Origin of the sequence: Latilactobacillus curvatus JCM 1096 = DSM 20019 (genome assembly GCF_004101845.1) — a bacterium.
Lineage (GTDB): Bacteria > Bacillota > Bacilli > Lactobacillales > Lactobacillaceae > Latilactobacillus > Latilactobacillus curvatus.
The window spans coordinates 1441143-1498629 of record NZ_CP026116.1 but is presented as its reverse complement, the minus strand read 5'-3'; the positions used below and the strand labels follow the sequence as shown (position 1 = coordinate 1498629).

General features: G+C 42.0%; 59 protein-coding genes, 1 tRNA gene, 3 pseudogenes and 1 riboswitch (2 of these 64 only partly in view). Of the genes and pseudogenes, 41 read left to right on the top strand and 22 right to left on the bottom strand.

Annotation, left to right across the window (positions count from 1 at the left end):
- From LCU_RS07835 to LCU_RS07785, 11 genes are all read right to left on the bottom strand, one after another.
- Window positions 1-158: the 5' end (the start) of a hemolysin family protein gene (locus LCU_RS07835; RefSeq protein ID WP_056966458.1), read on the bottom strand. 1204 nt of this gene lie to the left of the window's left edge; 158 of the gene's 1362 nt are visible here — the first part of the coding sequence; it begins with the start codon at window positions 156-158; the stop codon falls past the left edge of the window.
- A gap of 233 nt (window positions 159-391) precedes the next feature.
- Complete coding sequence (locus LCU_RS07830; protein ID WP_004265823.1) at window positions 392-1243, bottom strand: aldo/keto reductase; 852 nt, start codon at window positions 1241-1243, stop codon at window positions 392-394.
- A gap of 106 nt (window positions 1244-1349) precedes the next feature.
- The gene (locus LCU_RS07825) at window positions 1350-2558 is read right to left on the bottom strand and encodes a DUF2075 domain-containing protein (RefSeq protein ID WP_056966462.1); all 1209 of its coding nucleotides are present in this window, start codon (window positions 2556-2558) and stop codon (window positions 1350-1352) included.
- A gap of 78 nt (window positions 2559-2636) precedes the next feature.
- Entirely contained in the window at window positions 2637-3002 is a 366-nt protein-coding gene (locus tag LCU_RS07820) for a hypothetical protein (protein WP_039098420.1), read from the bottom strand.
- A gap of 25 nt (window positions 3003-3027) precedes the next feature.
- Entirely contained in the window at window positions 3028-3687 is a 660-nt protein-coding gene (locus LCU_RS07815) for an ABC transporter permease (protein ID WP_056966463.1), read from the bottom strand.
- Window positions 3684-4619, bottom strand: a complete 936-nt coding sequence (locus tag LCU_RS07810; protein WP_004265833.1) for an osmoprotectant ABC transporter substrate-binding protein — start codon at window positions 4617-4619, stop codon at window positions 3684-3686. The genes LCU_RS07815 and LCU_RS07810 overlap by 4 nt, the downstream gene beginning before the upstream one ends.
- A gap of 10 nt (window positions 4620-4629) precedes the next feature.
- Entirely contained in the window at window positions 4630-5256 is a 627-nt protein-coding gene (locus tag LCU_RS07805) for an ABC transporter permease (RefSeq protein WP_004265829.1), read from the bottom strand.
- A 17-nt stretch (window positions 5257-5273) separates the two neighbouring features.
- Entirely contained in the window at window positions 5274-6434 is a 1161-nt protein-coding gene (locus LCU_RS07800) for a betaine/proline/choline family ABC transporter ATP-binding protein (RefSeq protein WP_056966465.1), read from the bottom strand.
- A gap of 148 nt (window positions 6435-6582) precedes the next feature.
- Window positions 6583-7776, bottom strand: a complete 1194-nt coding sequence (locus LCU_RS07795; RefSeq protein WP_056966467.1) for an MFS transporter — start codon at window positions 7774-7776, stop codon at window positions 6583-6585.
- A 12-nt stretch (window positions 7777-7788) separates the two neighbouring features.
- Window positions 7789-8946, bottom strand: coding sequence for a tRNA epoxyqueuosine(34) reductase QueG (gene queG, locus LCU_RS07790; RefSeq protein WP_056966469.1), 1158 nt, complete (start codon window positions 8944-8946; stop codon window positions 7789-7791).
- Window positions 8947-8990: 44 nt separating this feature from the next.
- Window positions 8991-9779, bottom strand: a complete 789-nt coding sequence (locus LCU_RS07785; RefSeq protein WP_056966471.1) for a tyrosine-protein phosphatase — start codon at window positions 9777-9779, stop codon at window positions 8991-8993.
- A gap of 120 nt (window positions 9780-9899) precedes the next feature.
- Here LCU_RS07785 and LCU_RS07780 point away from each other — a divergent pair, with 120 nt between their 5' ends.
- The 10 genes from LCU_RS07780 to LCU_RS07735 all read left to right on the top strand — a co-directional run bounded on the left by LCU_RS07780 (window position 9900) and on the right by LCU_RS07735 (window position 16819).
- Window positions 9900-10844: a magnesium transporter CorA family protein gene (locus LCU_RS07780; RefSeq protein WP_128486136.1), complete on the top strand. Its 945-nt coding sequence runs from the start codon at window positions 9900-9902 to the stop codon at window positions 10842-10844.
- 104 nt (window positions 10845-10948) lie between these two features.
- A complete protein-coding gene (locus tag LCU_RS07775; protein WP_004265855.1) occupies window positions 10949-11437 on the top strand; it encodes a universal stress protein in 489 nt (162 codons plus the stop codon).
- A 75-nt stretch (window positions 11438-11512) separates the two neighbouring features.
- Window positions 11513-12052, top strand: coding sequence for a DNA-3-methyladenine glycosylase I (locus LCU_RS07770; protein WP_039098414.1), 540 nt, complete (start codon window positions 11513-11515; stop codon window positions 12050-12052).
- 89 nt (window positions 12053-12141) lie between these two features.
- Window positions 12142-12633 (top strand): hypothetical protein, encoded by a 492-nt coding sequence (locus LCU_RS07765; RefSeq protein ID WP_004265780.1) that lies wholly within the window; start codon window positions 12142-12144, stop codon window positions 12631-12633.
- A gap of 23 nt (window positions 12634-12656) precedes the next feature.
- Entirely contained in the window at window positions 12657-13493 is an 837-nt protein-coding gene (locus LCU_RS07760) for an ATP-binding cassette domain-containing protein (RefSeq protein WP_056966902.1), read from the top strand.
- Entirely contained in the window at window positions 13480-14214 is a 735-nt protein-coding gene (locus tag LCU_RS07755; RefSeq protein ID WP_056966903.1) for a hypothetical protein, read from the top strand. The genes LCU_RS07760 and LCU_RS07755 overlap by 14 nt, the downstream gene beginning before the upstream one ends.
- 132 nt (window positions 14215-14346) lie before the next feature.
- A complete protein-coding gene (locus LCU_RS07750) occupies window positions 14347-15282 on the top strand; it encodes a 2-dehydropantoate 2-reductase (protein ID WP_056966905.1) in 936 nt (311 codons plus the stop codon).
- A 17-nt stretch (window positions 15283-15299) separates the two neighbouring features.
- Entirely contained in the window at window positions 15300-15767 is a 468-nt protein-coding gene (locus LCU_RS07745) for a universal stress protein (RefSeq protein WP_054644328.1), read from the top strand.
- 24 nt (window positions 15768-15791) lie between these two features.
- Window positions 15792-16520, top strand: a complete 729-nt coding sequence (locus tag LCU_RS07740) for a hypothetical protein (protein WP_035186146.1) — start codon at window positions 15792-15794, stop codon at window positions 16518-16520.
- An 83-nt stretch (window positions 16521-16603) separates the two neighbouring features.
- Entirely contained in the window at window positions 16604-16819 is a 216-nt protein-coding gene (locus LCU_RS07735; RefSeq protein ID WP_004265779.1) for a P8 family protein, read from the top strand.
- 384 nt (window positions 16820-17203) lie between these two features.
- On the opposite strand, the gene LCU_RS07730 is transcribed toward LCU_RS07735, so the two are convergent.
- Window positions 17204-18391 carry an SAM-dependent methyltransferase gene (locus tag LCU_RS07730; protein WP_056966977.1) on the bottom strand — a complete coding sequence of 396 codons (1188 nt, stop codon included), beginning with the start codon at window positions 18389-18391 and terminating at the stop codon, window positions 17204-17206.
- 155 nt (window positions 18392-18546) lie between these two features.
- Here LCU_RS07730 and LCU_RS07725 point away from each other — a divergent pair, with 155 nt between their 5' ends.
- Complete coding sequence (locus LCU_RS07725) at window positions 18547-19587, top strand: AI-2E family transporter (protein ID WP_056966974.1); 1041 nt, start codon at window positions 18547-18549, stop codon at window positions 19585-19587.
- Here LCU_RS07725 and LCU_RS07720 read toward each other — a convergent pair.
- Entirely contained in the window at window positions 19580-19810 is a 231-nt protein-coding gene (locus LCU_RS07720) for a helix-turn-helix domain-containing protein (RefSeq protein WP_056966972.1), read from the bottom strand. The two genes, LCU_RS07725 and LCU_RS07720, sit on opposite strands and share 8 nt — an antisense overlap.
- 167 nt (window positions 19811-19977) lie before the next feature.
- Here LCU_RS07720 and LCU_RS07715 point away from each other — a divergent pair, with 167 nt between their 5' ends.
- On the top strand, window positions 19978-20169 hold the full coding sequence (locus LCU_RS07715) for a helix-turn-helix domain-containing protein (RefSeq protein ID WP_004271259.1): 192 nt from the start codon (window positions 19978-19980) through the stop codon (window positions 20167-20169).
- Between the two features lie 98 nt (window positions 20170-20267).
- On the opposite strand, the gene LCU_RS07710 is transcribed toward LCU_RS07715, so the two are convergent.
- Window positions 20268-21320: a D-alanine--D-alanine ligase family protein gene (locus tag LCU_RS07710; protein WP_039098404.1), complete on the bottom strand. Its 1053-nt coding sequence runs from the start codon at window positions 21318-21320 to the stop codon at window positions 20268-20270.
- 192 nt (window positions 21321-21512) lie between these two features.
- Between LCU_RS07710 and LCU_RS07705 the strand changes: the two genes are divergently transcribed.
- Window positions 21513-21953 carry an Hsp20/alpha crystallin family protein gene (locus tag LCU_RS07705; protein ID WP_004271283.1) on the top strand — a complete coding sequence of 147 codons (441 nt, stop codon included), beginning with the start codon at window positions 21513-21515 and terminating at the stop codon, window positions 21951-21953.
- 47 nt (window positions 21954-22000) lie between these two features.
- On the opposite strand, the gene LCU_RS07700 is transcribed toward LCU_RS07705, so the two are convergent.
- Window positions 22001-22540, bottom strand: coding sequence for a hypothetical protein (locus LCU_RS07700; protein WP_056966970.1), 540 nt, complete (start codon window positions 22538-22540; stop codon window positions 22001-22003).
- A 209-nt stretch (window positions 22541-22749) separates the two neighbouring features.
- Between LCU_RS07700 and LCU_RS07690 the strand changes: the two genes are divergently transcribed.
- From LCU_RS07690 to LCU_RS07665, 6 genes are all read left to right on the top strand, one after another.
- Window positions 22750-23679: an IS30-like element ISLpl1 family transposase gene (locus LCU_RS07690; protein WP_128486134.1), complete on the top strand. Its 930-nt coding sequence runs from the start codon at window positions 22750-22752 to the stop codon at window positions 23677-23679.
- Between the two features lie 62 nt (window positions 23680-23741).
- On the top strand, window positions 23742-24638 hold the full coding sequence (locus LCU_RS07685) for an ABC transporter ATP-binding protein (RefSeq protein ID WP_004271037.1): 897 nt from the start codon (window positions 23742-23744) through the stop codon (window positions 24636-24638).
- Window positions 24631-25884 carry an ABC transporter permease gene (locus LCU_RS07680; protein ID WP_004271029.1) on the top strand — a complete coding sequence of 418 codons (1254 nt, stop codon included), beginning with the start codon at window positions 24631-24633 and terminating at the stop codon, window positions 25882-25884. Before LCU_RS07685 ends, LCU_RS07680 begins: the two co-directional genes overlap by 8 nt.
- An 80-nt stretch (window positions 25885-25964) precedes the next feature.
- Window positions 25965-27044 (top strand): FAD:protein FMN transferase, encoded by a 1080-nt coding sequence (locus LCU_RS07675; protein WP_128486133.1) that lies wholly within the window; start codon window positions 25965-25967, stop codon window positions 27042-27044.
- A gap of 104 nt (window positions 27045-27148) precedes the next feature.
- Window positions 27149-29044, top strand: a complete 1896-nt coding sequence (locus tag LCU_RS07670) for a M13 family metallopeptidase (RefSeq protein ID WP_056966438.1) — start codon at window positions 27149-27151, stop codon at window positions 29042-29044.
- Between the two features lie 60 nt (window positions 29045-29104).
- Entirely contained in the window at window positions 29105-29722 is a 618-nt protein-coding gene (locus LCU_RS07665; RefSeq protein ID WP_004271035.1) for a sugar O-acetyltransferase, read from the top strand.
- A 185-nt stretch (window positions 29723-29907) separates the two neighbouring features.
- Here the strand turns inward: LCU_RS07665 and thiE are convergent, their stop codons facing one another.
- From thiE to thiM, 3 genes and pseudogenes are all read right to left on the bottom strand, one after another.
- Window positions 29908-30579, bottom strand: coding sequence for a thiamine phosphate synthase (gene thiE / locus LCU_RS07660; protein ID WP_056966440.1), 672 nt, complete (start codon window positions 30577-30579; stop codon window positions 29908-29910).
- Window positions 30572-31376, bottom strand: a pseudogene (gene thiD / locus LCU_RS07655) (bifunctional hydroxymethylpyrimidine kinase/phosphomethylpyrimidine kinase). The gene thiE and the pseudogene thiD overlap by 8 nt, the downstream one beginning before the upstream one ends.
- Window positions 31369-32178 (bottom strand): hydroxyethylthiazole kinase, encoded by an 810-nt coding sequence (gene thiM, locus LCU_RS07650; protein WP_054644090.1) that lies wholly within the window; start codon window positions 32176-32178, stop codon window positions 31369-31371. Before thiM ends, thiD begins: the two are co-directional and overlap by 8 nt.
- Window positions 32179-32249: 71 nt before the next feature.
- A riboswitch (TPP riboswitch) is annotated at window positions 32250-32355 on the bottom strand.
- 227 nt (window positions 32356-32582) lie between these two features.
- On the opposite strand from thiM, the gene nagE reads away from it, so the two are divergent.
- The gene (gene nagE, locus LCU_RS07645; protein WP_056966442.1) at window positions 32583-34601 is read left to right on the top strand and encodes an N-acetylglucosamine-specific PTS transporter subunit IIBC; all 2019 of its coding nucleotides are present in this window, start codon (window positions 32583-32585) and stop codon (window positions 34599-34601) included.
- Window positions 34602-34654: 53 nt separating this feature from the next.
- Here the strand turns inward: nagE and LCU_RS07640 are convergent, their stop codons facing one another.
- Window positions 34655-35602, bottom strand: coding sequence for a DUF1002 domain-containing protein (locus LCU_RS07640; RefSeq protein ID WP_056966444.1), 948 nt, complete (start codon window positions 35600-35602; stop codon window positions 34655-34657).
- A 110-nt stretch (window positions 35603-35712) separates the two neighbouring features.
- Window positions 35713-36846 (bottom strand): VanZ family protein, encoded by a 1134-nt coding sequence (locus LCU_RS07635; RefSeq protein ID WP_056966445.1) that lies wholly within the window; start codon window positions 36844-36846, stop codon window positions 35713-35715.
- Window positions 36847-37111: 265 nt separating this feature from the next.
- Between LCU_RS07635 and LCU_RS07630 the strand changes: the two genes are divergently transcribed.
- The 5 genes from LCU_RS07630 (at window position 37112) to LCU_RS07610 (ending at window position 41478) form a co-directional block, all read left to right on the top strand.
- On the top strand, window positions 37112-38392 hold the full coding sequence (locus tag LCU_RS07630; protein WP_056966447.1) for an adenylosuccinate synthase: 1281 nt from the start codon (window positions 37112-37114) through the stop codon (window positions 38390-38392).
- 169 nt (window positions 38393-38561) lie between these two features.
- Window positions 38562-39872 carry an NCS2 family permease gene (locus tag LCU_RS07625; RefSeq protein WP_054644091.1) on the top strand — a complete coding sequence of 437 codons (1311 nt, stop codon included), beginning with the start codon at window positions 38562-38564 and terminating at the stop codon, window positions 39870-39872.
- A gap of 143 nt (window positions 39873-40015) precedes the next feature.
- The gene (locus LCU_RS07620; protein ID WP_056966448.1) at window positions 40016-40678 is read left to right on the top strand and encodes a class A sortase; all 663 of its coding nucleotides are present in this window, start codon (window positions 40016-40018) and stop codon (window positions 40676-40678) included.
- A gap of 120 nt (window positions 40679-40798) precedes the next feature.
- The gene (locus LCU_RS07615) at window positions 40799-41026 is read left to right on the top strand and encodes a helix-turn-helix transcriptional regulator (RefSeq protein ID WP_004271109.1); all 228 of its coding nucleotides are present in this window, start codon (window positions 40799-40801) and stop codon (window positions 41024-41026) included.
- Between the two features lie 143 nt (window positions 41027-41169).
- Window positions 41170-41478, top strand: coding sequence for a hypothetical protein (locus LCU_RS07610; RefSeq protein WP_004271104.1), 309 nt, complete (start codon window positions 41170-41172; stop codon window positions 41476-41478).
- Between the two features lie 242 nt (window positions 41479-41720).
- Here LCU_RS07610 and LCU_RS10205 read toward each other — a convergent pair.
- Window positions 41721-41873: pseudogene (locus tag LCU_RS10205) on the bottom strand (IS30 family transposase); the annotation flags it as partial.
- 173 nt (window positions 41874-42046) lie between these two features.
- On the opposite strand from LCU_RS10205, the gene LCU_RS07600 reads away from it, so the two are divergent.
- The 6 genes and pseudogenes from LCU_RS07600 (at window position 42047) to LCU_RS10240 (ending at window position 46906) form a co-directional block, all read left to right on the top strand.
- Entirely contained in the window at window positions 42047-43066 is a 1020-nt protein-coding gene (locus LCU_RS07600; protein WP_061827184.1) for an SDR family oxidoreductase, read from the top strand.
- A 493-nt stretch (window positions 43067-43559) separates the two neighbouring features.
- Complete coding sequence (brnQ, locus tag LCU_RS07590; RefSeq protein WP_056966962.1) at window positions 43560-44936, top strand: branched-chain amino acid transport system II carrier protein; 1377 nt, start codon at window positions 43560-43562, stop codon at window positions 44934-44936.
- A 141-nt stretch (window positions 44937-45077) separates the two neighbouring features.
- Window positions 45078-45848: pseudogene (locus tag LCU_RS07585) on the top strand (IS30 family transposase); the annotation flags it as partial.
- Window positions 45849-45864: 16 nt separating this feature from the next.
- A complete protein-coding gene (locus tag LCU_RS07580; RefSeq protein WP_162255698.1) occupies window positions 45865-45999 on the top strand; it encodes a DUF2292 domain-containing protein in 135 nt (44 codons plus the stop codon).
- A gap of 84 nt (window positions 46000-46083) precedes the next feature.
- Window positions 46084-46497 (top strand): ArpU family phage packaging/lysis transcriptional regulator, encoded by a 414-nt coding sequence (locus LCU_RS07575; RefSeq protein ID WP_054644092.1) that lies wholly within the window; start codon window positions 46084-46086, stop codon window positions 46495-46497.
- 67 nt (window positions 46498-46564) lie between these two features.
- On the top strand, window positions 46565-46906 hold the full coding sequence (locus tag LCU_RS10240) for an ArpU family phage packaging/lysis transcriptional regulator (RefSeq protein ID WP_054644093.1): 342 nt from the start codon (window positions 46565-46567) through the stop codon (window positions 46904-46906).
- A 990-nt stretch (window positions 46907-47896) separates the two neighbouring features.
- Here LCU_RS10240 and LCU_RS07565 read toward each other — a convergent pair.
- Window positions 47897-47969 (bottom strand) — tRNA-Lys (locus LCU_RS07565).
- A 228-nt stretch (window positions 47970-48197) separates the two neighbouring features.
- On the opposite strand from LCU_RS07565, the gene yycF reads away from it, so the two are divergent.
- From yycF to LCU_RS07515, 10 genes are all read left to right on the top strand, one after another.
- Entirely contained in the window at window positions 48198-48911 is a 714-nt protein-coding gene (yycF, locus tag LCU_RS07560) for a response regulator YycF (RefSeq protein ID WP_004271125.1), read from the top strand.
- A gap of 9 nt (window positions 48912-48920) precedes the next feature.
- Window positions 48921-50825 carry a cell wall metabolism sensor histidine kinase WalK gene (gene walK / locus LCU_RS07555; protein WP_056966149.1) on the top strand — a complete coding sequence of 635 codons (1905 nt, stop codon included), beginning with the start codon at window positions 48921-48923 and terminating at the stop codon, window positions 50823-50825.
- On the top strand, window positions 50815-52146 hold the full coding sequence (locus LCU_RS07550) for a YycH family regulatory protein (RefSeq protein WP_056966151.1): 1332 nt from the start codon (window positions 50815-50817) through the stop codon (window positions 52144-52146). Before walK ends, LCU_RS07550 begins: the two co-directional genes overlap by 11 nt.
- A 4-nt stretch (window positions 52147-52150) precedes the next feature.
- On the top strand, window positions 52151-52966 hold the full coding sequence (locus LCU_RS07545) for a two-component system regulatory protein YycI (RefSeq protein WP_056966153.1): 816 nt from the start codon (window positions 52151-52153) through the stop codon (window positions 52964-52966).
- Window positions 52967-53002: 36 nt separating this feature from the next.
- The gene (locus LCU_RS07540; RefSeq protein WP_004271122.1) at window positions 53003-53809 is read left to right on the top strand and encodes an MBL fold metallo-hydrolase; all 807 of its coding nucleotides are present in this window, start codon (window positions 53003-53005) and stop codon (window positions 53807-53809) included.
- A gap of 169 nt (window positions 53810-53978) precedes the next feature.
- The gene (locus LCU_RS07535) at window positions 53979-55217 is read left to right on the top strand and encodes a S1C family serine protease (protein WP_039099541.1); all 1239 of its coding nucleotides are present in this window, start codon (window positions 53979-53981) and stop codon (window positions 55215-55217) included.
- Between the two features lie 512 nt (window positions 55218-55729).
- Window positions 55730-56209: a 23S rRNA (pseudouridine(1915)-N(3))-methyltransferase RlmH gene (rlmH, locus tag LCU_RS07530; protein WP_054644094.1), complete on the top strand. Its 480-nt coding sequence runs from the start codon at window positions 55730-55732 to the stop codon at window positions 56207-56209.
- A gap of 137 nt (window positions 56210-56346) precedes the next feature.
- Complete coding sequence (locus LCU_RS07525; protein WP_081038311.1) at window positions 56347-56724, top strand: hypothetical protein; 378 nt, start codon at window positions 56347-56349, stop codon at window positions 56722-56724.
- A 59-nt stretch (window positions 56725-56783) separates the two neighbouring features.
- A complete protein-coding gene (locus LCU_RS07520) occupies window positions 56784-57182 on the top strand; it encodes a hypothetical protein (protein ID WP_004270117.1) in 399 nt (132 codons plus the stop codon).
- Between the two features lie 76 nt (window positions 57183-57258).
- Window positions 57259-57487, top strand: partial view of a TVP38/TMEM64 family protein gene (locus LCU_RS07515; protein WP_054644096.1) — the 5' portion only. 479 nt of this gene lie beyond the right edge of the window; only the first 229 of its 708 coding nucleotides appear in the window; it begins with the start codon at window positions 57259-57261; its stop codon lies beyond the right edge, outside the window.

Sequence of the window (57487 nt, the reverse complement as noted above, 5' to 3'; positions counted from 1 at the left end):
TTCAATTTTTTAGGATTACCATTTCCTGAATGGATGGCATCTTCTAAGGCACTTGGCCGTGTTTGGACGAGCGCAAATTCAGCGGCCACGAAGAAGGCGGCTAAAAAGAAGGTGACCAACATAACAAATAGATTAGTGAATAACTCACCACTTGACAAAATAATTCCCCATTTCTTAACTAACTAGTTCTATTTTACCATTCTCAAGCTTAAAACGGTAAATAACGTCGGGCTTTAGTCCGATTTTATCGGATTCAATAATAATGAAAATACCATAATTTAGGGAAGAGGTAAACTAAATTGTTAAATATCTAAACTAAAATACGCTTTGTCACATTTTGACGTTGATCTGTATCGAAAAAAGCCACTGTGTTAGTGGCTTTTAAACAGTTTTAGAATGTTGCAGTATCAGGATCTTGCGCGTGTCCAACGACGCCGTCAAGTGCATCAATTGCAGCCATGTCTTCATCGGCTAATTCGAAGTCGAAAACTTGGGCATTTTGTTGGATGTATTCAGCATGCACAGACTTAGGTAATGGTAAGAAGCCGTGTTGTAATGACCACCGTAGTGCAATTTGTGGAATTGAGCGTTGGTATTTGTCCGCTAATTCTTGCATTTCTGGCACACTGAAAATCTTCCCAGTCCCAAGTGGGCTATAAGCTTCTAATAACATGCCATGTTCACGTGAGTATTGGGCAGTTTCAGGTTCTAATTCGCCAGGGGCTAAGAAGAGTTGGTTGACCATTGGTTGTACCGTTGCAGTCTTTTTGAGCGCTTCTAAATGGCGAACACGGAAGTTGCTGACCCCGATGGCCCGGACTTTACCAGCTTTGTAGAGCATCTCCATTGCACGCCATGTTTCGGCGTTGGCTGTTTCCCAATCATCACGGTAGGCAATTGGGTTGGGCCAGTGGATTAAGAGCAAATCAACGTAGTCGGTTTGTAATTTCTTGAGTGATTCTTCAAAAGAGCTGATTGTTAAATCATAAGTGTGATTACTATTCCAGATTTTGGTGGTTAGGAATAAATCGGAACGATCAACGCCACTAGCTTGGATGGCCTCACCAACACTCCCTTCATTACCGTAAGCTTGGGCGGTATCAATGTGGCGATAACCTGCCTTGAGCGCCTCTTCAACAGCAGCTACGGCTGTTTGACCGTCTGGTGTTTGCCAAGTCCCGAAGCCAATTTTAGGAATTTGCACGCCGTTTGTGAGCGTGTATGAACTCGTTAAGTTAGACATATTAAAACACTCCTTTATCAGTTTAAAATCTCTACTTACAGTTTACTTGTTTTCGATAGAGATAGACAGAAAACCGACTTATTCCCCGGGAAATAAAATCGATTTGTCATAAGCTGAGCAATTTGGCCTGAAGTGCGGGATCAACAGCATAGAGGTAAAGGCCGTTTCTAGCGCGGCTCATTAGAACGTAGAGGCTATTAAGAATAATTTGCTGTTTCGCGGCTTCAGGATCAGCCAGCTGTGCTGCGCCGGCAAATGCGGCTTGGTCCTCGTAATATTCAGGATGAATAACTAGCCGCTCACTTTGTGGATCATACGTGACGGATGGCCCGATGATGACGCCGGCATAGTTGAGATCAAAGCCTTGAATGGTGTACACGGATCCGACTTCATCTATACTATCTTCACGTTCTGCCCAATAGGTTTTAGCGGTTGGCTGATACCGATCCCAGCGTAATTTGAATGTCGATGTCTCAACGAAGTGATCGTGACCATCATTGAGTGTTGCTGGAAAATCGTAAGTAGCTAGCATGCGTGCAAGCCCACTCGTTTGGTTTTTAAAGCGAATCGTTTGATAGAGCTCATTGGCATCGGTGAATACTTTGAATTCAAAGTGTGGATCATGTGGCAGGGCAGCGACTTGTTGTTGATGAAAGGTTTGCACCCAATTTTCAACACTTGGATGGGCTTGCATCCGAAATTGATGGGTTAGTTGCGCGGTCTGATGGGGAGCAGCTTCAATTCGTTGGCGGAGTTGTTGCTGTTGCCAGAAGCTCTTCACTTTAAGCACTTGCTGTTCATCAAAAATCAGAATGGTGATCCGACTGTGTCGGCGAATTTCATCGAGTTGATTTGTTTGATTGAAGTGGTTATAGGGGTCGGATTTGGTTAACAGTAGGTGTGCCTCATCAACGAGGACGATATCGGCAAGTTGGTGGTTTTTAGCCGCTTGATTGATGAATGTCGTTGGGCGTTGAAAATCTTTTTTCAATAAAACGGGTGCCGTTGTTGTGCCACTTTTGTAGAGTTTTAGCATTTCTGGATGATTGACCAATAGAACGTTTTGACTGCCATAGAGTGGCGAGGTGGGTGTTTGGCGCGCAAGTGTCTGCAGTACCTTGAAGACACTGCTGAGAATCACGCTCTTACCAGTCCCGGCCGCACCTTGAATCAAGAAGGTGGCGTGTTCGGCGTGCGCGTTTGCCAAACAAAATTGAATGACTTGTTCTTGTAGTGCTTGTTGTTCCGTTGTTAGTTGGTTGGCGGGACGATTGAATTTATAAAGCGCGCTATTTTGACGCTGTGCATTTTGCAAAGTGAGGACTCCTGTTCATTCATTTCAATAAAAAAAGCCCCAGTAGATGTAGAAATAACATCGCCTGGGGCAGTCGTGCTAATCGACAAAAATTAGTTGGAATTCATGTTGCACTAAATCGAGATTGACGGAGACGTGGCGGTTGAGATCGGCCACAATTTTACGCGCTAATGTTACCCGTTCTTCGAAGCTTGTGGCAAGTGCCGCGAATTCAGTTTGTTTAAAGTTGTAGTTTTCAGTGATAAAAATCGCGTCTGTGACATATAACAGGTTATTTTCATCGTGACGAGAACCGCTCTTTAAAACGGCATCGATATAATGGTAAAGCTGAGTAGGGGCAAAGTTCAATGGTTGGTCTAAAACGGTTGTAATCTGAAAATCAGGTAAATCGTCAACCATTTGTGTGTTTAGTGTGACTTGGGTTAATGCTTGATACAGTTTCATAGTGACACCTTCCTAATGTTGAGATTTAAGGTCGTGCTTGTGGAGCTTCTAAGTGGCGTTGAATAAAGCCTAACGTCACATCAGCGATAATGGCCATCAGGGCGGTTGGCAGGGCACCAGCTAAGATTAAGGCGCCGCCATTAGTGGCGTTGGTCCCGCGAATAATGATGTCGCCTAAACCGCCGGCACCAACAAACGCGCCAATCGCTGTAATCCCGATGGCAACCACTAAGGCATTGCGAATCCCCGCCATAATGACGGCCAATGATAAGGGAAGTTCAACCATCCGTAACAGTTGCCAATTTGTCATGCCCATCCCGATTCCGGAATCGATAATATTATCGGAAACATTCTCCATACCGGTGTAAGTATTTTTGATAATCGGGAGCAAGGAGTATAAAAAGACAGTCGCAATGACGGTTCGTGTGCCAAGCCCCAAGCCAAGCATAATGATTGAGAGCATTGCGAGTGAAGGCACTGTTTGGATGACATTCGCTACCCCAATTATAACATTACTGAGCTTTTTCCGGTGCGCAATAAAAATCCCCAAGGGAATGCCAATCAACGCGGCAAGTAAAACGCCATAAATCGAAATCAAAAAATGCTGACTAAACTGCCGTAAAACATAACTGCCATTATGCTGGAAATAATAGACAAGTTGTTGCCAAGTATTTAAATTAGTCATTTAGCGGCTCCTTTCCGGAAATAATTATGTTCCTGAAGAAATTGTTTTGCGACTACTGCGGGTTCTAGTAGATCATTATCAACTTTAAAGTTGAGGGTTTGCATGGTGTCGAGGTCGATTTTGCCATCTAGACGGTGTAAAAGGGGCGCTAGTGCTGGCTGTTCTTTGAGAATCTGATCAGTGGCGACCACGCTCGCATCGTATGGTGGGAAGAAGCGGCGATCGTCTTTTAAGACTTTTAAGTCATAACTTTTAATCCGTCCATCGGTTGAGTAACCTAAAACGACGTCCATTTTACCAGCCGCCAGTGCGCTGTAAACCAGTCCGATTTGCATGGGCGCAACTTTCTTGAAATCATAGCCATACGTTTCTTTAAATGCGGGATAGCCATCGCCTTCGTGATTTACCCAGACGGAATCGACACCAGCTGTTAGTTGATCCGCCACTTTTCCGAGATCACTGACGGTTTCTAAATGATATTTCTTGGCGGTTTCCTGGGTGACCATAAAGGCATAGGTGTCCGCAAACCCGTAGGAAGGGAACCATGTTTGGTTGTAACGATCTTTGAAAGCTTTTTTAACGATTTTTTGGGCTTTTTCAGGATCTTTAGTAGGTTTCATTTTTAAAGTACCAGTAAGTTCAGTTCCAGCGTAGCGACTAGCAGCTATGTCGGCGTCACCACGAATTAGTGATTCATGCGTTACCGTTGAAGAACCCAGATTATTAATTAAAGTGACCTTATTTTGTGTTTCGTGGGTAATCAACTCGCTCAGAATATTGGCGAGAATTTGTGACTCAGTGGTGCTTGAAGAGCTAATGCGAATTGTTTGTGATTGACGGTTTCCGATGCCAAGTGACTGACAGCCACTTAACAGGAGGAGACTGCCAACTAATAATCCGCAACTCGTAATGAATCGGCGTATTTTATGCATAGGAGCCTCCTTATCTGATTGCAGCGGGGGTCAGTTGTTTTTCCAACCGGCCCAAGCCAAAATCGACTAGCAATGCTAACAATGTGACGGGAATTGTCCCGCCGATGATTAAATCCGGTTTGAAAAGATTCAACCCGTTGAAAATCAAGTCGCCAAGACCACCAGCGCCAATATATGAAGCAAGGGTTGCCCAAGCAATCACGTAAACCGCAGATAGGCGAATTCCTGCCATAATCACGGGGGTCGCCATTGGGATTTCCACTTGCATAATTGATTGTACCGGCGTCATGCCCATTCCTTTAGCACTATCTTTTAGAATCGGATCGACATCGTTCATGCCGATGTAGGTGTTCCGCAAAATAGGGAGTAGTGAGTAGATAAATAAGGCGATGATTGCTGGTACTTTGCCAATCCCAAAGAGCGGAATCATTAAAGCCAATAGTGCCAATGAGGGGACGGTCTGGAGCATGCTGGCAATGGCAATCACTACTTTGGCAGTTTTAGGAAATCGGGTGAGGGCAATTCCAAGGGGCACCGCAACTATTATGCCCAGAACTAAGGCGATTGCGGAAATGTAGAGTTGTTCCCAAGTTTTAATCAGTAAATCAGAGCCATGTTCTGTTAAAAAAGTGAGCATCATCGATTCCTCCCTTTCTATTGTTGGTCGGATTCTGCTTCAGATTCGTCAGTATCACCCCAGACAGCATCATAAACGACATCGACTAGGGCTGTCCGGGTGACAATCCCAACAAGTTGATGATCATCGTTGATAACGGGAACGTATTTCCAGCCCCGTTTAAGAATCCGTTCAATGGTATCCCGGACCAAATCATTTTCGTTCACGTAACTAATCTTGGTAGACATAATGTCACCAACACTAGTTGCGTCTTTGTAATGATGGTCGATATTTTCAATATCGACGAGTCCCTTTAAATGTTGGTTTTCGTCGACAACCAGTAAGGTATCAACGCGGCGTTGGCGCATTAAGCGAATCGCATCAACTAATGATTTACCTGGTGTGATAGCGACTGGACTTTTAAGCATGATTTGGCCAACAGTTTCGACATTTGGTTTGGCTTCGATCAAACGATCGTGACCGATTAAGTCTTCGACGAATTGGTTGGCAGGATTTCGCAAGATTTCATTGGGCGTTCCCATTTGGATGATTTGGCCGTTATCCATGATGGCAATGCGTGACGCTAATTTGAGTGCTTCATCCATGTCATGGGTGACAAAGACGATTGTTTTACCGAGTTCTGATTGAAGTTGTTTTACTAAGTCTTGAAGTGCCTCACGCGTAATTGGATCGAGAGCACCAAATGGTTCGTCCATCAAAATAATATCTTGTCCAGCTGCAAGTGCGCGAATCACCCCAATTCGCTGTTGTTGTCCACCTGATAATTGGCTTGGGTAACGGTCTAAAAAGTCCGCAGGCATTTCCACTAATTTTAGTAATTCGAGCGCCTTTGCATGGCGTTTTTCTGGGGACCATTTTAAGAGTTTAGGGACAATTGTGATGTTATCTTGAATAGTCATGTGTGGCATTAAGCCAATATTTTGAATGACGTAACCAATTTTTCGCCGCAATTTAACGGGGTCTACATTAGCGAGATTTTCACCATCTAAGGTAATCGTTCCTTTGGTTGGGTTAATCATGCGATTAATCATCCGCATGGTTGTTGTTTTCCCAGAACCAGACGTCCCAATCAAACAAATGAATTCGCCTTTGTCGACAGTAAAACTGATGTCATCAACGGCTTTGTTACCACCGCGATAGAGCTTTGAAACGTGATCAAACGTTAGATAATGTGTCATAAGGAACCTCCTATTGTGATGATTGGAAATTTATTGCTATATAATAACTATGTTAGATACGTAACATGCAACTGTCAATGAATACGCTTTACTGATAGGTATCAAAAAGCCGGTGTAACGGAATTGAGAACGTTACACCGGCCATTAATTAACCTGTTGATTTAGGACGATAAAGAATAAAGTGGGCAATTAAAGCGAGACATTGATAAGCTAGCGCTAAGAGACAAACGGCGACCCAGCCACCGAAGCTCCAAGCGAGGGCGCCAAAGAATGAACCGGAAGCACCACCCATGAAATAGGCAAACATGAAGACGGTATTGTTGCGACTACTAGTGGCTTCACCAAGCATTTGGACCCGGGTTTGATTGGCAACCTGACCGCACTGGTTTCCGACATCTAATAAAACAATCCCGAGCATTAGAATCGGCATGAAATGCCCCCAGAATAAGAATAAAAGATAACTGATGGTCATCATGAATAAGCCAGTGGCGATAATAAAGCGAGGTGATTTAGCATCGGCTAAGCGACCGATAATTGGTGCAGCTAAAGCACCAGCCGCACCAAGGATTGCTAATAGACCAACGGTACCACTACCGAGACGATAGGCGGGACTGGCCATATAGAAAATGAGTGTCGACCAGAAAATACTAAGTGTCCCAAACATGAAAAAACCGTTGATGGCGGCTTCCCGTAACAGCCGCTGGTGCGCGATAAGCCCTGGAATTGAACTGATTGTCTGCCAGTAGCTTGGCCCGTTTTTTGGACGGGAATCCTTAGGTAATTTGAGGGCTGCCAGAAGGATTAAAAGCGCAATCGCAATTGTAGCGATGAGATACACCCAACGCCAATGAATGTAACTACTAATAATGCCGCTAAAGCTTCGGGATAGGAGCACACCCATTAGAAGACCACTGAGAATGGTGCCGAGCACTGCGCCCCGTTTTTGTGGTTGAGCGAGGACGGCTGCATATGGAATGATGATTTGAGGAACCACTGAGGTGAGGCCAATCATCAAACCAGTCAAGGCAAAGAAAATGAAATTGGGTGCTAGGTAAGCGGCTAATAAGGATAGTAAGGATAAGCCAAGCATCCGTAATATGAGCTGGTAACGGCTCATCACATCACCAAACGGGACAATCAGCAACAAGCCAAGTGCATAACCGACCTGTGTCAACATTGCAACAGTCCCGACCGCACCACTTGTAACGTGGAAAGTGGTCGCTACGAGTGCTTGAATCGGTTGGATGTAATATAGATTGGAGACGGCAACGCCGGTAATAAAAGCCATCAAAAGGATTAATGGCTGCGTAAGGACTGTTTTTTGCGGAGCACTTTCTGACATACTAGGGTGGACCTACCTCTCTGAATAACGTTCTTTTAGAATTTGAAGTGCATTGTCGAATTCAACTTGGGCTTCCGGTTCTTCTTCACGCTTTGCGGCTGTTTCTAGAAAGTCTAAAATTTCAGGCGTGACATCGCGCACTAATTGACTGAGCGCCCAAGCAGCAGTGCCGCGAATGACAGGGCGCGGATCAGTATCGATGAGTTCGAGTAACTTCGGAATCGCGGTGCGGTCTTTCACGTTGGCGAGTGCGATAATCGCATTGCGTTGAAGTGGCTTTTTGCCACGCCACGAACCAGCAAGGTGTCCAAATTGAAGTTTGAACTGCTTGTTACTGATGGTTAGCACGGGCTGTAATTCGGGTATCACAGATTCTGGATCTGGCTCCATATCAGGATGGAAGTGGAAGTCTTTTCCTTTATTAAACGGACATACTTGTTGGCAAATATCACAGCCGTAAATGACACTGCGAATTTTTGGTCTGAATTCTTCGGGCATGAACCCTTTGGTTTGTGTTTGATAGGATAAGCAACGCTTGGCATTGAGGCGGCCATCGCCCATTAATGCCTGTGGTGGACAGTAATCGATGCAGCGCGTACAGCTGCCGCATTGATTGGCCATCGGTGTGTCTGGTTCAAATGGGATGTTGGTAATGATTTCACCAAGATAGACATAAGAACCGAATTCGGGTGTAATTAATAAACCATTCAAACCGATGAAGCCCAACCCAGCACGTTGCGCAACAGCCACATCGCTCAGTTCGCCTGTATCAACCATTGGCTTAAAAGTAATTTCAGTATCTGAATCAGCAAGTGTTTCGATAGCGCTGATCAGCTGGTCCATCTTATCGCGCAGAATATCGTGGTAGTCAATCCCCCACGAAGCGCGGGCAAAACTACCGCGTTTAGCACCAGTTCGCGCTGGCTTATTGATGATTTTTGTTGGATAGGCAAGAGCAATCGCGATAATCGATTTAGGTTGGTCGAAAATTAAATCTGGATAAAGGCGTTCTTCAAGCACTTTATGTTCGAATCCAGTCGAATGACCATTTGCTTTTTGTTCCTTAAGACTTGCTTCTAAATAATCAAAAGGCGCTGCCGATGTGAAACCAATCTTATCGATGCCGATGGTTTTGCTCGCCTCAATCACTTGTTCTTTTAAAGTGGGCATTCAAAGCCACGCTCCTTTTTTAAGTTTCATGTGAAACAAATGGGTTATGCTAAATAAATTTTGCGCAGGTCAGCTAAGTCGTGTTGGCTTAACTGGAGATCGTGTGATAAATAGTCTTGCAACGAACCATTTTCGGATTCAATCGCTTGTTTGGCGGTATCGAGGTAATCTTGATGAACCGTTAGTAATGACTGATAACTTTGGAACACAGACTGGTTCTGTGTTTTTTGTTGTAGTTTTGCAAGCGATTGGGTCACGAAAGCGGCAGAAGCTTGATTCGTTAATAAGTAATCTGTGCGAATCGTTTCTTCTGGAACACTGAGTGCACTCAACAAGAAAACAGCGCCCATCCCAGTACGATCTTTACCAGCCGTGCAGTGAAACAGTAAGGATTGGTCCTCCTTATCGTTTGCTAGCAACAAGTCGAAAAATTGCCGGTAAGCTTGCTTGGAGTGATCTTGGTTAATTAAGTCGACATAGACTTGAATCATATGTTCATGACCACTTTTTGGATCAGCACTGAACGTTTTAAAAAGATCAGCTTCTGATGCCGTACTAGCCGTTTCATCAATTTTGAAAACGGGTAAGGATTCATAGATTGCATTGGCAGGGACCTTGTCTGGTGACTTGGCAGTTTCTTCAGGTGAGCGAAAATCAACATCATAGCGCACGCCATAATCAGTTAAATAAGCTAAATCATGTGGTGTTAGGTGGGCTAGACTAGCGGAACGTAAGACTTTATGCCATTTAAGGGTCCGGCCGTCTTTTGTTTGATAGCCGCCCAATTCTCTAAAGTTATGGCCTTTTTCAAGTGGCAAAATGCGGTGTGTCATATGCGTCAACTCCTTATCCAATGATACCAATATTGTAGCATATTTAATGGGCAATCAACTTAACTTGTCAGTATGTGGGGAGAAACAGTATGATAGGGGTATTAAGAGTGGAGTGAGCAGATGATTACGTATTTTGAAATGACACCTGAGGGCCAGTTGGTTGAAGGAACCTCTGAAAAAAGTGCCGACTGGATTCATTTTGAAGCACCAACTAAACATGAGATGCACCATTTCGCTAAAAAATACCACTTACCAGCGGTGTTATTTGAGGTGGCCCAAGATATCAATGAAGTCGCACGGTATGAAACATTTACAACGGACACCGGTGAAGTATTGACCCATATTTGTTTACTGGTACCAGTTAAAACCCATGATTCAGAAGATCATGCGGAATATATTACGCGGCCTTTTTCGTTAATCATTAGTGGCCAGACGTTATTAACTGTGGGGCATCAACAGTCCGAGCTCATCGATGAAATACTCACGTTAGAAGGCCTGGATGGTCAAATTGAAACGGTTGCTCTAAAGAGTGTTTCGGCCATCTATCAACGTTATTTAGCGGCTTTAGCGGTCGTTGCGCAACAGATTGAACAATTGGAAGAAAATGTACATGTTTCGACACGCAATCGGTTGTTGTATGCACTCAAGTCTCTTAAAAAGAGTGTTGTCTATTTGGATTTAGGGCTTAAGAGTAACCAGCAAATTATTCCGCAAATTAAGGCAACTCCATTATTTGAGCGCGTGTCAGGACATACAGACTTACTGTATCGGATTGACTTGCAGTTTGCCAAGTCCGATAAGGCGATTACAACGTATCGTGAGTTATTGGCACAGTTAAGTGATTTGCTTTCAGATATTATTTCAAACCGATTGAATAATATTATGAAGACACTAACATCACTCTCAATTATTCTAACGGTTCCGACAACGTTAGGTGGTTTCTGGGGGATGAACGTACCGGTCCCGCTAGCCGAGAGTAAGTTAGGGTTTCTCGTGCTATTAGGATTGTCATTAGCCATTAGCCTTTGTGTCGGTTGGTGGTTAAAAAAGAAAGACTACTTCTAATTAAATGTTCGCGGAAGCGCTTCGCTTTTTTGCTTGAATTGTTTTTCCAAGCGGTATATTCTTAAAGTGTAACAGGTGCATATAGAGAAAGTGAGATGAACAACATGGTTCAAGAATATAAAAGAATACTCGTCCCAGTTGACGGCTCTGAAGAAGCTGAATTAGCACTAAATAAAGCAGTGTGGGTTGCTAAGATGAATCAGGCGCGCTTGGATATTTTGAACGTTTTGGATACCAAGCAATTTGCAGGGAGTTATAGTGGCATGCTTTCAGGAGACGCTATTTTCCAAATCTCTGAAGATGCACAGAATTATCTCAACAGTTTAAAATATGATATCCAAACCAATGACGGTTTGAAAGATGTCGAGATTCATGTGCGGTTTGGTAATCCTAAGAATGTTATCGCACGCGACTTCCCGACAGAATATCAAACCGATTTAATCATGATGGGCTCTACTGGCTTGAATGCAGTTGAACGGATGTTGATGGGTTCTGTGACAGAATATGTTAACCGCACAGCTATCTGTGACGTGTTAATCGTCAAGACTGATGTTGAAAATCGCCCTTATCAAAAAGCAAGTAAGAAAAAATAAATAACAATCCCAAAGGCTAAAAAGGATGAATTCTTTTTAGCCTTTTTGCGTAGTTCAATTTAGGAGGTGGTAATAATGACAAAAGCTGATTGGATGTATGATTCACCTGAGTTATTGGCGTATTACCAAACAGAGTGGGGAAAACCGGAACATGATGACCAACGCTTATTTGAACTATTATGTATGGAGTTGTATCAGGCTGGCTTGAGTTGGCGGACTGTATTAAATAAGCGTGCTGCCTTTCGGACAGCATTTAAAGACTATGAAATTGCCAAAGTAGCGCAGATGACACCAACCGAAATTGAGCAGTTACTGACCAATCCGGCAATTATCCGCAATCGTGCTAAGTTGAATGCAACGGTCAATAATGCACAAGCCGTCCTTGCGTTACAAAAGAGTGCAGGAAGCTTTGATCAGTATCTATGGGGCTTTGTTGATGGACAGCCAATTGTAAATCGGCCCCGAACTTGGGCGGATGTCCCCGCAAAATCAGAGCTATCGATCCAAATCAGCAAGGATTTAAAACGGCGGGGCTTTCAATTTGTCGGACCAGTCGTCATCTATTCATTCTTACAAGGAGCTGGCGTAATTGATGATCATCTGATGTCACAGTAACTTTTTGGTGCAGTCAGTCGCGCTAATATTGCGGATGGTGTATTATGGAGGGATAGAATTCATTTAGATTAATTAAAGGAGTCCCACATATGACACAGGATAATGTTCGCCAATTAGCAGATTGGTTAGAAGAAAACATGGCAGCAATTGCCGATCGCAAAGTGCAATTAAATCCAGAAACAATTTTTGCTGTTTTGGATGATTTTGGCGTTTTAAATAACCCGGTCGTTAAGTATTTTGATATTACAGAAGAAACATATTATCAATCAGAGTCAGATCATAAATTAACGTTATCAGATGACCACAAATTATTAATCGATGTGACCGATCGGATTATGGTGACCCACGTGGATGGTGTTTTAGCTGAAAACAAAGTCAACTTTGAATACAGCCACGAAGCTGTTTATGAAGATCAATATCTCGTTAAACGCGATTTAGAAGTGTTGACATATGGTTTGGCTGTCATTGGTGCAGTGGCTGCAACCGTTAAACATAACTTAATCCAAGCTGATTTGTCTAAAGATGCTGTGTTGAGTTTAGCTTTGGCTGCGCAAAACATCGCTAATTGGCAAGCAAAATAATCCAGTAAAGGTTGGCAAGTTAAATGGGAGCAGTGCTAGAATTGCGTGATTTTTCGCAAAAATATCAGCGGCGACAACTTTTTAAACGTCTCAATTTACGGATTGATCGGCAAGCTTGTATCGCGATTACTGGGCAAAACGGCGCGGGGAAAACCACGTTGCTTAACGTACTAGCAGGATTGACGAATATTGAACGCGGGACACTGGAGATTGCACCGAAGATGCGGATTGGCTATATGGCTGAACAACTCGCACCAAATGGACTGACACCTAAGACTTATTTGCGGATGCTAGGAGAATTAGATCAGTTTAGCAATCGAAATTTAGAAGGTCAGATTAATGAATTAGCCTATGAATTTGGGTTAGCGGCGGCACTTAATACACCGTTAAATCAATTGTCACGCGGTAGTCTGCAAAAAGTGAACTTTGTGCAGGCGATTTTGCGGACCCCAGATATTTTATTGCTAGATGAACCGTTGGCTGGTCAAGATGGAACGACCCAGATGCGGATGATTCATTGGTTGAAAGACTACCGCCAAAAAGGGGGCGCCATCATTGTCGGCACTAACAACGCTTTTTTAATCGAACAGTTGGCTACTGAAATTTATGAACTAGATGCGATGCGGCTATTGCCGATTGAAGAATTACCGCAGCCGGAAGAAAAGGTGATGCGGTTAGAATTTGCAACTACACCGCGATCACTCGCACTTCCCGCTACTTTACAACAGTTAGCTTTAAAAATTGTTGATGGTACGCGGTACGTCGTCTTGTATGCAAATATCAAAAATAGTGATGAATTAATTCAAGCAATGTTAAAAAGTGGCTTTAGCCTAAGGGGGTTACGTTATGAAGTCCTTTAGTGCACAGTTACGTTTGCATCAGAAAATGGTTTTTGATAATGGGAATTTGTGGGGGCCTTTGCTATTTTGGATAGTGGCCTTATTAGTCAATTATGCGGTGCAACCACAAGATTTCGTCGGCAGCCTCGCTACATTATTAATGACACTGTTTATCTTATTGACGTGGTTGACCTACAGTTACATCAATCAATTTCCCCTTCAAATGGAAAAACTTTTAATTTTAAAATTAAAGAAGCAACGCCGTTTTTATCTCAGTTTAATTAGCTATCTCATCTTGTTGGGATTATTCTTTGTCCTAATTGGGATGGGAAGCTTGGCAATTACTTACGTGCTCAATGGGCACCACGCTTTTGGTCGAGGACTTAGCTGGTGGGATTGGCTAGGCGGGACCTTAATGTTGACGAGTATTTTACCTGTTTCAGTAATGACCGGTTTGTTCTGGCAACGGCGAATTTTAGTGAATCGCCGGATGGCCGGTACGTTGACCATCTTGATGGTGGTTCTCGGCAGTTTAGGTGAAGCGATTGTCAATTACTGGCATCCCTACCTCTATATTCTGGGGATTTTGCCACCCGTTTCGACCATGGCGCAACTCTTCAACACGTTGGGACACATTTCGCTAGTTGATATTTTATTATCATGGGCAATGAGTCTTGGTTATAGCTTGGTCTTATTATTGATTGATCAATTAATTTTAAGAAGGCGTAAATTCCTATTTTAAGAAGCTGACAGGCTGCTATAAGCGGTTTGACAGCTTCTTTTTAAGTTGAATTAAGCGGTTACGGGTGAAAAAATCTTAAAAATGTGGCATGATTAAAAAGAATTCAAATCATAAAAGGAGCTTTTATAATCTATGACAAAAATTGCAATCGCTGGCTCAGGCGCAATGGGCAGTCGTTTTGGTTACATGTTACAATCAGCTGGAAATGATGTTGTGTTACTTGATAATTGGGCAGAACACGTTCAAGCAATCAATACCAATGGCCTGACGGTTGTAGAAGCGGGGCACGAACCCGTTCAGGTTCGAATTCCGGCTGCTTTGCCAACGGATATTAAAGAAGTTCAAGACGTCATTATTTTATTCACAAAATCGATGCAGCTAGTCGACATGTTACAAGCCATCAAACCCTTAATCGGTGCTAAGACAAAAGTAGTCTGTTTATTGAACGGTCTCGGGCATCCCGAAACGATTGAACAATACCTGCCCAAAGAAAATATTTTTGTCGGCATTACACTTTGGACGGCGGGGTTAACGGGACCAGGTGCGATTACATTAACAGGCTCTGGGAATGTCGAATTACAAAATGTTGATCCAGATGGCAAAGAATCGGCACAAGCATTAGTTGCCTTGTTGAGTGCGGCTGGCTTAAATGCGCAATATAGTTCAGATGTACTCTTTTCAATCTGGCGTAAAGCCTGCGTTAATGGGACACTGAACAGCTTGTGTGCCTTGTTAGACTGTAATATTGCACAATTGGGCCAAACCCCACAAGCGCAACAACTCTTGCGTTCAATTGTGGCGGAATTCTCAGCGGTTGCTGCAACAGAAGCCGTTGAATTAGACATTCCCACGACGATTGCCCACATCAGCAAGATGTTTGCACCAGAACAAGCAGGTGGTCATTATCCTTCAATGCACCAGGATTTAGTGCAACATCACCGCTTAACCGAAGTGGATTACTTAAATGGTTACGTGGCACGCAAAGGCGCCGAAAAGCACATTGCGACCCCAGTCAACCAATTAATCACGGAATTAATTCATGCCAAAGAAGCATTATTGATTAAATAAACGAGGAGTCTTAACTAATGACAGAAAAACGCCAATTAAATATCGAAGTTGAATCAATGCACTATCAAAAATTATTAATTGCTATCGATGATGATGACACAACCTCATCCAAACGGGCCTTTAACTATGCTTGTACGCTTGCTAAGGCCTATCAAATTCCATTAGGGATTGTCAGCATTTTGGAAACCGGCGATTTGAACATTTATCAATCACTCTCACCAAACGTGGTTGAAGGGCGCCGAGAAGAAATCGCAACCGATCTAGATGTTTATGTTCAAAAAGCGAAAGAATTCGGGGTTGAAGATGTGACGCCGATTTTAAATGAAGGTAATCCAGGACACGTGATTGTTGAAGAAGTGATTCCTAGTTTCCAACCAGACTTGGTCATCTGTGGTTCAAAGACGAAACCATCTAAACATTTAATCGGGACACATGCGAGCTATTTAGCGAAATACGCGCCATGTTCAGTCACAGTTGTACGGTAAATTAAGTATTTGGAGATCAGACGAATGATAGAATGTACACAATGCCATATTAAATATGGGCGTAAATTGCACCAATGTCCCAATTGCGGTCTAGTGCACCAATCAACGCAAACAAAACAGCAAACATCGCTCCTGCAACAATACTATCAATTTTTAGCGCGGAGTTTAAAACAACCGCTAAAGGTGCAATGGCAGTGGGCCAACCTGTGGTTTGGCTTAGTCACGTTTGGTCTGGTTATATTAATGAATACTGCAACGGCAAGTTTGCTCATTGCCAGTTGGTCAGAACAAATTGGTGCGGTTGCTGGGGTGATGGCGTCACAAATTGTCTTGCGCCAACGGCTAAACTTATTACCGCTTGATATGAAGGCACTCGGTGGACAACTATTTATTCTGGTGGTTGTTTTGGGAATCGGATTTTTACTCAAGCGTTACTTATTGAAGAAGACGACAACCACCTTGCGCGCGTATCTAACGGAGATTAGTGCGTACAGTGGGATAACCGTTATTTTAGCATTAGCTGCGCTGTTGGCTGCTCTATGTTTCGGGATGACCGCCATCTGGTTCGTCTTAATCATGGTTGCAGTGATGTACGTCAGTTTGAACATTGCGGTTGGGATTAGTTTATTTCAAACTCGATGGGCAGCTTTTGATCGCGTCTATGCTATTTTATTATTTGAAATCTTAACCCATGTTGTCTTGGCAATTGGCATTAGCCAAATCGTGATTTTAAACCTACTAACAGGACTCTAAAAAATAAAAGTGCGTATTTTGGTACACTTTTTCAAAAGAGGTTTATCATTAGAGTTGTAAAAAAGAAATGGGAGGTTTTTAATATGGCAGCAGCTGTTGAAAAAACATTGGTTTTAGATATGAAGATGTCAGAAGCATTTGATTGGAGTGACGATAACACAATCGTCCGTGATGCTTTGTGGGATCACTATATGGAAGCCAACGGCCGGAACACGGATAAAACCGTTGAGGCAATGAAACCCTATCTTAAGATGAGCGACGCGGAAGTTAGAGAAAAGGCAGAAGCGCTTTTAAAATAAGGCAATAAAAAAAGACCCGCTAATCATTGTTGATTAGCGGGTCTTTTTTGGGTAATCCTCAAAGCCAACCCGTTTGAGTCAGCACGCTAACGAAAACGGGTTTCATCTGCCATATCTTTCCCGCAGAATCAGGTACTTTGATTTGAAACGTGCTTCCTCGAGCTGCCTTTTCCGGTTAACCTAAAAACGGGCATTATGGCTGAAAAATCGCCATAATACCCGTTTTTTGGGTAATCCTCAAAGCCAACCCGTTCGACTCAGCACTCTAAACGTGCTTCCTGTCGCAGTAATTTCCGCTTAATCTAAAAATAACATAAATCCTAAAACCTGGATTTATGTTATTTTTGAATTAATGCTCAATGACTAAGCGCGACAGTCAGCACTCTAATCATACATATATTCTCTTGTCATTGGGAGGTCTCTTGCGCTGGGGCCTTTTGATACGAGGTATTGAATGACATCAATGTTCCCAGATTCAAACGATGAGGCACATGCTTGGAGATAGAGATCCCACATGCGGACGAATTCTGGACCTGCTTTTGGTAAAATGACGTCTTTTTGGGCGTTAAAATTAGCAGTCCAGATTTCCAGCGTTTTTTGATAATGGCGCCGGAGGGGTTCCATGTCGGCAATTTGTAGTTCGGCATTGATAATGTGTTGTGTATTTTCAACTAAACCGGGTACATAGCCACCTGGGAAAATATACTTATTAATCCAGGCATTGCGCGCACCGCCTTGTTGACGGGTAATCCCATGAAGGAGGGCAACCCCATCATCAGTGAGGTAGTCAGCGATATCTTGGAAGTAGGCACCAAGATTTTCTTCACCAACGTGTTCAAACATCCCAACACTGGTAATGTAATCGAATGGGGCGTGTTTGAGTTCGCGATAGTCAACAAGTTGGACGCTAGCAACATCGCTAAGGCCCTCGTCATTAATCCGTTGTTGAACGAAATCATATTGTTCCTGACTCAAGGTAATCCCGACCACTTTGAGATGATATTCTTTAGCGGCGGTTAACATGAGGGTGCCCCAACCACAGCCGATGTCGAGCAATGTTCGGTTAGGTTGTGGATTGAGCTTGCGTAAAATATGGTGCACTTTATTAATTTGTGCTGTCTCTAAATCATCAGTTGGTTTTTCAAAATAAGCACATGAGTAAGTCATTGTTTTATCCAACCAAAGTTGGTAGAAGTCATTCCCTAAATCGTAATGACTTTGGATATCTTTTTTACTTGCCTTTTCTGAATGCGATTGTTTTGGAATCAGATGAATGTAGCGACTATTACGCATGAAACTGTCTGCGCTAGTGTAAGCCGCCGTTAATAGTTTTTGAAGTGGGGTATCTGTTGTATTACTTGTCACTTCAAGGTCGCCAGCCATGTACGCTTCGCCGAGGGCTAATGATGCGTTGCTGGACAATTGTTTGATGGGAATCGCTTTTTTAAAAGTAATCGCTACTTCAGGCTCTCCAGAACCATAGGTTTCGGAGCTACCGTCCCAATAGTTGACGGTAACAGGGAAATCAAAAGAGTGTTGTAGTAGTTTCTTATAAAAAGTTTTTTCTAACATACCGAAAATCCTTTCTAGGTGTAAATTTGAAGTACCAGAGTAGTATACGACTATTTTTAAAAAGATGTAAGTTGCAACTATCGGAATTCCAGAATATCCAATTAGTTCGAAGTGTTGTAAAATAATGATATAGAATTGCCATAGGAGGAAATTGCGTGAGTTTATATCAAAAATTTGTGACGAATCAGCAGTTAAGACGAGTTGTAGTGCTCTTAACGTTGATTGGGGTCATCTATGTGTCACGCTCGATGATGAATATCATTTTGCTGACGTTCATCTTTACTTTTTTAGTGACTCAATTAGTACGAAAGGTCCAACAGTATTCAAAAATTCCGCCCGCAGCTGTGGTTGTGCCGCTTTATATGTTGGTGATTTTTTTAGTGTATCTAGCAGTAACGATTTATGTGCCACAGATTGCTAAACAGTCAATTAAATTAGGCGAGAGTGTCTATAATTTCTACCAAAGTCCATCATTTGATGCGAATCAATTTATGCGAACCATTGGGGATTACATGAAACAGTTCAACTTGACGGATCAGTTGAAACACGGTGTATCAACAATCGTTAATTACATCACCGGAATCGGAACAATGGGCGTCACAATTGTCTTATCGTTTATTTTGAGTTTCTTTTACACAATTGAGCTAGACCGATTACCGCAGTTTGGAAAACTCTTTTTGAAGAGTACTTACGGCTGGTTCTTCCAAGATATCATGTATTTTGCTAAAAAATTCGTGAATACCTTTGGCGTGGTAATTGAAGCCCAAATCTTCATTGCAATTGTGAATACAGTGTTAACAACGATTACGTTAACGGTAATGAAAATGCCTAATATTCCGAGTTTAGCCATCATGATTTTCCTATTGTCGATGGTACCGGTCGCAGGAGTCATCGTTTCATGTATCCCATTGTGCATTATCGCCTTTTCAGTCGGCGGAATTCAGTATGTGGTTTATATATTGGTGATGATTTTAGTCATTCATGCCCTAGAAGCATATGTTTTGAATCCGCGATTTATGTCGAGTAAAACACAGCTGCCAATTTTCTTTACATTTGTTGTTTTATTTGTAGCAGAACGTTTCTTAGGAACTTGGGGGTTAATTGTTGGATTACCAATCTTTACGTTCTTTTTAGATGTACTAGGTGTGAAGACCATTCAAAAATCGGGTAAAAAACAAAAAAAAGCGGCTAATTGACGCGGTTAGGATCCGCAACAAGGGTGGCCAATTGGTTAAGATCGATTTGCAATTCGATAGCAACAATAAATAATGCTTTTAGTGATGGGGCAGCGCCTTTTTCCCACCGGAAGATCATTGAGCTACTAATCTTGGTATTATATTTTGCGCTGAGTAGATCGGCGAGCTGTTGCATTGTTAGATTCTTAGCAGTTCGCTTATCGTGTAGTAATTGTCCGAACATTTAGCACCGTCCTTTATCACGCGTTTGACTTATAAGTTTAATTATATGACAAATGACGTCAATAAGTGAACACTTGGGACTAAAGTTTTTAATTGACAGAGTTCTTACATTATCGTAATATTCCTAATGTGGAACGGGATTGATAACGTTTCTTGGGGGTGCTGAATGTGGCAGAAAAATTATTTGTTCTATCAGGTTATTTAAAGGGTCATGATTTGAAACAGCAAGTTGTTGCTGATGTATTGGGCAAAACATTAACGACGGCTAATCGTAAGATTAGAGGGAAGATTCCATTTACCGTCAAAGAAATTCAATTACTACATGACCGCTTGGGAATTCCAATCGACGTGTTTTTTTAAGAATAGTTCCTAATCAGGAACTAAGTAATCAGTTTTAAATGAACCAAATAAAAATAACCCTGTCGACTGAAAATCGTCGACAGGGTTATTTTTATTGGCTATTTTGCTTTAAGGAGTTCTAATTTACCTTGAACAATCATTTCGCAAAGATCAGGATAACTGATACCAAGCACTTCTGCTTCTTGTGGAATTAATGAAAGTGGCGTCATCCCAGGTAATGTATTTCCTTCGATCACGTGTAAGCCATTTTCAGGACTCCAGAAGAAGTCGATGCGGGCGTAGTTCGTTAAGCCAAGTGCTTGCATAGCATCAAGTGCCATTTGTTTCATGGCTTCGTGCACATCATCAGGTAAATCGTTTGGTGGTGTGACAAATTGAGTGGTATTTCCAGTCACGAATTTGTGCTCAAAGTCATACCAACCGTCATTAACGACGATTTCGATGGCAGGTAATGGTTGACCATTAATCACGCCAAGTGAGAATTCGCGACCTTTAATGAATTCTTCGATTAAAGCTTCGCGGTCGAAACGAAGCGCATCTTCGACAGCTGGTTGTAACTCAGCTTCGTTGTGCACGATATGTGTCCCAACACTTGAGCCACCGTTACTTGGTTTTACCACGACAGGGTACTCAAATGGGATTTCTGGCATGGGTTGGTCGCGATAAGCAGCGACAAACCGAGCAGTTGGAATTTGGTTATATAATAAGATTTCCTTTGAAACCTTTTTACTCATTGTAATACCTGCTGCGAGTGTGTCACTACCGGTATAAGGAATTCCAAAGAGATCGAGAACCGCTTGGACTTTACCGTCTTCGCCATCGCCACCATGAAGTGCGAGGAAGACAATATCAGCAGTTTTACAAATCTCTAAGACATTCGGGCCAAAGAGTTGTGTTGAACCATCAGTACGTAATGCGTTGATGGCGTCGTCTGTTAAAACTTCGTCGCTGATGTCGTAATCTTTTTCAACAGGTGTTGAAGAATAAAGATCATCGATTGATGCGACGTCGTGCAAATCATTTCCTAAGAAAAGATCAACGAAAGCAACGTCATGGCCTTTCGTTTGTAATGCATTGGTAATTTTGTGTCCAGACGTTAATGAAACGTTACGTTCGGTACTACGCCCGCCCGCTAAGACAACAATTTTCATATGAACCTACCTCCGAATATTTTTGGAACCTTAAGTATAGCACAAAACCATATTAGGCGGGTATCAAAAAGCTGAAAAATCAGTGGTCTAGTTTAAAAATTGGCACTCAACAACAGCGAATGCTAATTACTTGCATTTCATGATTAACGGACTAGAATAGAGTTGTAAAGATTAAGAAAGGAAGTTTTAGAGATGGCAAACGAATTAATGAATGGTCGTCAAAATTGGCTAGATAATTTTGGTGGAGATGATTGGTTCAAGAATTTCGGTCAGCAATTATTGGCAATGTCGCCTGAAACGGACAACTTACTCAAAACAGATGTTAAAGAGACCGATAAGGATTACCAATTAGCGGTTGATTTACCAGGACTGGACAAGAAAGATATTCACGTGGATTATCAAGATAATACATTGAAGATTAGTGCTAAACGTGATAGTTTCGCTGATCATAGTGACAGTCAAGGCAATATCGTTCAAAGCGAACGGCATTATGGGCGCTTTAGCCGGCAATTCTACCTACCTGGTGTCAACCGGGATCAAATCGATGCGCAATATCAAGATGGCGTCTTACAATTAATGTTACCGAAGTTAAGTGAATCAGACCAACCAACGAACCCAATTGAAATTCGTTAATTAAAAAAGCGGCACCAACCATAAAATGGTTGGTGCCGCTTTTTGAGTTATAGAAAAAGAGAGGCGTAAAACAATATGAGACCTGCTACAAGAGTACAACATTTAAATTTGGTGAGTAAGGCAATCCGCCGCTGTTGAATGGGTGAATCGAGTGGGAGTATGACGACTTTTAATTCATTTTCAGGATGCGCTTGTAGATAGGCTTTCCAAAAAGTATGCTGTGCTTGAAAAGTCGGCAACTTAAGGTAGAGAAACGCGATAAAAATGAATGCACTCCCCAAAAGACGGATTGCAATGTTCAGGGCATCTAGATAGAGCGCTGTTAGACAGCCACCGATTGATAAAAAGAATAAAAGGACTAACCAAGATGTTAAAGGAACAGCTTGCTTGTAAAAGGATGCGTTGAAATAAGCTTGTTTCATTGATTGTTGCGCTTTGTAAGCTTGGTCATCCGTGTCAGGATATTGGTCCAAGAAATTTTGCTTGAGTGTTGGCTTTAGCATATTGAGACGCACGATAAAATAAGATGAACTGATAGCTAACAGGCAACCAATAACGGTGAGAAAAAAGGCTTGATTTGGGGACAAAATAATACCTCCTAATTGATAAATAATTGTAGTATAGCAAATATTTATCAACTATTAAGATTTAATCAGTAATTTTAATATTTCATTGAGAGATAATGCGCTTTCTAAATAGTAGATTGTAAAATTAATCCGAACGCTGTTCGGACAAAAAAGATCAGCTTCCTTTAAAATGGTGTTTACCACAAACCCATCTTTTAGGAGCTGATCTTTTGTCTAGTATAACCTATTCCGAACGAATTAAAATCGAAACCTTTTGTGAACTAGGGCTGTCCAATATCCAAATGGGCGTTCGGCTGAACCGATCACCGTCAACAATTTCTTATGAATTATCTCGATGTCAACCTTATCAGGCTGAATTAGCACAAACAGATGCCGAATACAAGCGATCACGATGTGGTCGGAAAACTAAGCTGAGCGATGAGTTAAAGCAAAAAATTCTCAACCATTTACGTCTAAGCTGGTCACCAGGAATGATTGCTCACGAATTTAAACTAGCTACTAAATCTATTTATAATTGGCTAAATCAGGGGAGAATTGGTTTCTCCTTGAATGATCTACCTGAACATGGCGTACGCCAACGGCGTAACGTTGACCAACGATCCAAATATAATCAATCTTTGGGGCGATCAATTGAACAGCGTCCCATGATGATTAATCAACGTAAGCGCATCGGCGATTTTGAACTAGATACAGTCGTTGGTCCTCGTGGGCATAGTAAGGCAGTTTTATTAACTTTAATCGATCGCAAATCACGGTTCCTTTGGGCATACCGGTTAAAAGATCGGACGACAGCGACTGTTAATGAAGCACCAACTAAGTTCCTAACCACTTTTAATGGTCCGGTGCACAGCTTTACTGTGGACCGTGGCAGTGAGTTTAGTGGGCTAGTATCACTTGAATCACAATATGGTATTAAGACCTATTACTGCCATGCTTATACGCCAGCTGAACGTGGTAGTAATGAACGCTTTAATCGGAATTTACGTTATTTTTATCCTAAAGGGACTCGTTTTGAGCACATTAGTGCTCAAGATTTAACGACGACGTTACTCCAAATTAACCAGCGACCGCTTAAAATACTCGACTGGCAAACACCGTATCAGGTTATGCTGACAAATTTGTCCAAAAATTCGGATTAAATTTGTAATCTACCAAATGAATACGGTATAGTTAAGGTAATGAAAAGTAGGGGGTTGGGGACGTGCTGACTTTATCACATTTATCCAAAAGTTTCGGAACGATGCTAGCGGTCGACGATGTTTCATTTACGGTTAAGTCGGGCGAAATATTAGGCTTAATTGGTCAAAATGGAGCTGGAAAGACAACGACCTTTCGGATGATCTTGAATTTCATGGCACCAGATACGGGAACTATTCTCTGGAAAGGTCGCGCGTTTACCGCTGCGGATTATGACCAACTTGGCTATTTGCCAGAAGAACGAGGATTGTATCCAAAGATGACCGTGGAACAACAAATTTTGTACTTTGCACAGCTTCGTGGGCGCAGCATCGCAGACATCAAACCACAGATTGATGAGTGGTTGGTGCGCTTTGGGGTGAAAGGTAAGCGGACTGATAAAATCAAGGATCTTTCAAAGGGAAATCAACAAAAAGTGCAGTTGATTGCGACTTTGATCCATCAACCGGAACTCATTATTCTTGATGAACCCTTTAGTGGACTCGATCCAGTGAATGCAGAACTTTTAGAAGAAGGTATTTTATGGCTTAAAGAACAAGGTTCAGCAATCATTTTTTCGAGTCATGATATGACGAATGTTGCGCGGATTAGTGACCGAATTGTGATGTTGCGCGATGGGCAAGTGGTGCTCGCCGGTACAATCGATGAAATTCGGAATCAGTTTGGCCGAACGCAATTATTCTTAGAAGCACCGTTAGCACGCGAAACTTTAGCAAATATCAACGGTGTTTCACGTGTAACACAGCACGGGCAGCGGTTTGAATTAACTTTGGCAGACGAAACGGTTGGTAAAACGATTTTCGACTTAGCGACACAAAATGGCTATATCCTAGAGTTTAGTCAACAAGCACCAACGCTCGATGAAATCTTTAGAATGAAAGTGGAGGAAGGCCATGTTTAAGTTTAAGGTGATTTTTAAACAAGTATTTCTAAAGAATATTAAAAGCCCAGCGTATCTAATCATGATTTTGATGCCAATTGTGATGCTCGGGATTACGTTTGGTGTGAGTCGCTTGATGGATCATAGCAAAGAACCCGTTAGAATTGCTGTTTTGGCGCCGCAACCAGCAGAACAGAGTGAATTACAGCAGTTAAAAGGTAAAACATATCAAATCGATCAGCAGATTACGACTCGGGAACAAGCCACCAAAGCGCTCCAGAAAGAGCGAATTGATGGCTATTTGTTGTTGAGTGAGGAAAAAGGACAGACAATCAGTCGCTACTATGAACGAAAAGATAGTCCATCATTTGATGCGAGTGTCTTAGAGAATCAGTTAAATCAGATTCATTTAGTAGCTTTGGCGCAACAAGCAGGCGTTGCACCTGAACAGATCCAGAAATTGATGACGCCAACTGTCATTGCACCAGTGACGGTTAATTACCAGAATGGTCATGAAAAGATTTCCCAGGAAAACACTAAAGAAGTGGGCCAAATTATTTCAATTGGAATTACGGTCTTAATGTTCATCTTTATCGTGAATTATGCTGGAATGATTGCCCAAGAAATTGCGACTGAAAAAGGGTCGCGAATCATGGAAATCATTCTATCAAGTGTTTCGATTGAAATTCAATTTTTCGCGAAGATTGCCGCGATATTAGCCCTATTACTCACCCAAATTACTGTCTATATTTTAGTTGGGATTGTCGGGTTTCAGTTTTTGAAACAGCAACTACCGTTAGCAGAGTTATTGCCGATTATTCGTCGTGCTTTGGTTGCGCCAGCAATGTGGTATGCAGGAGTCTTTTTAATTATTGGGGTATTACTCTACACCGTATTAGCTGCAATGTTAGGCGCTGTTGTGTCTCGAATGGATCAGGTACAACAAGCCATTTCGCCATTGATTTTACTGGGCACATTAAGTTATTTGGGTGGCTTTGTACTGGCATCACAGACCGATATTCCATTATTGCGGGCGGTGAGCTATGTGCCATTGTTTTCACAGATTATGTTACCTGTGCGGCTGGCAAACGGTGATGTTGGCGCGTTCGGGGCTAGCATGGGACTCTTCATAGCCATGGCGACACTAATTGGACTGACTTATTTAGCATTAATTATCTATCGCATGAATATTCTAGTTTATTCGGATAAAGGTGTTTTTAAAGCATTAATTGCCACCTATCAGCAACTCAAAGAATCGCGCCAGTAGAAGATTTTTACAACTAATTAAAGCGGATTGATGGTATGATAGAGCCATGTGATTTTAGTAGCAAGGAGAGCGATTGAACGATGCAAAAACGATGGGTAAAATTCGGATTGGCACTCTTAGGGGTGACACTGGTATTGGCAGGCTGTCAAAGTAAGCCAGCGGACAAAGAAACGTTGGTCAAAAAGTCCTATGAAAAAAGTGATTACTATCTCGGAACGATTTGTACATTGCGAATCTATAATAAAGACAAGGAAGCCGTGCTAGATAAGGCTTTTGCGCGGATTAAAAAGTCCGAAAATCAAGCAACGTTAACCAAATCAGGTTCCGAATTGGATAAGATTAATGATAACGCCGGTGTTAAACCTGTACAGGTTAGCAAAGATATGTGGCCACTAATGGAAAAAGCGTTACATTATAGTCAAGAATCGGATGGCGCGTTTGATATGGCCATTGGTGCGATCACAGATTTATGGCAAATTGGGTTACCAGGCGCGCGGGTGCCAGCACAAGCAGAAATTGACCAAGCGTTACCATTAGTCGATTATCATGACGTTGTTTTGAATAAGGCCAAACGTACAGTTTACCTTAAGAAAAAAGGCATGCGACTTGATTTTGGCGGGATTGCTAAGGGGTACATTGCCGATCAAGTTAAACAAGTTTTTAAGGAAAATGGTGTGACATCAGCCGTTATTGATTTAGGTGGGAATGTGATTGTTATGGGGCATTCACCATTAGGGAAGAACAAACCATGGACGGTCGGCATTCAAGATCCGAAAAAGGCGCGTGGAGAATCAGTCGGTACGATTAAAGGCCGTGATATTTCGGTTGTTACGGCAGGGATTTATGAACATTATCTAAAAAAAGACGGGCATACTTACATTTATCTCTTTGATCGCCATACTGGCTACCCATATGAAAATAACCTAGCGAGTGTCACAATTATCTCGCCTAAATCAGTAGATGGAGATGCCCTTTCAAATGCTGTCTTTAATAAGGGGATTGTCGAAGGCATGCAGCTCATCAACAACAAACCGAAGAATATCCAAGCCATCATGATCACAAAAGATAATAAAATCTATCTATCAAACGGTTTGAAGAAGACGTTTAAACTTAACCAAGATTCAAATTATCAAGTTGAAAAACAATTACCAACGAAATAGCCGCTAAATTGCGGCTTTTTTGCAATTATGGGGGTCAAAGCATTAACGGAAAAAGTGGCAAAATGTTAAAATTGGGAAAGAATCTGCTTTTGAGGAGGACAATGATGACAAACGTGCGAATGCAAGATGATTTTTATACGGCAGTGAATCAAGAATGGTTAAAAACGGCTGAAATTCCAGCGGATAAACCAGCAACAGGCGGCTTTGTCGCCTTGGTTGATGAGATTGATCAGCAATTAATGGCTGATTTTGCTAAGATGTCGACCGCAAAGAACGCATTGTTACAACATTTTCTAGATTATTACGAACTAGCTGCGGACTTTCAAACGCGGGATGCACTCGGTATGAAACCGATCCTACCAATGGTAGCCCGGGTGCAATCTCTCGATAGTTTAGCAACTTACAATCGTGGGTTAGCTGATTGGGTACTTTCCGGGTTACCAACACCATTTGGCTTATCTGTCGATGCTGACATGAAAGACACAGCCCATCACGCGTTGTATGCGGAAGCTAGCGACTTAATTTTGCCAGATAAGACCTATTATGAAGCTGACAATCCCAATGCTGACCATTTATTGGCCGTCTTTACGGATATGATGGTTCAGCTCTTGCAGAAAATTGGGATTGCGCCCGTTGATGCAACGAAGACGGTTAAATTAGCGTTGGCATTTGATCGGTCACTGGCACCTTATGTGAAGAGTGCCGAAGAAGCAGCGGATTACACGAAACTCTATAATCCACAGCCTTTGAGTGATTTTATGCAACAACAAACGACGCTTGATTTTCCACGTTTATTTAGCAAGGTGCTACCTGTTCAACCGGAAAAAATTATCGTGACGGAACCGAAGTATTTTGCGCAACTGAGTCAGCTTGTGACAGACGCCAATTTCGAAACGTTCAAAGCGTGGCTGTTAGTCATGACAGTTCGTAGTTGGAGCGGTTATCTGAATGAAGAGGCACGCCAAATTAGTTCGCTCTATAGTCGTGCGTTATCTGGTAGCAAGGAAGCTCGTCCACAACAAAAGAGTGCTTACTACCTTGCCTTAGGGATGTTCAATCAAGTTGTTGGCGATTATTACGGTCGGCAATACTTCGGTGAAGCAGCCAAGGCCGACGTCCAAAAGATGGTCCAAAAAATGATTGGTGTTTATCAAAAACGCCTTGAAAAAAATGACTGGCTAACCGAAAAAACACGCCAACAAGCGATTGTAAAACTCAACCACCTTGGGATTCATGTCGGTTACCCGGATCAGATTGCCCCTATTTTTGCGAAGTTGGTCACAGTACCTAAAGCAGAAGATGGGACATTATTTGAAAATACAGCTGACTTTATTCGAACGATTGAAACGGAAAATTTTGCGAAACTTACTCAACCGGTGGATCGTAATAAGTGGGAAATGGGCGCTGCCACAGTTAATGCCTATTATTCACCTTCGAAGAATATCATTGTCTTTCCCGCGGCTATTTTGCAAGCACCTTTTTACAGTTTAGAACAAAGTAGCAGTGCTAACTACGGTGGGATTGGTGCAGTGATTGCACATGAAATCTCACATGCTTTTGATAATAACGGTGCGCAATTCGACGAGTATGGCAACATGCATAATTGGTGGCAAGAATCAGATTTAGCTCACTTCAAGACACTTTCGGAAGAAATGATTGCAGAATTTGATGGCCTAGAATATGCAGGCGCAACAGTTAACGGGAAATTAACTGTCTCGGAAAACATTGCCGATGCGGGTGGCTTGAGTTGTGCCCTTGAAGCAGCCAAAGAAGAACCTGATGTTGATTTGGCAGCCTTCTTTGTCAATTGGGCAACGATTTGGCGGATGAAAGCTACAAAGCAATATCAACAATTATTGTTAAATATTGATGTTCATGCACCAAACGCGTTGCGGGCCAATGTTCAGGTCCAAAACTTGGCAGCCTTTTACGAGACATTTAATGTAACGAAAGCTGATCAGATGTACTTAGCACCCGCTAAACGGGTTGCAATTTGGTAAATTAAAAAGGTGCGCCACAATTGTGACGCACCTATTTTAGTAGTGATGGGGGATAAAGAAATGTCAGAAAAAAAACGCATGATTAATGGTCAAATTTATCGGGCGAACGATTCAGAATTGCGAGCCGATATGAAACACGCGCGTGTACTTACTCGGTTGTTTAATCAAACCACTGAAGAACAACAAGATTACCGACGCGAATTAACCAAGTCTTTATTTGCGAAAAGTGGCTCAGATTTATATATTGAGCCACCATTTAGAACTGATTATGGTTGCCAAACACGCATTGGTGAGCATGTGTATATGAATTACGATTGCATCATTATTGATGTAGCACCAGTGACGATTGGGAACCACGTTTTCTTTGGACCTCGTGTAGGACTCTACACAGCTGGTCACCCAACGACGGCACAAGAACGCCGGGATGATCTGGAATATGGTAAGCCAATCACCATCGGGGATGATGTGTGGATTGGTGGCAATACGGTTGTTAATCCAGGCGTGACAATTGGGAACAATGTGGTGATTGGTTCTGGATCAGTTGTGACTAAAGACATTCCTGATAACGTGATTGCAGTTGGTAATCCATGTCGGGTACTCCGGCCGATTGATGAGGCAGAAGAGGCCTACTGGGCGCAGCAAAAAGCAAGTTATTTTGAAGCCCTTGCTAATGAATAAGTTTACCGAGTAGTGTTAAATGGAGTAGTCATCACTAACAAAGCACTAAGCTAAATATCAGCAAACCACCGAGAAAAAGCCGCTAGTACTCTATAAAAAGGGTTCTAGCGGCTTTTTTAAATGTTTGGTGAATCAAACTGGCAGCAAATACTATTCAGAATGGGTCAAACCGTAATAAGGGTTAATTACGATTGGTTTTCATCAGTACTGCGGTGCCATGGCTTTTGTAATGCTTGGACGGCTTGAGCGATATCTGTGGCGTGGGTGATTGCTGAGATAACGGCAACTCCATCCACGGTAGTCTTTGCGACTTGAGCAACGTTTTCTTGGTTGATACCACCAATCGCAACAACCGGTAGTTCACTTTGTTGCGTTAAGAAACGCAAGCGATTAGTGCCAAGTGCTGGTTTAGCATCTTCTTTGGAATTGGTTGGAAAAATTGGACCAATGCCAATGTAATCAAGTATCGGTTGATTATGACTTTGGTGAAGTTCTTGTTCAGTGTGGCAAGATAGACCAGTTATTAAGCCGTGTGCTTTGGCCGTTTCAATTTTATGCCACGGGTGATCGCTTTGGCCGACATGAATACCATCTGCATTGATTTGAAGTGCTAAATCGAGATTGTTATCGATAATAAATGGGACTTGATAATGGCGGCAAAGGGCTTGAGCCGCTGTCGCATACTTTAAAATCGCATCGGAATCTTGCAGACTACCAGCACCTTTTTCACGGAATTGGAAACAGGTAATGCCGGCTTGTAGTGCTTGTTCGAGAATGTTTAGAAAATCATCCATACCGGTATTTTGGGTACCCGCTACCAAATAAGTTTGGAACATTTCCCGGGAAATGTTAGTCATGATGAACCTCCTGATAAGCCCAGTGATTGGTTGGTCCGTGGCCGTGACCAACAGCAATCGGATTAGCAATTGCGGCTTGGATAAAGGCTTTGCTAATATGAATTGCTGCTTTCAAAGGGGTGCCCTTAGCTAGCTCGGCGGTTAAACAAGCTGAAAACGTATCTCCAGTGCCATGTGTTCGTTTAGTAGCAATTCGTGGTGTAGTTAACCATTCATCTTGTCCATCAGCCTAGAGGACGTAATCGGCGGCTTGTGATTGATAGTCTAAATGGCCCCTTTGATAATGATATTCTTGGCGCCCATTTGTTGGAGTTGGTGGGCCGCTTGTTTGAAATCAGCTGTTGTCTTTATGCGGCTGCCCGTGAGAACTTCGGTTTCGGGTAAGTTGGGTGTCAGCACTGTGGCTAGCGGCAATAATTCAGTACGTAGGGTATCGATGGCATCGTCGGCAAGTAGCTGTGCACCGCCCTTGGCAATCATTACAGGATCAAGGGTGAGCGGCCCCCAATCATAATGGCGTAGATTTTCAGCGACCGTTGCAACATGTTCAGCATCTGCCAACATTCCCGTTTTGCAGGCACGAATTTTAAAGTCAGTAGCCAATGAAGCGAATTGTTGATTGATTAGTGATAGTGGCAGACTGGCTTGAACGCCAAGCGTATTCTGAGCGGTGATCGCGACAACTACATTGGTTGCAAAAACATGGCGCTCTTGGATAGTTTTAATATCAGCTTGCATACCAGCACACCACCGCTGTCAGAACCGGCGATGGTTAGAGCTTGTGGGAATTCATTCATGAGTAGGCACCTCACTTAGTTGGACGGTATTTGCTACTTTGGCTGGGGTAATGTGGAATAAATAATCGATTAATTGGGGATAGAAGGTCCCAGGTAGCGGTGTTTCCATTGCTGTGGCTACTAGTTCGCCGGCAACGGCAAATGTGGCGGCTGCTTCGATAGCGGCTTGGTAGGGATCTGCAGGATGAACTGCAACAAATGCACCACAGAGACCCGATAACATATCACCTGAACCAACATGTGTTTGAAAAAGTGAGGTACCATTTGAAATCAGCGTAACGCGTTGACCGTCTGTAATAATGTCGGTCGGACCCGTTAATAAAATTATGGTGTGTAAACGATTGGCCGCGGCCTTAGCAATAATGACTGGATCGCTATTTCCATGCCCGGCGTCGATGCCATTTGCTTGCCAATCTATCCCAGCAAAATAAGCAATTTCACCTGCATTACCACGAATGAGAGTTGGTGTGTCAAGTATTAATAGTTGCTCGATAATTTGCTGGCGGTAGGCCAGTGAGCTAACTGCCACTGGATCAAGAACAACGGGTTTTTGTTGTTGATAAGCGGCGGTCATTAGGGCCATCATTTCTTGAATCTGTGGTGCCCACAAACTACCAATATTAATCGTAATGGCTTGTGCGATGGTAACAATTCCCTCCGCTTCTTCTGGTGCATTAGACATAATTGGTGAGGCACCGATTGCATTTTGTGCGTTGGCGACCTGATCAATTGTGACGCCATTTGCGACATTAGCAACGATTGGATTGAGCGCTCTAACTTTTTCTAACATTGAAACAACCATATAAAAACCTCCCTTAAAAACTAAAAAAATCACTTAACGATGCACGAATGCATAGAAAAGTGGTGTGAGTAGTCTAAAGAAAGGCACTTTCCTACGCAAGTCTGAACTTACAGGTTCAAAGGGATCAGGCTGTACAAACCTATCTCAGTTCTTCTAAGAACACCCCTAGTGCAAAGCGATTAATTTGTACCCTCGGTATAGAGAGTGTGGTAGGTGAATGCAACCGTTTTATTTGGTGAATCAGATATCATTTGTTAACTTTTAGGTATAGACCAATATTTTTGTGTGCATGAAACCGCTTCAACCGCTATTTATAAAGGTCTATACCGATTGTTAAGCGCTTGCTTATCGTTTACATTAATGATTTAATCATATTAACGAAAAAAATGAATGGAGAAAAACTTATGAAGAATTACTTACAACGAATGGGTCGTTCATTAATGTTGCCAGTTGCTGTTTTACCAGCAGCCGCAATTTTAATGGGGATTGCGAACTGGGTTGGCAATGGCGATTCAAACGCAAACGTCTTTACAATTTTCTTATCAGCCGGTGGCGGTGCAATTTTAAATAACTTGCCATTATTATTCGCCGTTGGTTTAGCACTCGGGATGTCTAAGGATCAAGATGGTGCAGCTGCACTTGCTGGTTTAGTCGCTTTCTTAGTGCCTAAGACAATCTTGGCACCTGCTTCAATTCAAGCGATGCAAGGTTTATCAGACATCGCTAAAGTAAACCCAGCTTTTGGTAAGATTGAAGGGAATGTTTTAATCGGGATTATTGCCGGCTTAATTGCGGCTGCAATGTATAATCGCTTCCACAACGTGAAGTTGCCAATGGCCCTCTCATTCTTTAGTGGGAAACGTTTAGTGCCAATTATGGCGGCAACTGCAATGATGGTTGTTTCAGCTATCTTGTACTTTGTTTGGCCAGCCGTCTTTACAGTATTAGTGTCATTTGGTGAAGCAATTTCTAAATTGGGTTGGTTTGGTGCCGGTCTATACGGCTTTTTCAACCGTTTATTAATTCCAACCGGATTACACCATGCCTTGAACTCTGTGTTCTGGTTTGATGTTGCTAACATTAATGATATCGGGAATTTCTTGGGTGGTGCGAAATCACTTGCGAATGGTTCAGCTGTGATTGGTAAGACAGGGATGTATCAAGCTGGTTTCTTCCCAGTCATGATGTTCGGCTTACCTGCTGGGGCTTACGCAATCTACAAAAATGCTCGTCCAGAACGCCGTAAAGCAACAGCTTCATTGATGTTAGCTGCTGGTTTTGCGTCATTCTTTACAGGGGTGACAGAACCACTTGAATTCTCATTCATGTTTGTTGCATGGCCACTTTATGTATTGCATGCAGCTTTCACAGGGATTTCATTGGCTGTTGCTGCTTTCTTCCACTGGACAGCCGGTTTCGCATTTAGTGCTGGATTAGTCGATTATGTTTTAAGTTTGAAAAACCCAGTTGCTAACCAACCGTTGATGTTATTGGTTGAAGGGTTGGTCATGGCAGTTATTTACTACTTTGGGTTCAACTTTGCCATCAAGAAATTTAACTTGATGACACCAGGTCGTGAAGCAGAAGATGCTGTTGATGAAGATACTGCTGGCGTTGAAACAGACGCTACTGATGATAAATTCATGGTTCAAGCAAAACGGATCTACGCTGCAATCGGTGGCAAAGACAATATCAAAGTGATTGACAACTGTACAACACGTCTTCGATTACAATTAGAAGACACTGCCAATGTTAACCAATCAGCGATTAAAGCTGCTGGTACTGCTGGGATTAACGTTTTAGATAAAACAAACATTCAAATTATTATTGGGACAGAAGTCCAATTTGTTGCTGATGCTTTAAAAGAACTTTATAACCACAATACGCCAATCGCAACAAGTACACCAGAACAAGCTGCCGCACCAGTTGAAGCACCTGTTGATAGCGATATTAACTCAGGTGAAACAAATGTTTTCTATGCAGTTGCTAATGGTGAATTGATCGATATTGAAAATGTTGATGATCCAACTTTTGCTCAAAAAATGCTCGGTGATGGCTATGCTGTCATTCCAACAGACGGCAAAATTGTTGCACCAGTTGATGGGACTGTTATGACTGTGTTCCCAACGAAACATGCAATCGGGATTAAAACAACGAACGGTTTAGAAGTCTTAGTGCACATGGGAATTGATACGGTTGAATTAAACGGCGCACCTTTTGCAGTCGCTGTTGAAGAAGGCCAAACAATCAAACATGGCGACTTATTAGCAACGGTTGATTTGAATCAAATTACTGCTGCTGGTAAGAAGACGGCAATGATGGTGATCATTACCAACATGCCCGCTGTTGATTACATTAAGTTTAACGCAATGAGTACCACAGTTGCTGCAGACGCAGTTGCCTTAAAAGCAACAACGAAATAATGAATAAATAAAAAGCCCCGAAAACTTCAGTTTGCGGGGCTTTTTTGTGTTATTTAGTTAAATAATCCTTTGAAGAAATTAGCCATGCTATCAAAGAGTTTTTGAATGAAGTTCCGATTGCTTTGGGTGTTGAGCTTATTGAAGATGTTTTTCGCACCACTTTGGATATTATTCATTAACTTACCGGCTTGATTCTTGAAATCATCCGAATTTAAAGCACCGGAATCTTGGATTTTAACGAGAACATTAATGATTTGTTGTTTTTGATTATTGTTGATGATGTTGGTGAGGTTGTTTTGTTCGAGTTGATTATTGACGATGGTAGTAATTTGGTTAACAGTCAGATTATTGCCCTTACTTGCCATGTCTTTTTTGGCACCTGTGACGGCATTATTCAATTGGGAATCTGAATAACCATCGGTGCCTTTATTAGCCTGTGTGATATCGCTGAGGGTGCTCATTTCGTCTTGAGCAGCAGTTACTTGCGCTTGGTTGAGTGAATCGCCATTTTCAGCGAAAGCGGCGTAAACGCCAGCTAAGGCGCCAGAGCCATCGATTGGAATGGCGGAAGTCACGTAAATTGTCGCATTCGTGACGCCGGCGGTTAAGGCCGCATTTTTATATTGGTTGGCTGTAATTGTGGTGATGTTGTTATGGCCATTAAAATCGATAATTTTAACATTGATGCCGGTATTGCTGTCATTTTTTTGAATTAAAGCACTTGAGTAGACACTTGAGTTGGCGTTAAATGTTTGTTGATTTTGATCAAGATATTTTACAAGTGTGGAACCGGTCACTGTTAGTTCACTGACATCTGTGACGTTCGCGGCATTTTCCAGTGTCTTAAGGGTATCAGCTTTTTGGGTGCTAGAAAGGCTGGTCCCAAGAGTGGCAACGGGTTTGTCCCACGATGTGGTGCTGTCGGCAAAGGCCGGTTGTGCGCTCAGACCGATAATAGCAGTAAATGCAATGGGGATGAGGAACTTCAATTTATTAAACATAAGCAATAATCCTTTCTCAAAGCGAATGATACCTTTAGTATAGCCAATTCAAGCCGTAAAGTATCCGACTTTAACTATTTTTAGGAATTAAAGATGATTTTAAGGCTTTTTTAAGGTTGCTGAGTGGGGTGAATGCTACTAATGACCCGTGTATGGGTTAGTTTCTCGTAGAATAATTGTGGTCGTTTAGTCACCCAACTTAATAAGAAGTTACCGGTGAATAACAGTGGTGGTAAGAGTGAGAGACCGATAATAAAGAGATAGACGTCAAAATGTTGTTGGCCACTAGCAACAGCGGCATCCAGGGTGACGCGCCAGAGTTGAAAACTGGGAATGACGATGAAAAATAGGAGTAGCTGGCGCCAGAAGATCGCCCAACGAGGATGATGGTCAGCGACAATCTGTAGTTGCAGGAGAGATTGACCAGGTGTTTTGCCACGCCAAAAAACGGGGAGCATTAAGAAGTAAGCACCAGTTGCCAGGCAGTACTGAAGCATTTCTGAATGAATGGTGGGTAGTTTTAGTAATCGCCAGATAACAGCAATTGCAAATGTAATGATGCCTAACACACAGTAATCAACGGCAAGTGCCAATAAGCGCCGGAAGTAGCCCACTTTTTGACCGCGCGCATAGGCTGCTTGATCCAAACTTTCACGAGTGGGTAAGAAAAAGGTGACCAAGGGCTGGAGATAAAATCCAAGCAGCCCGCCAGAGATGTTGAGCAATAAGTCATCAACATCAAATAACCGATAAGGGCGAGGATAAATACCATACAGTCCGGAAAGTTGCGTGAGTTCAAAGAATAGGAATAACGTAAAACTAAGTAATAAGGTCTGTTTGAAAGACGTTTTAAAGAAGTAACGTAAATAAATGCCAAATGGAACGGTTAAAAAGATGTTAAACAACGGCTGAATGGTTGCCGCTTGTTTAAGTGTTGCGAGGTATGAACTCGGTTCGGTCCAAACGAAATGGGTTGAGTTGATAAACTCCCGGACAAACGTAAAGGGAACTAAGTTATAGCGCGGGGTGGTTAAATGAGCGACCACCGAGCGTGGGGGGAGGGGAAGAATAATTAAGCAGTAAGCGGCTACCAAATAGAACATGAAGCTGTAGAGAATTACACTACGCAGGATGGTTAGCGAACCATAACGATGATAGTGGTAAACTAACAGTGGAACGGTTAAGATGATTGCGACGAATGGAAAGGCAATTGCCACAGTAATGATATTGCTGACGTAAACCATGATGAGCTCCTTTGGTGTTAGATGTGGTTATATTGTATTTTTTTAATGAACGCCTATCAAAACAGGGATCATTGTTCGTTATTTACGTTCGTATTTTATCGGTTATATGTATCGTTAAGATTTTACTGAATAAAGGCTGATTAGAGATTTTAAAGTTCGTCTTTTATATTGATTTTGAGATAATTTGTTGCTACAATAGTTTTTGTGAGTTTTAGGGTTTAAATAGCGGATCTGAAGACGGATTCGAATAGAGGAGTATGTTTATATGACATCTGTAGTAGTTGTTGGAACACAGTGGGGCGATGAAGGTAAAGGCAAGATTACCGACTTTTTAGGTCAAAATGCTGATGCTATCGCGCGTTATCAAGGTGGCGACAATGCAGGTCATACCATTCAGTTGGGTGACACAACTTACCATTTACAATTAATTCCATCTGGGATTTTTAACAGTGACAAACTCAGCGTGATTGGCAACGGGGTCGTTGTAAATCCGAAGACCCTCGTTTCTGAATTGAAATATTTAACGGATCAAGGGATCAACGTGAGTCAATTAAGAGTATCAGATCGGGCACACGTTATCTTGCCATACCATTCTAAATTGGATGGCTTACAAGAAGCAGCCAAGGGTGATCAAAAGATTGGGACGACTAATCGTGGGATTGGCCCAGCTTATATGGATAAAGCCGCTCGGAGTGGGATTCGGATTGCCGATTTATTGGACAAGGAACTCTTTGCAACTAAATTAAAACAAAACTTAGACGAAAAAAATGCGCTCTTTACTAAAATCTACGGTGCTGAACCACTTGAATATGAGACAATGTTTGCAGAATATTATCAATATGGTCAAGAAATTAAACAATATGTTTGTGATACTTCAGTTGTTTTGAATGATGTTTTGGATCAAAAGGGGAATGTCTTATTTGAAGGCGCACAAGGCATCCTCTTGGATATCGACCAAGGTACGTATCCATTTGTGACATCATCAAACCCTGCCGGCGGCGTTTCAACAGGTTCAGGAGTTGGTGCTTCACGGATTGACGAAGTGGTTGGGGTGGCTAAGGCTTATACCTCACGCGTTGGTGATGGCCCATTCCCAACTCAGTTAGATGATGAAACTGGCGACTTCATTCGTGAAGCCGGTCATGAATATGGTACTGTTACTGGTCGCCCAAGACGCGTTGGCTGGTTCGACTCAGTTGTGCTTCGTCATTCAAAACGAGTGGCGGGTGTGACCCAATTATCATTAAACTGTGTGGATGTCCTAACTGGGATTAAAACATTGAAGATCTGTGTCGCTTACGAATTAGATGGCGAACAAATCGATCGTTATCCAGCAAGTCTCCGCGAATTAGAACGTTGCACACCGATTTATGAAGAATTACCTGGTTGGGATGAAGATATCACGGGTGCTAAGACGCTAGAAGACTTTCCAGCTAATGCGCGACACTATGTTGAACGAATTCAAGAATTAGTTGATTTACCATTAGCAACATTTGCTGTTGGTCCAGATCGTGAACAAACAAATGTCTTATCTGCTATCTGGTAGGTATTGCTGAAAAAGAGTACAAAAAAAGAGAATGCAAAGTTCGTTTTCTAAACGTGTCGTTAAACACGCCAACAAACTTTCATTCTCATGGGTTTGGCACCAGTCAGTATTATACACACATTACCACTAAAAAGATAGTGGGAAAATTAGTTGGTTTAGAGGAGTCGTTATGGAAAGAGTAAGTCGCTTCTTCGGGATTGAAGAACAACATTCAACAGTGCAACGGGAAATCCTAGCAGGATTCACCACATTTATTTCAATGGTTTATATTTTATTCGTTAACCCGAGCGTTTTAGGTGATTCAGGGATGGATAAAGGGGCTGTTTTTGCAGCCACAGCATTAGCAAGTGCGATCGGGTGTTTCTTGATGGGGTTATATGCTAAATACCCAATTGCAACCGCACCAGCTTTAGGGATTAATGCCTTTTTCAGTTATTCAGTGGTTATCGGGATGGGTGTGTCATGGCAGACGGCCTTAGCGGGTGTATTTGTGGCTTCATTAATCTTCATGTTGATTACTGTCTTTAAGCTACGGGAAATCATTATTGATGCCATTCCGCGGAATATGAAACTAGCGATTTCAGCTGGGATCGGGATGTTTGTGGCTTTCATCGGTTTACACGGTGGTGGCTTGATTGTTGCGAACAAATCAACCGTTGTTGGTTTGGGGGACTTCTCGCAAGGGACGACTTGGTTAACTGTTTTCGGCTTAATCATTACCGTTATTTTAATGGTCCGTAAAGTACCAGGAGCAATCTTTATCGGGATGCTTCTAACCTCAATTGTGGGAGCCATCAGTGGCCTAATTAAGTTGCCAACACACTTTGTTGCAGCTGCGCCAAGTTTGAAACCCACTTTCTTAGCTGGTTTAAATCACATTGGCGATATCAACACCGTTCAAATGTGGGTCGTTGTACTCACTTTCTTATTAGTGACCTTCTTTGATACCGCCGGGACATTGGTCGGTTTAGCTGAACAAGCCGGCTTCATGAAAGATAACAAGATGCCCCGCGTTGGGAAAGCTTTGGTATCAGATTCAACGGCCATGTTAGCTGGGTCATTACTCGGAACATCACCAGTTGGGGCCTTTGTCGAATCGTCCGCTGGGATTGCTGTTGGTGGTCGAACTGGTTTAACGGCCGTTGTGACGGGTGTGTTATTCGTCTTCAGTTTATTCTTCTCACCATTATTGACGGTTGTCACGTCACAAGTGACGGCCCCCGCATTAGTGATTGTCGGTGTTTTAATGGCTCAATCATTGAAGAAAATTGACTGGGAAAAATTAGAAATTGCAATTCCTGCCTTCTTAATCGTTCTAGGCATGCCACTGACTTACAGTATTTCTGACGGGATTGCATTGGGCTTTATCGTCTATCCAATCACAATGATTACAGCTGGTCGTCGCAAAGAAATTCATCCAATTATGTATGTTTTATTCTTTGTTTTCGTGGTCTTTATGTACATCTTAAACGTAAAATAAACAACAAACGCACAGCCGAAAGTTTCGGTTGTGCGTTTTTATGTGTTGCTGTTATTAATTGCGAATCACAAGGATTTAGAGCCGGTAAATATAAAATAGTGTGTTACAATAGTCGTAAATACTAGTGAAGGGCTTAAACTGTTATGCAAAAAAAGACAAGAAACCGATTAATTAATGGCTTATTAGCCATTCTGTTAGTGGTTGGATTAGTGTTGGTCTTCATCAATCCAATCCGCAACCAACTGGTTAAAATGATGGCGCATCGTCAGATGGACGTCACAGCTGCTCAAATTAAGAAAAACCAACATAAAAAAGCGAGCTTTGATTTTGATAAGGTTGATTCACTCGATACAAAACAGATTGTGAATGCCGCTATTAAAGGCGATGTGATTGTCTTAGGAAAAGTTGCAATTCCAAGTGTCAAGATGGCCTTGCCAGTCATGAAAGGCGTCTCAGAGGACACAATGGCTCAAGGTGGAGGCACAATGAAACCTGATCAGCAAATGGGTGCAGTTAACAATTATGCTTTAGCAGGGCATTCTTTCCAAAACATCTTTCTGCCACTTGAAAATGTGCGCGTCAGCGATAAGGTCTACTTAACGGATATGGAAAAAGTCTACACGTACAAAGTTGATTACAAAGCTTCAATCAGTCCATACGACGTAAAAGTCATCGATGATGTACCAGGTCGTAAAATGGTGACACTGATTACCTGTGATAAAACGGTCCGCAGATGGTGTATTCAAGGTGAACTCGTGAAGACCCAAAAGGCAACAAAGAAAATGTTAGCTGTTTTCGGGAATTAACCCGGGAAATAAAAGACTGCCAGTGAGTTGAAATGCTTTAATAGCAGGGATGCAACAGATTTGTTGCTTGTTTTTGTGGGGGTTAATTCGTTAAATTAGGTTTATAGCGGAGGTGGCAAAATGTCAGTTGGGAATGCTTTAAAGGAAGCTAGGATGAATGTTGGGGTGACGCAGGAACAAGTTGCACAGAATTTGTTTGTTACACGTCAAACGGTTTCTAGATGGGAGCAAGATAAAACATTACCAAACGTTCATGTTTTAAAAACACTTAGTGTGCTTTATGGTATTCCAATTGATTTCATGTCTGGCATTATTCATTATTGGGCTTGTGCTTTATCCAGTCGCTAAGAAGATATCAGGAATGGTTGTTAGCTTTGGTAAACAATATGTTAAATATAATCAAAAGGCTCTATACGCATAAACATAAAAACGTCATCTATTGGATGACGTTTTTTATTTGAAAATCATTGGAATGAGGCCACCTACTAAGAGTGGTTGGAGATAAATTTGAAGAAACTAACGCGCCTAAATTATTCAATGAATTATCAGCGGATGAACAAGTGGTACTCGTTAATTGGGTGCTAACAACCTTGAAACCAATTAAAACTTTTAGCAGTCAGCGGTCATCATACGAGATTAAACATATTTTTGAACGTACACCACTTGGCTTTTATGTATTAAATGGTGCAATGAAAGGCGCGATGTTAATCGCTGGTTATCAGATTAAGAACGAAAAAGAAATAAATTGGACGTTTAATATATCCGAACGTAGCATTTCGCGGGCCTATCAACTTGGATAAGAATTTCCGATTTAGGGAATTTTATGTAAAAAAAAGAGATGTGCGTTGAGCGTGCTATATGAACGCTTGGCCCCCTAATATATAGGGGGTTGGTTAATAACCTGATAAAACCTAGGTTCTAAGTAAAGGAGTGGTTAGCACCAATGATTAATTTTACTCCCAAATTGCAAGAACAGATTAGCCACACGATAAATCCTATTAAATCAGTATTTTCATTAATATTCATATTTTATGGACTTAACTTAACCGGCGGAAGCAGCGGAGAAAAGCTCTTTGGGTGTTTGATAGCCAGTTTGCCGGCGCGGTAAATTGTTTAGCTTTGACTCAACTGCTTGGATATCATGAGGACCCAAAATATCCATGGATAGACCCTTGGGTACATCGCGGCGGATCATTCAACTACGGTAAAAATCGCTGCGTTGAAATAGTGTTCTTTTGCTTGCCCTAGAGTATACTCTAGGGACTATTATAAACAAAAAGAAGCCATAAACAAGGATCATGCTACTTAACGGCATAGCATACATGACTGATTAAATTAACCCTCATTAGGGAATAGGAGCATAACATCATGACAAAAAACGTATTAGTTACCGGCGGCAACGGTTATCTGGGTCTGCACATTATCTTACAACTTTTAAATCAAGGTTATCACGTCCGTGCCACCTTACGCCAACTCGACAAACAAACCACCGTCCGCACCGCCCTAAAAGAAAATCAGGCGCAACACCGCGAAAATTTAAGTTTTGTCGCCGCTGATCTCACTCAAGATGCTGGCTGGGCGACAGCCATGCAGAACATCGACTACGTGCTAAGTGTAGCATCACCCGTTTTTTCCAATGACCCGAACAGCGACACAACTGCCACCGAGGGTATTTTACGCATTTTAAAGGCCGCCCAACAGGCCCACGTCAAGCGTGTTGTCATGACCGCCAACTTTGGCGCCATCGGCTTCAGTAATCACGACCAAACGAGCATCACCACTGAAGCCGATTGGACTGATCCTAACGAAAAAGGCTTATCGGCCTATGAAAAATTCAAACTGATCGCCGAACAGGCTGCCTGGCAGTTTATTGAACAAAGTCACGGCAGTTTAGAACTGACTACGATCAATCCGGTGGCGATCATGGGCCCAGCATTAGACGCCCACGTTTCTGGCAGCTTCGATCTATTGAAAAATTTACTTAACGGTCGTCCCAAAATGATTCCCAATATCCCACTCAATCTGATCGATGTGCGCGATGTTGCTGACTTACACATTCGTGCGCTGACCGCACCTCACGCTGGCGGGCAACGTTTTCTGGCTAGTGCTGCTGGTCAGATATCACTACCAGAGATAGCAGCACTGATTCGCCAAAAACGACCGCAAATTGCCCAAAACATTCCCACTAAAACGATGCCGAACTTGCTTTTAAGCAGCGCTGCTTTGTTCAACCAGACCGCCCGCGAAGGCAATTTATTAGTGCACGTCAATCGTCAGTTGAGTACCCAAAAAGCGCAAGATATCCTAAAATGGCAGCCACATTTTGATAATACGACCATCGTATTAGATAGCATTGACACGTTAATTCAATATGGACTACTGCCTTAAATTATAAATTTATTTTTATCACCCCCTTGACAAACACTTAAAATCGCGTTAAATTATAGAAACATTATAAATCAATGAGAAAATTAAACGCTGTGATAAGAAAAGTATAATTGTATTCACCAGTTAAGCGAGCGTCGTTTGGTGCAAGGACGTCAAGGTGCGACAATTAGAAAATCATCTTTGAGCGTTCATTGGGGGCTCCCATTATCGAGCTAGGGTATTTCGTACCAATTGGTGCTTGTACCCGAAGAGGCTGTTTTCGTGAGAAAATGGCAAATCAAGGTGGTAACACGTTTATTAACGTCCTTATCTGAAAGTAATTTTTCAGGTTTGGGCGTTTTTTGTTTATCGTGATCATTCCCGCGCAGGATGATCGCCGCCATTACTAAAGTCGACTTAGCAATGGCAACACTCATGATTTAAACGTGGGGCAACAGACGCTTAGTCTTTGAACCACATTTCCACAACCTACAAAATTTAAGGAGTGCTGCTTATGTTAGAGGAACGTAAACTCACTAAACGCGATTATTTCGTGGTTAGTTCAATGCTTTTTGGTCTATTCTTTGGTGCTGGTAACTTGATTTTTCCATTACATTTAGGCCAGCTAGCGGGACAGAATTGGGTGCCTGCCGCGCTTGGCTTCTTAGTCACTGGTGTGTTATTGCCATTATTATCCGTTTTAGCAATCAGTATCACTCGTTCCGAAGGTGTCTATGATGTTGGGCGGCCTTTAGGTCCCGTATTCGCGCTCTTATTCATGATCTTGATCCACGGCACCATCGGCCCACTTTTTGGTACACCACGAACAGCCACCGTTTCCTACACGGTTGGCTTAGCGCCACTAGTACCAAAGAATTTCCAAACAGTTGGTTTATTAGTTTTCTCCGCTGTTTTCTTCGGCTTAGCCCTCTTTTTCTCATTAGAGGAAAATAAAATCGTCAACAATATCGGTAAGTTATTAAATCCAGTTTTCTTAGTCTTATTAGCTGGCGTTTTCTTCTTAGCTTTTAGTTCACCAATGGGCCACGCCGGTGTTCAACACGCCACCGCTGCTTATACATCAGGCTCTTTCGTCAATGGTTTCTTGCAAGGTTATAACACGATGGACGCCTTAGCTGGCTTAGCCTTCGGGGTCACCGTAGTTACCGCCGTTCGCACCTTAGGCAAAAAACGCGCTAACAGTGTCGCGCTGGTCACTGCCCGTGCCGGTGTCTTCGCAATGGCAATGATCGCCGTCATCTACGTTGGTTTGATCTTCGTTGGCGCGATGTCCTTAGGTAAATTCAAAGTTTCCGCTAATGGCGGCATCGCTTTTGACCAAATTGTCAATCATTATATGGGCGTCGCTGGTCAGGCCATCTTAGCCACTTTGATCACCGTCACTTGCTTAACCACGGCGATCGGTTTAGTTGCGGCTTTTGCCCAAGACTTTCATAAACATTTTCCCAAAGTTAGCTACCGCACTTGGTTAGTTCTAACTACTCTGGCATCATTCTTGACCGCTAATATCGGTTTAAATCAAATCATCGCTTGGTCAACGCCAATGTTGATGTTCTTATACCCACTATCAATGGTCTTGATTTTATTGTCAGTCGCTTCACCACTGTTCCACAAAGACCCAGTCGTGTATAAATTCGTTGTTCTCTTTACCGTTGTTCCTGCTTTTTTCGACATGGTAACTGCTTTTCCAGCGGTCGTCAGCCAAAGTAGCTTCGGTAAAGCGATGACTGGCTTCGAACAGGCATACTTGCCATTCGCCAACTACGGCTTAGCTTGGTTAGTCCCTGCCTTAGTCGGTACCGTTTTAGGGGTTGCCGTCCACGTCTTCAAACGTGTTAGCGCCCGCAACACCGTTTCACAAACTAAATAGGTAAGTCAAAAAAACGTTCACTTGCGGTGAACGTTTTTTATTGCCTTGAATTTATACTTTAAGTGCAACAAAAGAGACTCATGATATGAATCCCTGTAAAATGGTGTTTGCGAAGACAACCATCGAAGGGAGCACATAATCATGAGCCCATACAAACATCTTACCATGAGTGAACGCGAAACGATATTCCTGATGCATAATAATCAGGCTTCACTGACTTCAATTGCCCAAACAATTGGTCGAGCAACGGCGACAGTTAGCCGTGAGTTATCGCGAAATAGATCGGCATATTCACCTTCTGTTGCTCAAGAGCGCTACGAAGCTCAAAAATCTCATTGTGGACGCCGGTCGCTACTTTCTGATCACCAATTGCTTCAATTAATCCGGCATTTATTCTTGGATCTACAATGGTCACCAGAAGAAATTGCCGCACGCTTAAAATTAGAGACCTCATCATTTCAGATCAGCTACACCACGATTTATCGTGGCATCTACTCCGGTTTATTTGATCAGAAGCTTTCATCACGAGGTGCCAGAGGGGTGATCAGAAAGCTTAGACATCATGGTAAATCGCGCCATAAAAAAGGTTATGAGGAACGTCGCGGGAAGATTCCTATATCGCATACACTCCAAGAACGACCTGAGTCTGCCAATAAGCGGACTCAGATTGGCCACTGGGAGCTGGATACTGTAGCTGGCAAAACTGGCAGATCTTGTGTGGTCACAATGGTTGACCGTTGTTCAAGATACTTAATAATGCACAAAGCAGCTAAGAAAAACTTAGCCAGTGTGACCACTACTATTCGAAGACTACTAAAAGATCTGCCACCAGAACACTTGGGTACGATTACGCCCGACCGTGGCAAGGAATTCGCTAAACACCATCAACTAACTGAAGAATTTGGGATTGATATTTAGAGGTGATATGATGGTCAAAATTATTATTACGGATCAACAGCAAAGCAAAGAATATCAGTTACCAAGTTATGGGAGCTTAACTGTTACAACTCAAAATAATAAGGTGGTGTTCATTGAACGAACAGACAAGACTAAATTAGTTTAATACCTGATTGGAAAACCAAAGGGATGCGTTACTGCTAGTACATGGCAATAGTGCATCCCTTTTTAATATGTTGGAGGTGTCAGAGTGTTTCTTTTTGATATTGATGAGGATAAGAGCAGACAGCAAGCAGATAGATTATTAAAGCGATATTGGCGAGTGAAACATATTGCAGGTAGTGCCAGTCATTTAAAGAGTCCTATTTGTGATCATGCGCCAAAGTCTTTTAGCAGTGATAATACAACCGAGAAACGGGCGGTTAAAACACTCGAGGCACGGCAGACCCTAGAATACATAGACGTGGCTTTAAGTAAGTTAACGGTAATTAACAGGGAATTGCTAAAGATGCAGTATTTAAGTGCTGGTAAATTAACCATGGCTTATATCTGCGGTGAACTAGGTATAACAGCATCATCATTCAAGAAGCATAAGAAGCAGGCTTTGCTAGAGTTTGCCGAGTCCTACCCTAGTGAAGGCTTATTAATATTCAAGGAGCATTGATAACGGGGATGCAGTCCTGATTTAGGATGCCATCAAAATTGAATTAATACTTAAGGAGTGAAGCAGTATGATCATTGACCGAATAAACCAACAAGCAAGTATCAACAACGCCAGGAAGCTGTTAAAGAGCTATGGCACGATTAGACGGCTAGCCACGGTAAATACTAGTCATCCCTTACACGAGCAGGCTAAGCGTGATTTAAAGTGTATTCAAGCGATTGTAGGAGGAATGGAAGACACGCAAGCATCCATTATTAATATGTGTTACTTAGACGGTAGTCATAAAACAAGGCAATATATAGCGGATACGATAGGGTATAGCAGGTCTAGTTATAATCGGTTTAAGAATAGGGCGTTATTAGCTTTTGCCGAAAGCTATAATAATCAAGAGTTGCTTGTTTATAAGTAGGTTGCGCAAAATTTCGCAGGCTAGTTTATGGATTAGTAATTGAATAGGACAAGCCATTATTGGTTTATCCAATGTAAACCTACGTGAATTAGCTTTTGTTGGACATAAAACCTAACAAAACCTAACATTAATTTATTTAGAGATTTTAGAGGCCCTAAAGAAGGAGTCACCGAATTGATGACTCCTTAAAGATGAGTTAGTATATTACAACAGCATCTAATGCACTGATATGGTGCGTCAGATACTTAGCCAATTATAGAAACAGTACGGCCGAAAATTCGGCCCTAATTAACTTTAGATACCGTTGATTTTAACGAGATGTTGCCCAATCCATCTTTGGTTTCGGCTAATTGCATGGAAGCAATCTGAGGTACCGAAACGGTAGTTTAGAAAAAGGAGGCCCTAAAATAGGGCGGTTTGTCGAACCGTGAAATAACCTGCCATAACAGATCGTTCTATTAGGTCAAAATAAAATGAGTACAGCGGAAAATTCCGTGCTACTCAATTAGATATAAATTGGCTCAAGCTTGAGCAGATGTGTTTTGATATAGAAACATATGGAGTAACGAAACGTTACCCCTAGATATTATCTAGGTCGAAAAATACAACCAAGCTAAACTTGGGCCCGTTTGAAACGTCTGTCCAAAACTGGAGGCACCCCCTTATCTAATGAATACAGTCGCGATTTACGACGGAAACCATAAATTTAATAAAAATGAATGCTAATGGTTGCTAGTATGTTTTTAACAGTCTATGTTTAACTTAAATCGTTGGCTAATGAAGTTAGTCCAAATTAAAAAACGGCCACTAATCTGACCGCCTGCAGTAAGTTATGTATATGCCCCGTGCGTGATTTTTGTTGAATACGTGAATACGGGTTTGAATACGGTTTGTCGTATTCACTGTGAATAATAATCTACTAAGAAGAAATAAAAAAGCCGTTATATCAATGCCTAAGCACCTCTATAACGACTTATCATGTATACTTGATGGGTGGTCAGGGGATCGAACCCTGGACCCACGGATTAAGAGTCCGTTGCTCTGCCAGCTGAGCTAACCACCCATATGATGTCTCGCCTTACGACTTAAATATCATAGCATATTAAACAAACTTTTGTAAACAGTTATTTGTATTTTTTTTGAATAAAGTTACTGAGCGCGTAAGAATTAATCGTTATAGGGATTAACAATGCCGTTAATCCAGTTGGTAGGAATTGACCTAATTTTGAATTGCCTTCTGAAAATGAGTATAATAGAAGGCAAAGCATCCACATTCAAGGAGGATCCGCACATGGCTAAAAAAATACTAGTCGTTGATGATGAAAAACCGATCTCTGACATTGTTAAATTTAATCTAACCAAAGAGGGTTACGAAGTCTACACGGCTTATGATGGTGAAGAAGCCTTACAACAAGTTGAAGAGGCTGTCCCAGATTTAATTCTATTAGATCTGATGTTACCGAAGATTGATGGGCTAGAAGTAGCCCGCCAAGTGCGTAAATCGCATGATATGCCAATTATTATGGTGACGGCTAAAGATTCTGAAATCGATAAAGTGATTGGCCTCGAACTCGGTGCCGATGATTATGTGACGAAACCATTCTCAAATCGAGAATTAGTGGCGCGAGTTAAGGCTAACCTACGCCGGCAAGGTACAACGAGTCAATCAGATAAAGAAGCGAATGAAGAAAATCACGAGATTAACATCGGGGATTTAACGATCCATCCTGATGCTTATATTGTGTCAAAACGGGGCGACAAGATTGAATTAACGCATCGTGAATTTGAATTGTTACATTATTTAGCCAAGCATATCGGCCAAGTGATGACCCGTGAACACTTGTTACAAACGGTTTGGGGATATGATTACTTCGGTGATGTCCGGACAGTCGATGTGACGGTCCGCCGTTTACGTGAAAAAATTGAAGACAACCCCAGCCACCCAGAATGGTTAGTGACACGCCGGGGTGTTGGTTACTACTTAAGAAATCCTGAGCAGGAGTAAATTTGCCGCATGAATAAGAAAATTCGGTTGCTACAATCGATTCATTTTAAAATTGCCATTGTGTTCGTATTGTTGCTGCTGGTAACGTTGGAAGTTATCGGCGCTTCTTTTGTGAAGCAACTGGAATATCAGAATGTGCGTGATTTTAAGCAATCCTTACAAGTGACATCCTATATTCAAAACCAACTTAGTAATGAGTTACTGAATAATAGTGGTAATGCGAACAAGAATATTAAAGAGATTATTGGCGATATGGGCAATTCTGCCGAAATTCAAGTTGTCGATAATAAGGGCACCATTCGAGGTGTCACGAACTTGAATAATCAAAGTACCGTTGGTCAAAAGACGCGTAACCCACGGGTGAAACAGGTTATTTACTCTGGGCATACCGAACAAGAAGTGGCATACAATGAGAGTCTAGGGAGCTATTATACAGCGATCCAACCGTTGACGAACCCAAGTGGGGATAGTAATACCGTTGTGGGTGCCGTTTATATTCGGGCTAGTATGGAAGATGTTTATAAGGGGATTTCGTCGATTACCGTCATTTTCTTAACCTCGTCTTTAGTCGCTGGTTTATTAGGGATGGCATTATCGATTGTTATTTCCCGGGCAATTACCCGACCAATTGATGAAATGAAGAAACAAGCGATTCAAATGGCGCGTGGGGATTACTCTGGGCAAGTTAAGATTTATGGTCAAGATGAACTGGGGCAACTCGCGATTGCGGTCAATAACTTATCAGTTCGGGTTGAAGAGGCGCAAGAAGCGTCAGAGTCGGAACGACGGCGACTTGATAGTGTGCTCAGTCATATGACTGATGGGGTCATTGCGACTGATCGACGAGGCAATATCACGATTATCAATGAAACTGGCCAAGATTTTTTAAATGTGACACGCGATGAGTTAATGGGCCAGTCATTGCTTAAAGTTTTACGAATCAGTGATGAATATTCTTTGCGCGATCTATTAGAAACGCAACAGGAAATGGTCTTGGATTTCTCAGAACAACAAGATCACGACTTAATCTTGCATGTTGATTTTTCATTAATTCAAAAAGAAACCGGCTATATCACCGGTTTAGTTTGTGTGCTCCACGATGTCACCGAACAACAAAAGAATGAACAAGAACAGCGCGAATTCGTTTCGAATGTGTCTCACGAATTGCGGACGCCATTAACAAGCGTGCGGAGCTATATTGAAGCGCTGAATGATGGCGCATGGCAAGATCCAGAGCTAGCGCCCAATTTCTTAAAGGTGACCCAAGAAGAAACTGATCGGATGATTCGAATGATCAACGATCTATTGAGTTTGTCACGAATGGATCAAGGAACGGCAAAGATGAATCTCGAATATGTTAATTTAAACGAGTTCTTTGGGTATGCACTGGATCGGTTTGATATGATGATCAAGCGGGATCAAGAGCACAAAGATGATTTGCCTAAACTGACAACCAGCACGGGCAAATTGCCAACAGATGATCCGAATAAGAAGTACAGTATTACACGAGACTTCACTAAGCGGGATTTATGGGTTGAAATTGATACCGATAAATTTATGCAGGTGATCGATAATATCATGAATAATGCGATTAAATATTCACCAGATGGTGGCGTGATTACGTGTCGCTTATTGGAAACACATCGTCACGTGATTTTAAGCATCTCTGATCAAGGATTAGGGATTCCACGGAAAGACCTTGGTAAGATCTTTGATCGCTTCTACCGGGTTGATAAGGCCCGTTCTCGTAAACAAGGCGGGACTGGTTTAGGCTTGGCAATTTCTAAAGAAGTGATCGAAGCGCATCGTGGGCGTGTTTGGGTTGATAGCCAAGAAGGTAAAGGCTCGACATTCTACATTTCGTTGCCATATGAACCAATTGATTCTGATGGAGGTGATTGGGATGCGATTTAATAACTTTTTAATGCGCGTTATACTGATTGCTGCCATTATCGTCAGTATCGGGCTATCATGGCTAATCTGGACCAGTAACGCGCATTATGAGCACCAAACGGACAGTCAAACCACCACTAAGTCAACAAGTCGTAAGACAGAACGAAAAATCGGTGATATCTTCTTGCCGACGCAACTATTGTGGCGGACAGACAATCAGAGTCAGTTGATTTATAACTCAAAAGAGAGTTTGATTCCACAGTTTAAAGCGACTTTAAAGCTTGCCAAGTCGGCACAGTTTAAGCAAGTTAAGCTAAGCGAAGACGATTATTACCAGGCAATTAGTGAGGATCATACATTGACCCTTTTATATCCTGATAATATTTCGTACGCTATTTTTAAAAAGGTCTTCAGTTATCAGAATAATAATTTAGGTCAAAACGTGACATTCAATCGGATTCGAATCACGTTGGGCACACAGCCTAAGTTGTGGTTGATGAATGATCAAAGTCATCAAGTGTACCAAACGACACTCAATGTTTTTTCACAAGCTCGTGTGAAAAAGGTGCTTAAAAATGCCGATGTGCATTTGAAAGTGACCGAAAAAATGTTGAATCACAAGCCATTACTCTATGTGGCAGCGGATCAAACGTTGTTGCCTTATAGTTATTTAGTTAATCAACAACCCGAAAATTATTACATCACAACGCTGTTGAATCAACAAAATACGGATAATATTGATACGAAAGAACAAGGCAATAGTGCGATTTATACGGATGGGACGGACAGCAATTTGTATAAACGCCTAACGATCAACCATGATACCGGTGAAATTTCGTTTGTGAAGTATGAAAATGAGAAATCACCAAGCACATTAACAAAGAGTTTTGAAGCCAGTTTTGATGCGCTTTTAAAGACAGGTAACGCCCTTTCAGGGATGCGTTTCTATAGTTATGATAAAGCAACGAATTCGACTGCTTATCGGACCTACGTTGAAGGATTCCCAGTCTTTTATCAGACTAACTTTGGGAGCGTGAAAGTACAATTCTTACCAACTGGCCAAAAGATTGATTTTTCAAATTATAGTTTGCAAGTACCCGTTCCTGCTGAAGACAAGCAAGTCACATTGCCAAGTACCGAGTCTGTTTTGAATCAATTGACAAGTAATGGTTTCTTGCTAGAAAATGTGGAAAACGTGCAAGTCGGTTATGAATGGACCAAAGAAACCAGTAACGAACAAGTGATTGATTTAAATCCAACCTACTTTGTACAGTATAAAGGGGTTTGGCGTAGCTTATCCGCATTGATGGCGCAAAAAGCTGAATTAACCGAAGGGAGTTAGATGAATGGATTTTCGCAGAATTGAAATGATTTTTATCGCCATTTTTATTGCGCTGGATATCTATTTATTTGCCTCGCTGAAAGGCAGTCAGACAATAACGTCGACGGCGATTACTAGTGGTTCACAGACTAGCCAGATTATGAAGGATTTAAAAGACGATCAAATTTCAGTGAAGAAACTCTCCAAGCGCCGAATGGATGGTTATTATTTAGCCAGCCGACAAAAAGATCAGACATTATTAGAAACGGCGAGTGCCAAACTAACCGGTCAAACTGTTTCGTTTGATAAAGCGCGCATGACACTGACGAGTGAATTGGATAAACCACTGACTTACAAAAAAGGGAACCAACGCTTAGCCGTGGCGGCCTTTATGAAGGAACCAGACAACGTGATTCAAGCGGAGGACTACCGCTATTCACACGCATTATCGAGTGATCAACAAGTCGTATATGTGCAAAAAGTCCCAGGCGGGCAGATCATGGATGAACATGGTCAGTTGATTTTTACATTAGAAGACGGGCAGATTAGTCATTACACGCAAACTTACACGAATAAGATTCAAGTTTTGCGTGAAAAAGAAAGTACGAAGGTGACTGCTCAAGACGCGGTCATTGATTTATATACAGATAATGAGATTCCGAATAACTCACGCATTATGTGGGTGAAACTCGGATACAGTGCTTTGTTGGACGCCAATAGTAGTACGGTGTACGTGCCAGCTTGGCAAGTGGCCATTGAGAATAAGAATTCTAAGAGTGTCGTCGTTAAGCGGATTAATGCCTTTACCGGTGCGCTGATGAAGAACCGTAGTGAAATTTAGTTGTTTTAGAAAGAGACCAAGGGGATAGAGCAAAACATGGTAGAAAAAGACGCAATGCAAGTCAGCGTGCTCGCAAGCAGTAGTTCTGGCAACACAACGTATATTGAAACACCTAATCATAAAGTGTTAGTCGATGCAGGAATGAGTGGGAAACGTGTGCAAGATTTAATGCATAGTATTGGCCGCGATCTTAAAGATGTGGACAGTTTATTAGTGACCCATGAGCATCGCGATCATAGTAGTGGTGTCGGTGTTTTGGCCCGGCGATACGGAATAGACGTGTACGCAAATCAACCAACATGGGATGCGATGGCCTCGATTATTGGTGAAGTGCCTGCTGAACACAAGCACATTTTTGAAATGGGTAGTACCTTGTCAGTTGGTGATTTAGATATTGAAAGTTATGGGGTGTCACATGATGCGGCTGCTGCCCAATTCTACCAATTCCATCATAATAACCGTGCCTTTGCAATCCTGACCGATACGGGTTATGTCTCTGATCAAGTGCGTGGGACAATTGAAAATGCGGATGCTTATTTAGTGGAATGCAACCACGATTTAGAGATGCTTCGGATGGGAAAGTATCCTTGGTCATTGAAACAACGGATTCTCAGTGATACCGGCCATTTATCGAATGAAGATGGGGCATCCGCTTTGATGTCGTTTATGGGAAACCAGACTAAACGCGTTTTCCTAGGCCACTTGAGTCAAGAAAATAACATGAAGGAACTGGCCCATTTGACGGTTGCGTCGATCTTAAAGGAACATGATTATGGGGTGGGAACAGACTTTGAAATTCTAGATACTGATCCGGCAGTTGCTGATCCATTGTTTGCCGTGTAATTAGACTGAATAGAAGACATTTTAGTTGTTTTTGCGAAATAAGTTCGCTAAAATGCGGATTAGAAAAACAATTTAATATTCGTAACTTGTTCATAATTTTTTCAAATTTACATTCTATGATAGAGATAATCAATAAACAGAATTTATTAGAAAGTTTGGGTGAATTAGTATGAATCAGAATTCAGGATTAATGAAAACGGCTGTTGTTGCCGTTATCGCAGCACTAATCGGTGGTGGCGTTGCTGGTTATGCCGGTTCAAAGATGGGAAGTAACACTGTCTCAAGCACTGCCCAAGTACCAACTAAAGCAGGTGCCACTAAAATTAGTAATATCAAAGTCAACTCATCTTCACAAACAACAACTGCCTTTAATAAGGTCAACAAAGCGGTTGTGTCAGTTGTTAACTTGCAAAAACAACAAGATAATTCAGGCGATTTGAGTGCGCTCTTTGGCGCGGATAGTACCAATAAAAAAAGTAGTAGTAGTGAGCTTGAAGAATCGAGTGAAGGCTCAGGTTTAATCTACGAAAAGAAAGATGGTAAAGCCTACATTGTCACGAACAATCACGTTGTTTCTGGCTCAGATAAGTTGGAAGTCATCCTTAGTGATGGCACAAAAATTGATGCTAGCTTAGTCGGAACGGATGCCGTTTCTGATTTAGCCGTTTTAAAGATTGATAGTGCCAAAGTGACGAAGACCGCAACGTTTGGTGATTCTGACAGCATTAAACCTGGTGAATCAGTGCTCGCGATTGGTTCGCCTTTAGGCTCAGAATATGCTACTTCTGTTACCCAAGGGATTATTTCAGCAAAGAAACGGACGATTGATGTGACGGATGAAACAACCGGTCAAGCGACTGGCCAAGCAACCGTTATTCAAACTGATACAGCGATTAACCCTGGGAATTCAGGTGGTCCGCTAGTTAACCTTGCAGGACAAGTCATCGGGATCAATTCAATGAAGTTAGCTTCTAACGGGAGCACAACGGTTGAAGGGATGGGCTTTGCCATTCCAAGTAACGAAGTGGTCAAAATTATTAACCAATTGGTTGCAAATGGGAAAGTTGTTCGACCAGCGCTTGGGATTAGCGTCATCGATTTGACGAATGTTTCATCAACGCAACAATCATCAGTCTTGAAATTACCAACCTCTGTGAAGAGTGGGGTAGTTGTTGCATCAGTCAATGCCAACTCAGTTGCTAAGAAGGCAGGGATTAGTAAATACGACGTCATTGTTGGTTTAGGTGGCAAGGATGTCACAAGTGTTGCTGATTTACACACGACACTTTACAGTTACGATATGAATAGTACGGTTGAAATTCAGTATTATCATAATGGTGAATTGAAGAAATCAACAGTGAAGTTGACTGAAGCAGCATCAACAGATAGTACAACGGCAGCAAAATAAATTAAAGCCGCCAGCATCAATTAGATGTTGACGGCTTTTTTATTTTGGTTAAATTCAGACTAAAGTGGCAGGAATGTTAAGTTTTAAAAATGTCAATGTGGATAGTAACCTGGGAAGAAATCCGAGCGTCTGTGGATAAGTCTGTGGATTGTGGGTATAACACGGTTAAAAGGTCTTTTTAGTTATCCACAAAAAAATTAACAGGCGGTGGATAACTTTTTTAAAATTATTATAACACCAGAATAACGCTGATATAAAAGGATTTGTAACCGGATAATTTGAGAACGAACAATCAAAAAAGGGTGGATAACTTTTTTATTAAATTTAACGAAAAAATTTAGGTGTCGGTTATTTAGTATCAAGAAAAATTCGAGATACCATATTTGGGACGAACACTTGTGCATATGTGGACAACTTTTGTGGATAAGCAGTACTTTCCGGTGAATTACTGTGAATAGCTTTTTTTCTGCATTGTTTTCCCCTAAAATGTAAGTAACAGTAGGAGGCTATTTATGAACATTAAAGTAATCACAGTTGGTAAATTAAAGGAAAAGTATTTAAAAGCGGGGATCGTGGAATATGCGAAACGGCTCAGTAAGTTCTGTAAGTTCGAAATGATTGAAGTCGCGGATGAAAAAGCGCCCGAATCATTAAGTGACGCTGAAATGACTAACGTCAAAGACAAAGAAGGCGAACGAATTCTCAACAAGATTAAAGATAAGGAACATGTGATTGTCCTGGCGATTCAAGGCAAACAACGTGCCTCAGAAGAATTCGCAAAGGAAATTCAAGATTTGGCGACCTATGGTAAATCAGATATCACATTTGTCATCGGCGGGTCACTCGGGACTAGCGATGCGGTTAACAAACGCGCCAATGATGCACTTTCATTTGGCAAGCTCACACTACCCCACCAATTGATGCGCTTAGTATTGACAGAACAGATTTACCGGGCGTTTATGATTAATCAAGGAAGTCCGTATCACAAATAGAGATAGGCATAAAAGGCCTCATTGTTGAATGAGGCTTTTTTATATGCAACAAGAGAGAGCAGCTTGCAACAAAACAAATAGTCATCGAATTAAGCGAGATCTTCTGCTATCTTTAGGTTTGTAGAGGAGGCGAGTTAATGAAAATTATATTTAATTGGGATTCAAAGTGTGCACAAGATACGATTGTCGTTCACAGTCAACCACAGAATCAAGCAACGGTTGAATCTGCTTTTAAGAAGCTAACCTTTGATCAATCGATTCAGGTGCGAGATGCGCGAACAGATCGATTACAAAACAGATCATTAACGGCAATTGAAAGTTTTACGGCCTTTGGACATTTGGCGAAGGTGGCGACAATCGATGGCAATAGCTATTACTACCCTAGTAATTTAAAACAATTAGCCCCGTTTTCGCAGAACGGTTTTCTGAGAATTAATAACACAACGATTTTAAATCTGCAGCAAGTTGCCAATTTTGCGGTGGGTTCAAATGCGCGATTGGTGGTCTATACGTAATCTGGAAGACAGTATATTGTTAGTCGGTATTATGCCAAGCAAATAAAGGAGTGGTTAAAATGATGAAGCAAATCCGCAAAGACTTTAATCAAGTGGCATTAATGGCGATTATGTGGCTCACTGTTGTCACAACGCTAACACGGGGCGAAGCGCTGGCTGCTTGGCGATTAGTTAGCCTAGGCGTGTTGATTGGCGTTGTGTTTGGCGTCATTTATTCATACTTATGGCGCTATTCGACGTTCGGTGCGCCGTGGAATGTTTTGATTAGTACTATTAGTAATATTGGGTTTCAAATACTCGCTTTGAGGCTCTATTCGACAACGTTATTTGATGTTGTTTCACCGTATTTATTAGGGACGTCGTTATTAACATTCGTAATGCACGTGATTATTTTTTATTACTACACGCGCTATCAAAATAAGCGCTTAGTGAACGAATTGAATCAAAATAGAAAATAAACTTGTTGTCCACTTTGCAGGTTGTTTATACTAGAGGAACTAGGACTATTTGTTAAGTAGAAATGAGGGGAATCAGATGACGAAGAGACAACGGAAACGACTTTGGCTAGCAAGCGGTGTGATTTTACTAGGATTAGTGATTCTTCTAATTGGATGGCAACACCAGACCGCCGTTTTTGCTTTCTTGGATCAATGGCAAAATTACCGCCAATATGTGCTTGAGATTCGTCATCTGGGGCCGTATGCTTTCTTGGTGTTTGGTCTGTTAATGATTGGGGTCACCTTAATTCCGGGTGCGCCAACAT

What these genes read in the sequence shown, in the direction of transcription:
- LCU_RS07830 (WP_004265823.1), bottom strand. Translation starts at nt 1,243, where the DNA reads ATGTCTAACTTAACGAGTTCATACACGCTCACAAACGGCGTGCAAATT.
- LCU_RS07820 (WP_039098420.1), bottom strand. Translation starts at nt 3,002, where the DNA reads ATGAAACTGTATCAAGCATTAACCCAAGTCACACTAAACACACAAATG.
- LCU_RS07815 (WP_056966463.1), bottom strand. Translation starts at nt 3,687, where the DNA reads ATGACTAATTTAAATACTTGGCAACAACTTGTCTATTATTTCCAGCAT.
- LCU_RS07810 (WP_004265833.1), bottom strand. Translation starts at nt 4,619, where the DNA reads ATGCATAAAATACGCCGATTCATTACGAGTTGCGGATTATTAGTTGGC.
- LCU_RS07805 (WP_004265829.1), bottom strand. Translation starts at nt 5,256, where the DNA reads ATGCTCACTTTTTTAACAGAACATGGCTCTGATTTACTGATTAAAACT.
- LCU_RS07800 (WP_056966465.1), bottom strand. Translation starts at nt 6,434, where the DNA reads ATGACACATTATCTAACGTTTGATCACGTTTCAAAGCTCTATCGCGGT.
- LCU_RS07795 (WP_056966467.1), bottom strand. Translation starts at nt 7,776, where the DNA reads ATGTCAGAAAGTGCTCCGCAAAAAACAGTCCTTACGCAGCCATTAATC.
- queG (WP_056966469.1), bottom strand. Translation starts at nt 8,946, where the DNA reads ATGCCCACTTTAAAAGAACAAGTGATTGAGGCGAGCAAAACCATCGGC.
- LCU_RS07785 (WP_056966471.1), bottom strand. Translation starts at nt 9,779, where the DNA reads ATGACACACCGCATTTTGCCACTTGAAAAAGGCCATAACTTTAGAGAA.
- LCU_RS07780 (WP_128486136.1), top strand. Translation starts at nt 9,900, where the DNA reads ATGATTACGTATTTTGAAATGACACCTGAGGGCCAGTTGGTTGAAGGA.
- LCU_RS07775 (WP_004265855.1), top strand. Translation starts at nt 10,949, where the DNA reads ATGGTTCAAGAATATAAAAGAATACTCGTCCCAGTTGACGGCTCTGAA.
- LCU_RS07770 (WP_039098414.1), top strand. Translation starts at nt 11,513, where the DNA reads ATGACAAAAGCTGATTGGATGTATGATTCACCTGAGTTATTGGCGTAT.
- LCU_RS07765 (WP_004265780.1), top strand. Translation starts at nt 12,142, where the DNA reads ATGACACAGGATAATGTTCGCCAATTAGCAGATTGGTTAGAAGAAAAC.
- LCU_RS07760 (WP_056966902.1), top strand. Translation starts at nt 12,657, where the DNA reads ATGGGAGCAGTGCTAGAATTGCGTGATTTTTCGCAAAAATATCAGCGG.
- LCU_RS07755 (WP_056966903.1), top strand. Translation starts at nt 13,480, where the DNA reads ATGAAGTCCTTTAGTGCACAGTTACGTTTGCATCAGAAAATGGTTTTT.
- LCU_RS07750 (WP_056966905.1), top strand. Translation starts at nt 14,347, where the DNA reads ATGACAAAAATTGCAATCGCTGGCTCAGGCGCAATGGGCAGTCGTTTT.
- LCU_RS07745 (WP_054644328.1), top strand. Translation starts at nt 15,300, where the DNA reads ATGACAGAAAAACGCCAATTAAATATCGAAGTTGAATCAATGCACTAT.
- LCU_RS07740 (WP_035186146.1), top strand. Translation starts at nt 15,792, where the DNA reads ATGATAGAATGTACACAATGCCATATTAAATATGGGCGTAAATTGCAC.
- LCU_RS07735 (WP_004265779.1), top strand. Translation starts at nt 16,604, where the DNA reads ATGGCAGCAGCTGTTGAAAAAACATTGGTTTTAGATATGAAGATGTCA.
- LCU_RS07730 (WP_056966977.1), bottom strand. Translation starts at nt 18,391, where the DNA reads ATGTTAGAAAAAACTTTTTATAAGAAACTACTACAACACTCTTTTGAT.
- LCU_RS07720 (WP_056966972.1), bottom strand. Translation starts at nt 19,810, where the DNA reads ATGTTCGGACAATTACTACACGATAAGCGAACTGCTAAGAATCTAACA.
- LCU_RS07710 (WP_039098404.1), bottom strand. Translation starts at nt 21,320, where the DNA reads ATGAAAATTGTTGTCTTAGCGGGCGGGCGTAGTACCGAACGTAACGTT.
- LCU_RS07705 (WP_004271283.1), top strand. Translation starts at nt 21,513, where the DNA reads ATGGCAAACGAATTAATGAATGGTCGTCAAAATTGGCTAGATAATTTT.
- LCU_RS07680 (WP_004271029.1), top strand. Translation starts at nt 24,631, where the DNA reads ATGTTTAAGTTTAAGGTGATTTTTAAACAAGTATTTCTAAAGAATATT.
- LCU_RS07675 (WP_128486133.1), top strand. Translation starts at nt 25,965, where the DNA reads ATGCAAAAACGATGGGTAAAATTCGGATTGGCACTCTTAGGGGTGACA.
- LCU_RS07670 (WP_056966438.1), top strand. Translation starts at nt 27,149, where the DNA reads ATGACAAACGTGCGAATGCAAGATGATTTTTATACGGCAGTGAATCAA.
- LCU_RS07665 (WP_004271035.1), top strand. Translation starts at nt 29,105, where the DNA reads ATGTCAGAAAAAAAACGCATGATTAATGGTCAAATTTATCGGGCGAAC.
- thiE (WP_056966440.1), bottom strand. Translation starts at nt 30,579, where the DNA reads ATGACTAACATTTCCCGGGAAATGTTCCAAACTTATTTGGTAGCGGGT.
- thiM (WP_054644090.1), bottom strand. Translation starts at nt 32,178, where the DNA reads ATGGTTGTTTCAATGTTAGAAAAAGTTAGAGCGCTCAATCCAATCGTT.
- nagE (WP_056966442.1), top strand. Translation starts at nt 32,583, where the DNA reads ATGAAGAATTACTTACAACGAATGGGTCGTTCATTAATGTTGCCAGTT.
- LCU_RS07640 (WP_056966444.1), bottom strand. Translation starts at nt 35,602, where the DNA reads ATGTTTAATAAATTGAAGTTCCTCATCCCCATTGCATTTACTGCTATT.
- LCU_RS07635 (WP_056966445.1), bottom strand. Translation starts at nt 36,846, where the DNA reads ATGGTTTACGTCAGCAATATCATTACTGTGGCAATTGCCTTTCCATTC.
- LCU_RS07630 (WP_056966447.1), top strand. Translation starts at nt 37,112, where the DNA reads ATGACATCTGTAGTAGTTGTTGGAACACAGTGGGGCGATGAAGGTAAA.
- LCU_RS07625 (WP_054644091.1), top strand. Translation starts at nt 38,562, where the DNA reads ATGGAAAGAGTAAGTCGCTTCTTCGGGATTGAAGAACAACATTCAACA.
- LCU_RS07620 (WP_056966448.1), top strand. Translation starts at nt 40,016, where the DNA reads ATGCAAAAAAAGACAAGAAACCGATTAATTAATGGCTTATTAGCCATT.
- LCU_RS07615 (WP_004271109.1), top strand. Translation starts at nt 40,799, where the DNA reads ATGTCAGTTGGGAATGCTTTAAAGGAAGCTAGGATGAATGTTGGGGTG.
- LCU_RS07600 (WP_061827184.1), top strand. Translation starts at nt 42,047, where the DNA reads ATGACAAAAAACGTATTAGTTACCGGCGGCAACGGTTATCTGGGTCTG.
- brnQ (WP_056966962.1), top strand. Translation starts at nt 43,560, where the DNA reads ATGTTAGAGGAACGTAAACTCACTAAACGCGATTATTTCGTGGTTAGT.
- LCU_RS07580 (WP_162255698.1), top strand. Translation starts at nt 45,865, where the DNA reads ATGGTCAAAATTATTATTACGGATCAACAGCAAAGCAAAGAATATCAG.
- LCU_RS10240 (WP_054644093.1), top strand. Translation starts at nt 46,565, where the DNA reads ATGATCATTGACCGAATAAACCAACAAGCAAGTATCAACAACGCCAGG.
- yycF (WP_004271125.1), top strand. Translation starts at nt 48,198, where the DNA reads ATGGCTAAAAAAATACTAGTCGTTGATGATGAAAAACCGATCTCTGAC.
- walK (WP_056966149.1), top strand. Translation starts at nt 48,921, where the DNA reads ATGAATAAGAAAATTCGGTTGCTACAATCGATTCATTTTAAAATTGCC.
- LCU_RS07550 (WP_056966151.1), top strand. Translation starts at nt 50,815, where the DNA reads ATGCGATTTAATAACTTTTTAATGCGCGTTATACTGATTGCTGCCATT.
- LCU_RS07545 (WP_056966153.1), top strand. Translation starts at nt 52,151, where the DNA reads ATGGATTTTCGCAGAATTGAAATGATTTTTATCGCCATTTTTATTGCG.
- LCU_RS07540 (WP_004271122.1), top strand. Translation starts at nt 53,003, where the DNA reads ATGGTAGAAAAAGACGCAATGCAAGTCAGCGTGCTCGCAAGCAGTAGT.
- LCU_RS07535 (WP_039099541.1), top strand. Translation starts at nt 53,979, where the DNA reads ATGAATCAGAATTCAGGATTAATGAAAACGGCTGTTGTTGCCGTTATC.
- rlmH (WP_054644094.1), top strand. Translation starts at nt 55,730, where the DNA reads ATGAACATTAAAGTAATCACAGTTGGTAAATTAAAGGAAAAGTATTTA.
- LCU_RS07525 (WP_081038311.1), top strand. Translation starts at nt 56,347, where the DNA reads ATGAAAATTATATTTAATTGGGATTCAAAGTGTGCACAAGATACGATT.
- LCU_RS07520 (WP_004270117.1), top strand. Translation starts at nt 56,784, where the DNA reads ATGATGAAGCAAATCCGCAAAGACTTTAATCAAGTGGCATTAATGGCG.